Here is a 56409-nt window from a genome sequence, read left to right as displayed (position 1 = left end):
CTACAACCCGGAGACCAAGACCGCCGAGGTCTTCGCCACCACCGTCGACGGCCCCGTCGCCCACACGTACTACTCCCCCGGCATGACCGGCTGGTCCGACTGGACCGCCATCCACGACCGGAAGTTCAACGCCACCCCCGGCGCGATCTACAACCCGGCCACCGGCGCGGTCGAGCTGTTCGCCGTCGAACCCGGCGGCGCCGTGTACCACACCTACTGGTTCAACGACGGCAAGCCGTGGAACGCCTGGCTCCCCCTGGACGGGGCCACCGTCACCGGCAGCCCGAGCCTGGTCTACAACCCCTCGACCAAGACCGCCGAGGTCTTCGCCACCACCACCGACGGCCCCATCGCCCACCGCTACTACACCCCGGGCATGAAGGACTGGAGCGACTGGACGAACATCAACGGCGACTACCGGTTCAGCAGCGCCCCCAACGCCCTCTACAACCCCGCCACCGACGCCATCGAACTCTTCGCCACCGGCCGCGACACCACCCTCTACCACACCTTCTGGTTCAACAACGGCAAGCCGTGGAGCGCCTGGGAGCCCCTGAGCGGAACCACGAAGCTCGCCGCCGGCCGGATCCCCGCCCCGCTGTTCAGCGCCTCCACCAAGACCGTCGACCTCTTCGACGCCAGCACCACCGGCACCGTCAACCACACCGCCTACAAGCCCGGCATGCCCGCCTGGGCCCCCCTGGACACCCTGCCCGGCACCACCCTGCCCACCAGCTGAGAACCCACCCGGCACGGAACGGCCTCCACGCCGGCCCGTTGACGGGACTGCCCGAAGAGGAACAGGGCCCGCCCACCCCCAGCCCGGGGGCGGGCGGGCCCGTTGCCGCCCGGACCGAAGCACCGCTGAACCGGCAAGGGACCGTCACGCCCACGCCCGACCCGCCTCCCGGCCTACCTGTCCAGGCCCCTGCCGCCCTACGACCACCGCCAGCGCCCCGCCGAACGCCTCCTCGCCTACCACCGGAACCGCTGCGCCGTCTGCGGCTCCACCCCGGAGCCCGGCCGCCCCGCCCACAGCGAGGACCACGACCCCCACACCGGCCTCACCCGCGGCCTCCGCTGCCACCGCTGCCACCGCTGCCACCCGCAGGCGGAGCGGGGCCGCCCCCTTCTGGGTACGGCGACCCGCCCCCTTGTGAGACGGGGATCAGCGGGGGCCGACTCCTGGATCCGCACGGCGGGCCGTACGCACGGTTGCTCCCCGGGGGTGACCGTCGACCCGATGGGCGGTTCTCGGGAGCCGGACGGCAGCACAATGAGCCATGAACTCCCGCCTCGATGATCCCGGCGAACCGTCCCCCGCGGGTGAGCCGGCAGAGCCGCGCGGCGAGCATTGGTGGCCGGTCGCGTCGGCCGTCCTGGTCGCCGCGCTGCTCCACGTCGCGCTCCCGCGCAGTTATCGCGAGAGCCCGTCGTGGGTGCTGCCGGCGGTCATGGTGGTGCTGTTGGCCGTCCTGATCGGAGCTGACCCCGGCCGGATCGATCGGCAGACACGGTGGCTACGGGTGGTGACCGACCTGATGATCGCGTTCATCACGCTGGCGAACCTCGGTGCTGCCGCGTCCCTGGTGGCGGACATCCTGACCGACAGCAAGCTCTACGCCGACAACGCGACGGGTCTTCTCGCGACGGGCGGGGTCATCTGGGTGACCAACGTGATCGCGTTCGCGCTGTGGTACTGGGATCTGGACCGGGGCGGTGCCGCCGCGCGGGCGCACCGGCCCTTCGCGGACCCCGCGTTCGTGTTCCCCGAGATGCAGCTCCAGCAGAGCACCTGCTCCGCGTGGGTCCCGGTCTTCGTGGACTACCTGGCGCTGGCCTTCTGGACCTCCGCGTCGTTCGGTCCGGCCGACACGTCGCCGGTCAAGCCGTGGGCCAAACTGCTGATGATCACTCAGAGTACCGTCTCGCTCGTGGTGGCGGCCCTGGTGATCGCTCGGGCGATCAACATCCTCAAATAGACCACTCCACCCGGACGGGCGTGCACCGGCCGGCCGACCGGCGGCGCGGGGGTTCACCGGTTCGCAGCACTGCGCACGGCGGGCGGCCCGGCCGACTCATAGCGTGGGAGCGGAGCAGGACCGGCGGGGCCGAGGAGAGGGACGCGGACGATGGCGGGCAAGCCGAACATTGTGGTGCTGTGGGGCGACGACATCGGGATCACGAACCTGAGCTGCTACAGCGACGGCCTGATGGGCTACCGCACGCCGAACATCGACCGGATCGCCGCCGAGGGTATGCGGTTCACCGACTACTACGCGGAGCAGTCCTGTACGGCGGGGCGTTCGGCGTTCATCACCGGCCAGAGCCCGTTCCGCACCGGTCTGTCGAAGGTGGGGCTACCGGGGGCGGAGCTGGGCATGCAGCCGCAGGACCCGACCATCGCCCGGGTCCTGAAGGAGCAGGGCTACGCCACCGGCCAGTTCGGCAAGAACCACCTGGGCGACCCGGGACGAGCATCTGCCGACTCTGCACGGCTTCGACGAGTTCTTCGGCAACCTCTACCACCTCAATGCCGAGGAGGAGCCGGAGGAGCGCGACTACCCCTCCGAGGAGGAGTACCCGGACTTCCGCAGGAACTACGGGCCGCGTGGGGTGCTGCACACCTGGGCCGACGGCCACGGCGGGCAGCGGATCGAGAACACCGGGCCGCTGACCCGGGAGCGGATGAAGACCTGCGATGAGGAGTTCGCCTCCGCAGCCGGGGACTTCATCCGCCGTCAGGCCGGCGATGACGTGCCGTTCTTCCTCTGGTTCAACACCACGCACATGCACTTCCGCACCCACGTCAAGGACGCGTCCCTGGGCCAGTCCGGGCGCTGGCAGTCCGAGTACCACGACGCGATGATCGACCACGACAAGCTGATCGGCGTGCTGCTGGATCTGCTGGACGAGCTGGGCATCGCTGAGAACACCATCGTGGTCTACGGCACGGACAACGGCCCGCACGCCAACACCTGGCCGGACGCGGCCACGACCCCTTTCCGCAGCGAGAAGAACTCCAACTGGGAGGGCGGCTTCCGCACTCCGGCCCTGGTGCGCTGGCCCGGTCACATCCCGGCCGGGGTGGTGTCCAACGAGATCGTCGCCGGCCTGGACTGGCTGCCCACCTTCGCCGCCGCGGCCGGTGAGCCGAAGATCGCCGACAAGCTCAAGGCCGGCACCACGCTGGACGGCCAGTCCTACAAGGTCCACCTCGACGGCCACAACCTGCTGCCCTACCTGACCGGTCAGAGTGAGCAGGGCCCGCGCAGGGAGTTCTTCTACTTCTCCGATGACGGGGACCTGATGGCGCTGCGCTACGACAACTGGAAGCTGATCTTCATGGAGCAGCGCTCGCCGGGAACCATGGCGCTGTGGGCTGAGCCGTTCACCGTGCTGCGCGTGCCCAAGCTGTTCAACCTGCGCACCGACCCGTTCGAGAAGGCCGACGTCACCGCGAACACCTACTACGACTGGTTCCTCGCCCACGCGTTCCTGCTCGTGCCGGCCCAGCGGGTCGTCGCGGACTTCCTGTCCACTTTCAAGGAGTTCCCGCCCCGGCAGAAGGCCGGGAGCTTCACCATTGACCAGGTCCTGGCCAATCTGGTCGCCGGAATGCCGAGTGCGTGAGCCCAGCCCGGGCACGAAGGGCTGCGGTGTTGTCGCACCTGCCCCTGCCTCCCTGCCCTTGATGCCCCTGCTGCCCGGACCAGCGGCGGGCGGTGACCGGCCGGTCAGCGCCCCGGAGGGCATGGTCGCCCTTCCCGCCGGACACTTCGCCATGGGCTCGGACCGGCACTACCCCGAAGAGGCGCCCACACGCTCGGTCACCGTCGACGCCTTCGCGATCGACCGCCACCAGGTGACCAACGCGCAGTTCGCGGCGTTCGTCGCGGCCACCGGCTACGTCACGCTCGCGGAGCGCCCGCTGGACCCGGCGCACTACCCGGGCCTGCCGGCAGAACTGCTGAAGCCGGGCTCGATGGTGTTCCGCCCCACCCCCGGCCCGGTCGACCTGCGGGACCTGAGCCAGTGGTGGGCCTGGACCCCCGGGGCCGGCTGGCGCCGCCCGGAAGGTCCCGGCTCCGGCCTTCGGGGCCGCAAGCAGCATCCCGTCGTGCACATCGCCCACCAGGACGCCGAGGCCTACGCCCGCTGGCGCGGGCACCGCCTGCCCTCCGAGGCTGAGTGGGAGTACGCCGCTCGCGGCGGTCTGGACGGAGCCGCCTACACGTGGGGCGACGAACAGCTTCCCGGTGGGCGCCGCCTGGCGCACTGGTGGTCCGGGCACTTCCCCTGGCGCAACACCCACCCCGGCGGCGCGATGGGCCCGGCACCGGTCGGCAGCTACCCCGCGAACGGCTACGGCCTGCACGACATGGTCGGCAACGTCTGGGAATGGACCTCGGACTGGTTCGCCCCCGCTCACGCTGTCACCGGCGGCCGCGACGCCGTCCCCTCCTGCTGCGCGCCCGACAGCGCACGACACGACGCGGAAGCCGCCAGCGTCGACCCGCGCGCCCCCGGCCCGGCGGTACCGCGAAAGGTCGTCAAGGGCGGGTCGTGGTTGTGCGCGGACGAGTACTGTCATCGTTACCGCCCCGCCGCCCGCCGCCCGCAACCGATCGACACCGGCATGAGCCACATCGGATTCCGCTGCGCAGCCTGACCACGCGCGGCATCCCCATCGAAACCAGTCCCCCGTCCCACAGGAGCACCGCGGGCAACCCCGTCGGACAGATGCAGGCCTCCGCAGTGGGCATCGCGATCAGTCCCGTCCCGTTGGTCGCGGTCATCCTCATGCTCACGCCCCGCGGCCGCGCCAACGGGATCGCCGAAGCGTTCGGACGGATCGGTTCCATCGGCGTGCTGACCGCACCCGTCGCGGCGTTCGGCGGAGGAATGCAGACGAGCGGTCAGCCGGCCCGCCAGAGCTGGTTCGGCGTCGTCTTCTTCTGCCGGCCCTCAAGCAGTGGCGGGACCGCACCCGCGAGGGCGAGGAAGCCGAACCACCGGCGTGGATGCAGGCCGTCGACCTCTTCGACCCGGCAATTCCGCAGGACTGGCCGCGGCGCTGGCCTGGCCCACCCGAAGAACCCCGTCCTGGTCGTCGGCGGCGCGATCGCAGGCCTACTCGGTGACCATCACAGGATCACTCGGGAAGGCGGTTTTTGAAGACCAGCCACTGCTGCGCGCCTCAGGCCCTGTGGTGACGGGCTGTGCGACGGTCGGGGTGGCGGTTGCGCTCCGGCGGCGTCGGCCGCGTGCGGGCGAGGTCGAGCAGCTCCGCGGACCAGTGGATTCGGTGAATGGGCAGGTGGCGCTATGGCGGGGACGGCATCAGCGGGGGCGCGGCGGGTGCTGGCCCCGCTGGCGTTGGCGCAGTTCATCTGCAGCTTCGCCGGCTCCAACATGAACGTGATGATCAACGACATCAGCGAGGACCTGGACACCACCGTGCAGGGTGTCCAGGTGGCGATCACGATCTTCCTGCTGGTGATGGCCGCGCTGATGATCCCGGGCGGGAAGCTGACCGACAGATGGGGCCGTAAACGCTGCCTGCTGGCGGGGCTGGTGGTCTACGGGGTCGGGGCGGTGCTGAGTGCGGCCGCGCCGGGGCTCGGGGTGCTGATCCTCGGAAACTCCATCCTGGAGGGCGTGGGCACGGCGTTGCTGATCCCGCCGGTCTACATCCTGACGACGCTGCTGTTCACCGACACGGCGTCCCGGGCGCGCGCGTTCGGCGCGATCATGGCGATGGGCGGTATCGGGGCGGCCGCGGGCCCGCTGATCGGCGGTCTGATCACCAGTGCGATCAGCTGGCGGGCCGCGTTCGTGTTCCAGGCGCTGGTGATCGTGGCGATCGTGGTGCTCAGCCGCCGCCTCGTCGATCCGCTGCCGCCCGACCCCTCCCGGCCCTTCGACACCGTCGGCGCGGTGCTGTCGGCGGCGGGTCTGGTGCTCCTGGTGACCGGAATCCTGGCGGTCGACAACAACGGCTGGCTGGCGCTGGGGCTGCTGCTGGCCGGTGCCGTGGTGGTGGTCGGTTTCTTCGTCTGGGTGCGCGGCCGGGAGCGGGCCGGCCGGGAGGCGCTGCTGTCGACGGCGCTGTTCCGTAACCGCACCTCCAACCTGGGGCTGGTCACGCAGAACACGCAGTGGCTGATGCTGATGGGCGTCTCGTTCACCGTGGCCGCCTATCTGCAGGTCGTGCGCGGCTACGACGCGATCCAGACCGGAGTCATCTTCACGGCCGCCACGCTCGGCATTCTCGCCTCCTCGCTGGCCGCCGAGAAGCTGGCGCGGCGCCGTCCGCAGCGCACCCTGATCATGGCCGGGTTCGTCGTGACGATCGCCGGCATCGCCCTGCTGCTGGCCCTGGTGGCCTGGACGCCCGGTGCGTGGGCGTTCGCGCCCGGACTGCTGCTGATCGGCCTGGGCCTGGGGGTGATGCTCACCCCGTCGGTCAACGTCGTCCAGTCCTGCTTCCTCGAGTCGCAGCAGGGCGAGATCTCCGGCCTGTCGCGCAGCATCTCCAACCTCGGGTCCTCGCTCGGCACGGCCATCGCCGGCACGATCCTGGTGTCGGGGCTGACCAAGGGCGCGTACGCGGCCGCGATGGCCGCGCTCGCGGTCATCGGCCTGGGCGGCCTGGCCGCCGCCGCCCTGCTGCCGCGAGTCGGCCCACCCGCCGCCGACGGGGCAGACCGGGCCACACCGCTGTAGCGGCGCGCGACCGGCCGGCACGTCGCCGGCCCTCCCGTGGACGTGGGGCGGCCGGCGGCGTGTGCGGTCAGCGGGGCCGGCGCTCGGCGCGGTCGAGTTCCTCGTCCAGGGCGATCGCGGCGTCGATCAGGGCCAGATGGGTGAACGCCTGCGGGAAGTTGCCGAGCTGCTCGCCGGAGGGGCCGATCTCCTCGGCGAACAGGCCGACGTGGTTGGCGTAGGTGAGCATCTTGTCGAAGGCGTAGCGGGCCTGGTGGAGGCGTCCGGCCCGGGCGAGTGCCTCCACGTACAGGAAGCTGCACAGGTTGAAGGTGCCCTCGGAGCCGCGCAGGCCGTCGGGGGAAGCGGCGGGGTCGTAGCGGTAGACCAGGCTGTCGCTGACGAGTTCGGTGTCCATGGCGTCGAGGGTGGTCAGCCAGTCCGGGTCGGTGGGGGTGAGGAAGCCGACCTTCGGCATCAGGAGCAGGGACGCGTCGAGGACCTCGGTGTCGTAGTGCTGGACGAAGGCGCGTCGCTTCTCGCTCCAGCCGGAGTCGACGATCTGTCGGAACACGGTGTCGCGGGCGGCCTGCCAGCGGGCCACGTCGCCGGGGCGGGAGTGGGCGGTGGCGAGCCGGATCGCCCGGTCGAAGGCGACCCAGGTCATCAGCCGGCTGTAGGTGAAGTTCTGGCGGCCGCCGCGGGTCTCCCAGATGCCCTCGTCGGGGCGGTCCCAGTGGTCGACCAGCCAGTCGATGACGCGGGTGAAGGCCTGCCAGCCGCGGATGCCGCCGATGTCCTCGGCCTGCGCGAAGGCGTAGGCGGCCTCGCCGTAGATGTCGAGTTGGATCTGGTCGGCGGCGGCGTTGCCGGCCCGCACCGGCGCGGAGCGGCGGTAGCCCTCCAGGTGGTCCAGTACCTCCTCGGTGAGGTGCGGTTCGCCGTCGACCCGGTACATGATCTGCAGCGGCTCGCCGGAGGCCGTGCCGCTGGCGTCCAGGCGCTCGCGCAGCCACCGGCGGAATGCGCTCGCCTCCGCGGTGAAGCCCAGGTCGATCATGGCGCGCACCGAGAGGGAGGCGTCGCGCACCCAGGTGTAGCGGTAGTCCCAGTTCCGTTCACCGCCGATCTGCTCCGGCAGGCCCATGGTGGCGGCGGCGATCGGGGCGCCGGTCGGGGCGTAGGTCAGCAGCTTGAGGGTGATGGCGGAGCGGGTCACCATCTCGTGCCAGCGGCCGCGGTAGCGCGACGATCGCAGCCAGTCCGTCCAGAACCCGGTGCACGCCTCGAACTCGGCGAGTACCGCCTCGGCGGTGGGGACCTGGCCGCCGGGTCGGCCGCTCAGCTCGCCGGGCTCGCCCGTCTCGCTGGTCAGCACCACGGCGGCACGCTCACCGGCGTGCAGCGTGAAGCGCGCGGAGACGTCCGTGCCGTCCGGGTGCAGCCCGATCTGCGCGGTGGTCTGCACCTGCAGGTCCGTACCCGGGCCGCGGAAGAGCATCGACCCGTCGTCCAGGCGAGTCAGGTCGTGGGGCGCGCGGCCGTAGTCGAAGCGAGGCCGGCACAGCAGCTCGAACGGCATGCTGCCGCGCACCACCCGCGCCACCCGGACCAGCCGGTGTGTGGCCGACGGCGTCGGCGACGGGTCGGGCGGCATGAAGTCGAGTACCTCGCCGACACCGCTCGGCGCCATGAAACGCGTGATCAGGACGGCGGTGTCCGGCAGGTACAACTGGCGGACGGTCGCCTCCTCGCTGACGTCGGCGTGAAGCCGGCAGTAGCCGCCGCGGTCGCTGTCGAGCAGCGAGGCGAACACGCTGGGGGAATCGAACCGGGGGGTGCACCACCAGTCGACCGTGCCGTCGGCGGCGATCAGCGCCGCCGTCTGGAGGTCGCCGACGATGCCGTGCGCCCCGATCGGGGGGTAGCCGTTCACAGTGCCTCCTCGGTCCGCCCGTAGGCGGGGGACGCGCAGAGCCCCTCGCGCCGCCGGCGCGGGCCGCGGGTGGCCGCGCCCCGCGTCTGACCGACGGCGGGGCCACCATGGCCAAGCGCCGGACGATCTGCCCATCATCGCCGCGTCGGGCGCCCCCAGCCACTCCAGACCGAACGCCAGCGACCGCCTCACAGGCTGGCGGGGCCGCCATGTGGAACCGTACTGGTGATGAGGGACGACACCGCCTGAGCCCTCCTGGCCGCACGCTGCCAGGGGCCGCCACGAACACGCCAATCGGAGCGGTTGCCGCCGCTGCGGGGCTTTGCCCACCATCTACGGCTCGCCGTCGTCTCCACCAGCCGACGGTTCACGCAGCTGCCGCTGCCCAGCCTCTTAGGCGTTCCTTGACACCTTCACGGCCACTGCCCGAGAAGCAGCAAACGGCCCATCGTCAAGAAATGGCAAAGCGCTCCTTTCGTCTCAGGTCAGAAAGCCTCCTCCCCGCGCCCGCGGGGGTCAGCCGGCAGCGAAGGGAGCAACCATGTGAACGAGGAACACCCACTCCAGCAGGTCCGCGGCACGTGGGGCCAGATCGTCGCGCCGCATCGGGACCGAGAGCGAGCCGTTCACGGACTCCGGCAAGTCGGCGCACTGGCAGAGCGGCCGGCCCCCGAGGCATGTTCTGACGTCACGTCATAATTTCTCGCGAGCTGGCAATCAACGCCAGACCTTGTCTATCAGACGTCTAATGAGGTCATTTGTCTTCAGATCTCGGAGCTTGGCATAGCTCTGGCAGCAACATCACGATTCTCAGCGAGAAGCGGCCTCGAGGCGAAGGGCGGAGTTCATGACGGCCAAGAACCTCGGAGCCGCGTGGGAGGTTCCCGTCCCGCCGGTCGAGGTTCGGCTGGAGAAGCAGACCTATTCCGCGGTCCAGCCGTTGCAGTACTCGAGGCCCGCCTCGCTGCTGGCGCGAAAGGCCAGGGCTTCGCGGCCCGGGCCGGCTGGATCCGGGGTGGGGGGAACTGGGGTGTATCGGAGCCAGGCAGGGCGCTAGGCTCCCGGCATGGCTGGTCCGACGCTGGTGATCGAATTGGCGGAGCCGGTCTCCCCGGTTGCGCTGAGTGGGTTCCGCTCGTTGATACGAGGGCTCGCCACCCACTTTGAGCAGCTGCGGCAGGGATACTTCGACGTCAACGTGCCCGTGGAGCGGTTGGGCATCGAAGCGCCCGCGACTCTCGATCCGCACGAGGCGGACCGGCCTTTCTTGGTCCATTTGTTGGGGCCGGGGGCTGGTGACGAGGGCATCTTCGAGGCGGAGCACGCGGATGAGTCCGAGGTGGAAGCAGTCCTCGGCTTCAAGCCGACACAAGCTGTGAACGTCAGCGCCGGCTGCAACCGTGGGATTGACCACGTGGCCACCGCCCTGCTGACCGCGGCGATCGTCGACGTCCTCGGGGGCGTGGTCAAGGTCGAGCTGCTGGAGGGACAGGCAACAGTGGTCGACGAACTTCCAGGAGTGCTGGGGGTAACCGACGGGGACTATCCGATGGTGCTCGGCACCGCGGGGTTCCTGCGGGCCTGGGTCGGCCAGCCCGGCTTCCGGCTGCTCAAGTAGCCCAGGGGCGGGGAGCGCGCGCCCTGGCTGTGCGGCGGCCAGCAGCATCATCGCCCGCCGGTACCGCACCGTACTCGTACTGCCCGGACGCACGATCCTCTGTAGCTGCTGGCCTTCCTGGTCCGTGAGTTTGCGGACCACGACCGGCTCCGCCATCGCGCCCCTCCCAAGCTGAACGTCTCGCGACATCCAACCGGCCGAGGCTCTGTCAGCGCCAACCCGGTGGACCTATGCAGTCAGAGCACCGGAAGGACAGCTGGCCCTCCCCCACCGCGGATCTGTCCAACTCCCGCATTGGGACCGGAATTTTCCGCAGAAAATTCAGGCCCCGCAACGCCCAGGCGCCGGCCTCGGGAGGCTTGTCCGCATCACCGATCTTCAAGGAGACAGCCGCTGGCGCCCGCCCGGGTCGCGACGCGACGGCCATGGGGACTGGCACGCCGCCGCGCAGCGCAACCTCTTCAACCGCATGATCGGCCAGCTCTACCACTGCCTCCAGAAGGGCCGACGCCACGACGAGGCGTTGGCCTTCCCGACCATGCAGGACGAGTCGGGGGTCCGCGGCCGCCTGACCCCGTCACGTCACCGTCACCGTCACCGACCTGAAGGCTTGACCCACGGAGCGAACCGCTGATCAGGAGCTGCGTCCTCGCGCCAGTACCTCAATACGGTCTCCTGCACAATGTCCAGGCGATCCGCAGCGATGAGGCACGAGGCAGGCTCCGTCCCGCCTGCGTCTGCTTCGAAGGCGACCAGCACGGGCGGGTCTTCGCCAAGCAGGCCTATCGCCGCCGCCAACTCTTCAGGCGTGGGCACGCGAAAGAGAGGATCTTGGAAATACGACGGGCAGTTGACGAAGAGTGGGTCGCCGAAGACCAGTTCTAGGCCGTGGTGGTAGGTCAGATCGTGATCGGCAGCGAGCCGAAACTGCCCACGGCCCCACGCGACAACGTCCCACTCCCACCAAGATCCTTCAGGGAGTTCGATCGCTGCATGAGGCTGTTCGACGTCCACCTTCAGGCCCTCCATCTATTCGAACGGAGCGACAGGCTACACAGCTGCTCCACGCCTCGGCTTGACGCGTTAGATCCCTGAGGTATCTATGCGGTCTCGGCACTAGGAACCGTGTGGGCTGCCGATCCGGAGGAGGTTGCCGCTGCGGTCGACCAGGGCGAACTCCCGCATCCGGTAGTCGGTGTCGGCCACGGGAGTCAGGCGGCTGCCGGTCGACGGCTCGCTGGGGATGCCGGTCAGTGCCCAGTCGCGGCGGAGGGCGTCGGCGTCCCGAACCTGGAGGTAGCAGCTGCCGGCAGTGGCCAGCGGGTCCACGTCGGGGTCGTGGCGGAAGTGGAGTTCGACGGTGCCCCGGACGAGGATCAGGTAGCCGTCCGGCCCGTCCCAGCGGCCGCGGGAGCTGAAGCCGAGGCGATCGTAGAACTGATGTGTCTCGTCCAGGTCCCGGCTCGGGAGGATCGGGATCGCGTACTCGTCCATGGCGTCACCTCGGGGGTGTGTCGGATGGGGTCTGGTCGGATCAAGTGCCGCAAGCCCCTGACACCTGGGTGGCGGGGGCCAGGGCAGGGAGCAGGCCGGAAGAATTTTCCGCGGAAAATCCGGATCCAGCTGACGGGCCGCCTTGAGGCAGGTTCGGAGGGCGGAGCAATCCCTCGGCGGCCCGGCGCTGCAGCAGTTGTCGGGCCGCGGAATTTTCCGCGGAAAATCGGGGGCCGTCTGCTCGGGCACCGCCCGGCGGTTGGCCCCGGATCACCCGTTCATGGCGTCCGGCTGCCGGCACTGCGGGGAGTCTCGGGGTCGTTTTCGCTGGGCCAGCGTCCTTCTATATGCAGTTGGATGAGCGCGGCGTGCGAGAGCGGGGTGGTAGGGACTGTCACGTCCCCGTTGGTGGTGTAGTCCAGGAGTACGACGTCGTGCTTGCTCCTGAGCAGCTCGATCAGATCGGTGGCTCGGTGCTCGAGGACCCAGCGGTAGGCCGGCAGGTAGATACGGCGCCGGGCCGTTTCGTAGGGCAGCAACCGGTCACCGTCCAGACCGGTTCGGTGGCCCAGGACGGGGCCGTACCGGCGGACTGTCCGCTTCAGGCCCTTCATCGTGGTGATCCGGAGCTTCGCGGGATCGACGTCGGAGTCCTGGAAGACCTTGAGGGCTTGCCAGATCCCCTCGACGGACTGACTTGTCACTCCGTCGCTGTAGGGCACCGGGAGGTCGCCGTGCGGGTAGAACGGGCTCAGCCGCACCCACGGCTCCGGTGCCTTGGAGGTGACGTCGATGACCTCGGCGCCGGGGAAGGCGGCGGTCAGTGAGGCCATCGAACGGCGACGGCTGGCGATACGGATCGGCACTTGAGGACCCCCTGGTTCGGCGACGGCAGTCACCGAGCATCTCCGATAGCACTGACATCCCAGCCGCCGTTGGCAGCGGGACAGCGGTGACGAGAGCCCGGTGTACGCGTCCCGAGGCCGTCACCGGCAGGGGTGATGCTGTCTGCAGTGCCGGGGCCATGGCATCGATTGAGGGTGAACACAGGCGCCACCGGCCGCGACTCCCCACTCCCCCGGCTCCCCCACTCCCCCGGCTCCGAATTTTCCGCGGAAAATTCGGAGCCGGGGGGACGCCTTGCGAGAGCGGAGGTCCGACGGAGCGATGGCACGCCGCGGGCGTTCCGTGTCGCTGAGCCGTCCTGTGTTCTCCTGACGGCTGTCCCCGTCTAAGCGGGTGAGGTGGCGCTGACGGTCGCGGTACGGTCCCCGGGTGGAACTCGTGAACCCGGCCTGCCCGCTGCACGGACCTGGCATCGACCCCTGGTCTTTGGTCGGTAGCCGGCTCGTCGAGGTGCTGGCGTCGTGGCACACGCACGCCGGGCATCCTGGCGACGGCCCGGTCGAGGTGTGGCTGATCGACGATCGAGGCAGGTCCACCAACATCGCCAGCGGCACGGACTGGTGCCTCATGGTCGAGTCCTCCGGGCCGGATGAAGGCTTCGACATGGGCGACTGGGGCCGGATCGACGTTCTGCCCGTGCGTGACGAGACACCGTTCGCGGCCCACCTCGGCGAGGTTGTGCTCGGAGTCCGGCAGGAATGGAATCCGGCAACAGGGCGCGTGGCACTTGAACTGGACTTCGCATCGGGCGGTGTCCGCTGCGAGACCTGGAGCGGCAACCTCCGCCTCCTGGCCGTAGAGAGATCCACGGGTCCGACCTTGCCAACGCCGTGATCTTGGAGTGGCAGGTGTGATCACGGCGTCGGCCCCGTCCTCGACGGCCCGCCCGTTCATTGGGCTGGGCTCGCGCGACTTCCGGACGCTGGTCACGATGCTCCGCCGCGAAGGGGCCGGCACGGTGCGCCGAGGCCGCCCGGTGGGGCCTGCCGTTGGAGGCCCGGAGCCTGCCGGCCTCCGTCTACTGACGCACGAGCCTGACGCTGCGACAGCTTGCACCGCTGCTCGGGGTGTCCAACGGCGTCCACCACGCGATGCTCGGCATTGCCCGTCTGCACATCCTCCTCCGGGGGCGCACCGGTGATTCCCGCCCAGAGGCGGATCACCCCGCCCTGATCTGCCAGAGATCAATGACGGGACGACCCTGGGCCACGGAATTTTCCGCGGAAAATCGGCCGACCGAAGAACGGGTGCCTTGGGCAGCACGGCCAACAGGCCGACCTGGGCGTCGGGTGAGTCCGACCCTCAGGGGGCGAAAGCGGCCCGGCGTTGGACCAGGGATCGGCGTCGATCCGCTGATCCTCTCCTGTCATGACTCCCCCGCGACGTCACCGTGTCGCGGCCCGCGATCTACCGGCCCGAGCGGTTGGCGAAGGTGTCCTCGTCCGCGAGATTGAACACGCTGGCGCAGCGAGGGCATTCGGTGTTGCCGGGGAGATGGGTGACGCCGTCGGCGAGGGGCTTCCTGTCCATCCCGGACAGCAGCCTCATCCATACATCGCCCGATCCCCCGAGAGGTGCTCGGGGGACGCCGGCCGCAGGTCGCGTCGGTCGACGTCTCCGAGGTGCCAGTCCCTGATCGCCGAGTACCGCCCGTCGTCTCCGATGGCGATCGTCACCTCGGCATCGCAGGGAGGACAGGGAAGGTGGTGGAAGCCGTCGGTGAAGTCGCCCGGGCCGACGCTCCAGTGGTACTGCTCCTTGGCGGCCAGCAGATCGACGAATGCCGCGAGATAGTCGGGCGGCCGCGACTTCAGGTACTGGTCCAGCAGCACACGAAGTTCAGCGATCGTGTCGACGCGGTCCGCGAGCAGCTCGTCACAGCCGTGGCGCCCCTCCCCCAGCGGACGATCGTCCCGGCCAGTGCGCGCGCCTGCGGGTTGTCCGCCGCGAGCCGCACCAGGCGGGGAAGACGAGGTCATCCTCCAGACACAGCCGGTATCCGAGTTCCTTCCACGCTTCGGCATCTTCCTCGTGCTCGACGCGGTCCAGCAGCGCGGGAGCACGCTCGACGTTCCCACGGCAGTCGCGCATCCGTGTCCAGTCGATCGGACCGACGTGGAGTCGCCCGGGAGGGCCTGGGCGGATCCGTCTCGTTTCCCCTGTCTGATCGTCCACCGGTCAGTGCCCCCTGGTGGTCGGTCGGCAGCGTCCGCCGATGCCATCCACCTTCCAAGGGGACTCCGCCCGGCCGGGCGAAGCGCAGCTCGTCGTTCAACGCGGTCGTCAGCCAGTGGGCGAGGGTGACGCCTTGCGGTCGGCAGTCGCCGTCGGCGTTGGACCACATCGCGCCGTCCTCGTCGCGGAAGTCGACCATCGACCACATCGTGCAGCCCCGGTCGTGGAGCGGCACCACTCCGGCTGGTACTCCCCCAGTCGGATCCGGTCCGTACTCATGGGCTTCCGCGATGTGCTCGTGGCACTGCTCCATGTCGACCGGCAGCCCCTTGTCGGCGGGTCCGAAGCCGCCGTGGAAGGCCTCGGTGTGGAGGCGCCGAAGAAACCGCCTCGGGCGGCGCGGGTGGGGGAGCGTTCCGGCCCCGGGCGATCCTGCGGCAGGTTTCGATGATCTCGTCGTCGGTCACCGGGGGATCGTGGGGACTCGCTCGGACACCTGAGGCCGCCGCTCCCGGATGGCGGTCCCGCGGGAAAGTCAGGTTGTCCCGGCATCATGCTTGTTGGCCTGTTGCTCTGATGGGGGTTGTTCACCGAGCCCGTGGTCGTGACGGTCGGGCGAGAAGCCAGTGGCGCACCGCTCGATGCTGGGGGATGCAGGAACTCAACATGCGGGGCCCCGGCCGGTGGGCATCACGGCCCGGACGGTACGAGCCGGCCGGCCTGGCGCATCGACTCGTCGGTGCCGTTCGCGCGTCCCGGAATTTTCCGCGGAAAATTCGGAGGCGCTGGGGGAGAGGCTGTCAACGCGCCGGGGGAGTGGCCGGTGGTGAGGCACGTCCCGTACGGATGGCTGCACCTGTGGTCCGTCCCCGGTCAGCGACCGCCCGGGCCAGGCGGTACGGAGCGCGGTGGGCCGGGCGGGCCCGGCTGTAGAGCGCCGGGGGAGTCGGCGCCTGGTCCGATGCGTGCAGGCTCAAGGGGAAGGCTCTCGCAGCTACCGCTACTGGCTGGGGGCCGGGACTGCTGGATGCCGCAGGACGGTCGGAGGCCCGAACACTGTCCTGTCCTGTCGGAATCCCGGTCGGCCTGCGGGAGCCGTTGCTGCACCTTCGAGGCCCCGAATTTTCCGCGGAAAATTCGGGGCCTCGATGTGGGCGGAGCTGTGCTGTCCCGTAGGGCTGCTCAGGGGGCTGCGGCTACTGAGCGATCATCGGTATCGCTCACCTGCGCAGCCTCCGCGCAGGCGGCTGGCGGACTGTCGCCTCGGCTGCTCGGGGCATCCGGGCATGAGCCCGAGATGGGTTGCGGGAGAGCCTTAGTCGGAGTTCTCCCAGACCAGTACCCCGGGACCGTCAGGCGTGATGACCGGGATCCACGCCTCGGCCGCCTCGGAGAGCCTGGACTCGTCGAGGACCAGAGACGGTGGACTGGAGACGTCATGGCGACCGGAACCGTAGATCCCCAGAGCGTCGACGGCGGCCCGCAACCGGTCGAGCATCCCGGCTGGCCACTCCTGCCCGCGCATGCCCCAGCCCTTCAGCTCGCCGACGAAGATCGCGTTCAGGTCCTCGTCCAGGTTTGCTCCGTAGAGCGGGACAAGGTAGCCCTCCTGCTCGTACTGAGCGCAGGCATGACCGCCGCACTGGTTCTGGTAGACCACCCCGGTGGGCGCTGCCACGATGACGAACATCCAGCCTCCGCCGCACCCGTCCGGGTCGAGGTAGACGTACCGATTCGCCGTCATGTCGTGGATCTGGTCGGTCATCTGGTTCGGTCTCCAGGGCGGGTCGGCGGGGTCGGCAGTCTTCAGGAGACCGCACGCAGCGGCCGCCTGGAGGACAGGGACATCGAACCTCAGGCGGGTACGCGCCTCCACCGGATTTCGGCCGGCGTCCAGCTGGCCGGGCCCGACTGCTGGATGACTCGGAAATTTTCCGCGGAAAATCGACGAGCCCATTACCCCTGTCGAGGTCATTCCTTCAGCACCGGAGATGCGCCCGCGAGCCCCTGTCTCCTCGATCTGCGCTGGATCAACGGCGCGCTGTTCCTCTACTTCGGAGCCAGCCGAATCACCGCGATCCAGAGGTCCCCGACCTCGTCCACGAGGTCGGCCGCCGGGGGCGCGTCCTCACCCGTTCCGACCGTCGGTGTGGTGCCGGCGTACCTGTGGCGCCGTCAGGCGGGCGACCGTCTGACGGGCGGCCTCCCGGTGGTCCGGTCGCGGCGCCGGCACCCGGGGGCCGGCCAGGTCGCGGCCGGTGACCGACTTCGCGTCGACCCTGGTCCAGTCGGCGCGGCGTACCACGGCGACGTGCCCTTCCACGTGGGCCTTGTTGTCCTTCCAGTCGTCGTGCGGCGCCATGAGGACGCGCAGGTCCTGGTCGTTGAGCCACTCCAGCCCGAGGACCTGCCGTCCGAAGTCGTGCTCGATGAGCGACCGGACCCTGCCGGTCTCCAGGTGAAGGAGCAGCAGCTCCCCTTCGAAGTGGTAGCCCCCGTCGTAGTCCCCGGACCCCACGGCCAGCAACGGGCGGACCGGATGGAAGGCCATCGCGTGCACGGGGTACTGCGAGCTGATGAGCCAGCGGCGGCGGGCGCGGTCGGTGACGTCGAAGACGCCGACCGTCTTCGCCTCGTCGTACTCGTGCGCGCCGGCGACGGCGACGGCGAGCAGGCCCCGCCGCTTGTCCGTGACGGCCAGGACGGGATCGCCGATCTCGGCGAAGGGGTCGTCGGAGCCGTCGTGGCCGGTGGGCGTCTGGGTCATACCGGTGATCTTCGCAAGGATCCGGTGAGGTACGCACCCGGATTCTCGTCGCGCTGCGCCTGGGTGCCTGGGCCGGGACCAGCCGGCCTCGGCCGGCAGGGCGTGCCCCGGTAGCTGGGGCGGTGTTCCTCGGGGAATCGGCCTCGTGGAGGCAAGGGCTGTCGGCGGACACCTGGATGTGCCCGGTCGCGTACAGGTGAACGTGCTCACCGTCCTCGCGGCCGAGTCAGCTTCGGCGCCGGTACGCGCCGGGGGCCAGTCCGTGCGTGCGCTTGAACGCGTTGGCGAAGGCGAACTCGGAGGTGTATCCGACCTGGGCGGCGATGGATCTCAGGGGTGCTTCCGTCGCCTGCAGGAGGCGGGCTGCCGTGGTCAGTCGCCACCAGGTCAAGTAGCCGAGGGGCGGTTGACCGATCATCGAGGTGAAGCGCCTGGCGAACGTTGCCCGGGAGAGGCCGGCTTCCGCAGCGAGTGTCGCCACGGTCCACGGCGCTGCCGGGTCCCGGTGGACTGCGTGGAGGGCGGCGGTGACCGCCGGGTCGTTGAGCGCCGCGGCCCAGCCGGTGATGTTGTCGCGGGCGGGCTGTTCGGCGAGCCAGATGCGCAGGATGTACATCAGGAGCGTGTCCAGGAGTGCGGGGACGGTCGCGCTGGTGCCCAGGCGCGGATTGCCCACCTCGGCGGCCAGGAGTCGCACCGCCGCGTGCAACTCGGGATGGCGGCCTGGATCGGCCGGCAGGTGGATCAGCTCGGGCAGGGTCAGCAGGAGGGGGTGGGTTCGGGACGGGTCGAGCCGGTAGGCGCCGCAGAGCACCACGGTGGCCGGGCCGCCCTGACCGTGCCGGTCGACGCTGTCCGACGCGTAGGGCCCGGGCGACTCGGCGTCGTCGGGGCTGCAGACCGGGGCTGTGGCCGCCGTTGCCGGGCTGTCGGCCAGGGTGTGCCCGCTGCCGTGCGGCAGGAACAGCACATCGCCCGTGTCCAGTCGGACCGGCGCCGCGTGTGGCGGCAGGAGCCAGCAGTGGCCCTCCAGGATCACCTGGAAGCCTGCCGAACCCGGTACGGACGCGAACTGCTGCCCCCAGGGGGCGTGCCATCGCACGTGTGCCGACCGGGGCCGGCCGGTTCGCGCCACCGTGATCACGTCGCTGAGCACATCCATGGGGCGAGCGTACGCATGAGACGCGCGCGCATGAGACGAACGCGCATGAACAGGGCACCCTGGCGTATGGATCGTCTCCGTGGACGGCCGTAGGTTCACGGCATGAAGATGAAGACCGCGCGTATTCACGCGTTCGGCGATGCGTCCGTGATCCGCTTCGACGACGTTCCGCGGCCGCGACCCGGCGCCGGTGACGTGCTCGTCCGCGTCGCGGCGACTTCGTTCAACCCCACCGAGGCCGCGTTGCGCGCCGGCCTGCTGCAGGCGTTCCTCCCCGTGGAGCTCCCCTACACGCTGGGCTGGGACGTGGCCGGCACGATTGCCGGGATCGGCCCGGGGACCGAGGGGTTCTCCGTCGGCGACCGGGTCGTCGGGCGGCTGGAGGGTGCCGGCGCGGCGGCCGAGTACGTGCGGGCGCCGGGTGCGCTGCTGGTTCCGGCGCCGGCCTCCGTTCCTCTCACGCACGCCGCGGCCCTGCCGGTGGCGGGCCTGACGGCCTGGCAGGCGGTGTTCGAGCACGGGAAGGTGGCCGCCGGCCAGCGGGTGCTGGTCAACGGCGCGGGGGGAGGGGTCGGCGGCTTCGTGACGCAGCTCGCCAAGCACGCCGGGGCCGAGGTGATCGCCACGGCCAGTGCCCGCAGCGACCGGGCAGTCCGGCGGCACGGGGCGGACCACGTGATCGACTACACCGCCGGGCCGGTCGTCACCGCGCTCGACGGCCCTGTGGACGCTCTGCTCAATCTCGTTGCGCTGAGTTCGCGTGATGCCGCGGCGCTGGCATCCGCGGTACGGCCGGGCGGGCGGATCGTCTCGATCGCGACCCCTGTCGAACCGCCTGCCGACGCCGGGGTGCGAGCGACGCACATGGTCGCCCGCAACGACGCGGCGCACCTGGCCGCGCTCGTGGGACTCGTCGACGCGGGGAAGGTCGCACTCGACATCAGCGCCTCACACCCGCTGGCCGACCTCGCGAACGTCCACCGCCTCAGTGAAGCCGGCCGTATCCGCGGCAAGGTCGTCATCATCCCCTGAGAGCGGAGGCCGCACCCTGTCGCCGGCTCCCCAAGCCCGACTCGATGGGCACGTTCATGGGTACGCAGCCGAGCGAGTTCGCGGGTGCGCAGACAAGGGCGGAGGTGAGTCGCTTCAGTCGCTGTTTCGGTACGGCTTCGTTGGTGGCCCGGGGGGCGGCGAGCAGTTCCCGGATGGGCTGGAGTCGCACGCCGGATGGCCGTGCGGGCCCGGAAGCGGGGCCTGGGCCTTGACGGAGCGAAGGCCTGGGGGCGCGCTGGCCATGCTGAAGGCGGAGGTCGACCGACTTCGCGGTGCAGCGACCACGACGGGTGGGACAGCGACTGTAGACGGGGGGACAGCGACTCTGGACAGATGGGACAGCGACTGTAGCCGTCGACCGGGGTGATGAGCGCACCGAGGTCAGCAGCGTGGCCCCGCAGCGCCACGCCCGGGTGACGCCCGCAGTCGCGCGGGACCCCGGCTGGGCAGAACCGGTCGATGGCCCGTATCGCCGGTGCCATCGGTGGAGTGCTCTCCGGCCGGGGCCGAGGAGCCGGCCGGTGCCCCGGACACGGCGGGTTCCTGAAAGGGCTCCTCCCTGACCGGCCGGCCGGCTCTCCAGAGGCAGCTGCGCGAACGACAGCGACCGGACCACGAAGGCGGTGGGGGTGCGACCCGGGTCCGGGTCGCACCCCCACCGCCTTCGTTCCGAAGCGGTCAGGTCAGGCCTTCGGGAGCGTTATCCCCAGTTCGAGCATGGCCGGCGAGGCCGGGCCGCCCTCGGAACGCTCGGTCTTGTACCCCTTGACGCCGGGGGCGACGGTGCGCGGGTCCACGGCCTCGGAGGGGGCGCCGGTGGTGTAGAGGCCGTCCGGGTCCTGGTCGCGGTCGTGGGGGAGCAGCCAGAAGACACGGCGGCGGAAGGTGCCGGAGGCCCGGGAGGACTTGGCGTCGGGGCCGAGGATCGCGTAGCCGACCATGCGGCCGTCGCGGTGGTAGGCGGGGCGGCCGCGCCGGGTGGTGAGGCGGTCCAGCGACTGGCGGACGTAGTCGAGGTCGGTGGTGTCCTCGAGCCAGACGAGGTCGGTTTCGTGGGCGAGCTCGGCCGGGTCGATCAGCGCGCTCACGCGTTCTGCTCCTCTGTGTCGTCGGTGATCAGGCCGATGCCCGGGTAGTACTTGCGGCTGTTGGACAGGACCATCTCCTTGGGAGAGGTCATACCCAGTGTCTCGCGGACTCGTGCGGCGAACGCACGACCGGATACGGGATTGGCTCCCTCGAAGCCGCACCAACGGGTGTAGGCGCCGAAGAGCTGGGACTGTTCGGCACGCATGCCCTCCCCGGTGATGCAGGCCTCCTTGAGGAAGCGGCCGACGTGGTCCTCGGTCTCGGCGTAGGCGGTGGTGGCGGTCTGGACGGCCTGGGGGCCGGCCAGGTCCTTCTCACCGGCGAAGTAGCGGCGGGCGCCGTCGATGAGCCAGGCGAGGATACCGGGGCCCTCTTCGGCGACGAGGACGTGGGCCAGGTTGTCGATCTTGCGTTCCTCGGGGACGACGCGTTCGAAGGGGATGAGGCGCATTCGGCGCCAGAAGGCGAAGCCGCCGGTGCCGACCTCGGGGCGGTGGTTGCCGAGGAGCCAGAGCTTGTGGGTGGGCTCGAAGGAGAAGAAGTCCTGGCGCATCCGGCGGGCCTTGATCTTGTCGCCGCCGGTGAGGAGCTTGACCCGGGCTTCGTCGAAGCGGTCTCCGGGCTTGAGCTCGGAGCACACGATGATGCGCCGGCCGTGGAGTTCGGCGAGGTCGGTGGGGTGGCCGTCGAAGGTCTTGGCCATCAGGAAGCCGGGCGGGGCCGCGTCGGCGTAGTCGCCGAGCAGCTGGATCATGACGTCCAGGAGGACGGACTTGCCGTTCTTTCCCTGGCCGTAGAGGAACGGCATGACCTGGGCGCCGACGTCGCCGCTGATCGAGTAGCCGAGCAGCAGGTGGAGGAAGTCGCGGGTCTGGCGGCCTTCCTTGTCGTCGCCGAAGGTGTCGGTGAGGAAGCGGTCCCAGCGCGGGGTGGGCATCCGGGCGGGGGCGAGGGTCGTGGAGCGCGAGTGGTGGTGGACCTTGGGGTCGGGCGGGGCGATGGCACCGGTGCGCAGGTCGACGACGCCGCCGGGGGTGCACAGGGCGTAGGCGTCGGCGTCCAGGAGTGAGGCGTTGAGGACCATGCCGGGGGCGGACTTGGCCTGGGCGAGCATGGCGTTCATGCCGGAGGTGGACAGGGCCCGGCGGCGGTGGCGGCGCAGGTCGGCGTTGGTGTAGACGCCGCGGGGGTCGTGGGTGGCGACGCTCTCGGCCATCTCGCCGGCGGCCCACAGGACGGTGTCGTCCTCGTCGAGCTGCCAGCGGTGGGTGGCCCAGCGGTACCAGCCGATGCCGGGGACGTGGCGGTAGTCGCGTCCGTAGAGGTGGACGAAGAGTTTGGCGTTGCCGCGGTCGGACAGGGAGTCGGGCAGGAGGCCGTGCGGGCTCGCCTGCGGGCCTGCCGGGGCCCGGTCCGGCCGATCAGCGGCCGGGGCCGCCTGGAGGGGCTGGACGGGCGTCTGTGGCGCTGCGGGGGCGGGTGTGTCGAGGAGGCTGTCCTGGACTGCGGTGCCGTGCCAGGGGGCCTGTGCGGGCCCGGGGACCGGCGGGTACTCCAGGATCTGCTGGGCAGCGGCCACGGGGTCGAAGACCGTCCTCTTGCGGGTGCTGTCGCTCATCCTCGCGCCTTCCCGACGTGCAGGGGCTGCCGGGCTCCGGCGGCGAGGCCGGAGCGGATCACGGCGGAGCTCTGCCGGTCCTGGGAGGGGCGGGCGGCGCGGGCGGCGTCGGCGAGCAGTCGCTCGGCGGCGGCGTGGGTGAGGTGTCCGGCGGAGACGAGTCCGCCGACGGTGTAGGCGGCGCGGTTGAGTTTGCCGGTGAAGCCGGCTCCCTCGGGGGTGGTGGCGCAGTCGGTGACGTCCTGGAGGACGGTGTCGAGGACCTTCTCGGCTCCGCGTTTGCCACCGCCCGCGGCGACCACGGCCTGGCGGGCGCGGTCGGGGACGGCGGGCTGCGGCGTGCGGGGCTGCGGGCTCGGGCGGTCCTTGAGGTGCCCGGTGCGGATGAGTTCCTCGGCCAGCCACCGGGGGAGTGGGGCGGGGGTGGTGGCGCCGGGCAGCGGGGTGTAGGTGCCGCCGGTGGTGACGGTGCTGGGGGCGACGATGTAGCCGCCGTGGGCGCGGACGTCGACCTGCCAGGCGAGGGCCCGGCCGGTGGAGGAGCCGGTGGAGCAGGTGAAGCGGTGGTGGGTGTCGTCGCGGTACCAGAGGTGGAGGCCGCCGGAGGGGGTGCGCACGCGCAGGGTTCCGCTGTCCTGGGACGGGTCGGGGGCCTTGCGCAGCGCCGCGAGCAGGGCGAGGGTGTGGTAGCCGTTCTCGAGTCCGTCGAGGTCGACGCCGTCGTGGATCGGGATACCGGGCAGGAGGCGGTCCCGGGCGGGGACGTCGGCGGGGTGGCTGTCGACGTCGATGACGACCAGGCCTGCGGGGCCGCAGGCGACCCCGGTGCCGAAGCCCGGGTTGACCCGCCACCAGGCGCCGATCAGGTCCTGGTCGGTGGTGGCGGCGTGGAAGCCGTGGCACCAGCGACCGACGCGGTGGCAGGGGCACTCGCTGGGGGAGTGGGGCGAGTCCTGGCAGGGCTGGCAGTTCGCGGGCGGGGTCTTGCGTCCCGGGGCCAGCGGATGGACGGGCCAGCCCTGGGCGGCACACCAGCGCGCGACGGCCAGCGCGTCCGGCTGACGCTCCGTTCGGTCGCTCCCCACGGCCATCGGCGCCGTCACGCTGGTCCCTTCCCCTTGGTTCGGTAGCTGCTGCAGCTGCTTCGGTAGCTCGGTCGCTGCCCGGATTTGAGTCGCTCGTTCGGTCGCTGACAGCAAAAAGCCAGGTCAGAGCACTGGCGGGTGCTGGATCAGCGACTGAAGCGACCGAAGTCCAGAAGATAGCTCACACAGACTAGCCGAGCGAGCACATACGGTCCCGGACTGCCGGGACTTGCGGGGAAACTGAGCGACCGAACCCTGGGGCAGCGACCGAGTCACTTCGGTCGCTGTTTTCGGTCCGCTGACGTTTCCGCAGGTCGGAGCCGATTTTCCCACCAAACAGCGACTGAAGCGACTGAAGCTCGGGTCTATAACGCACACACGCACACAGGAATGTCTTCATATACCCGACCTTGAGTCGCTTGGGTCGCTGATGGGGCAGGCATAGGGGCTCTGACCTGGGGTTTTGTCCAGCGACTGAAGCCCAGCGACTGAAAGCGACTGAGTCTCTCCGGGCCCAGGACCCGGCGTGTCGCGCGTGTCAGGTACGAGGTGAAGCTGCCGGTTCGGTCGCTTGCGTCGCTTCAGTAGCTCTGGCCGCCGGGATGTCCGTGGCGGCGGCCAGAGCCGGAGGTGGGTCCTGCGTGCGTCCAGTTGTTCGGACACTCCCGGTACTGGGTCGCTTCGGTCGCTTGAGTCGCTCGGTCGCTGCCCCGAGGAGCTGCTTGTTGCAAGGCGGGCCTGGCGAATCCCGTGAGCCTCCCGGGCAGCGACCGAAGGCGGAGAGCTACTGAAGCGACCCAAGCGACTCTCGTACGGACATGCCGCCACCTGTGGGACCCGTCGCTGCCCGGGCGCGGGCCGACCAGAGCTACCCGGCTGTCAGAGGCCGGTGATATCCATCGGTCATGTACGGACACCGGGGGTCCATCAGGGAGGCGGCGCGTCAGAGCGTCCGGCCGGAGTTCGTCGACGCGTGCGCCGCACGATCCTGGACGCCGTCAAGGACGCCGGCGGGAAAGGTCCCGGCGGCTTGGTCGTGGTCACCGGAGGCCCCGGCACCGGCAAGACCGCCATCGCGGCTCGCCTCATGGGTGAGCTGTGCAGCATGGAGGGGCGCAACCCCCACCTGCTCACCCCGTCAGGCGCCCTCACCAAACAGCTCCAGCGGCTGCTGCAGGACGGCCGATTCGGGCCCGACATCCCGGAGCCCCGAGAATCGTGGACACGCGCCGCCCGCGAAGCGGTGAGAGCGCCTTGGCCTGCCCCCTGGGCAAGCCGCAGGGCACATTTCCGGGTGAACAGCCGCGACCGAACGGCATCTCCAGGACGGACAGATCGGTACACCGTTGGTGTACCGGCGGTGTACGATCGTGGTATGGCTGATGCGACGATCAAGGTCACCCCTGATACGCGCGACCGGCTGGCGGCTCTCGCAGCGGCCCGCGGCACCACGATCGGTGCCCAGGTGGCTCTGCTGGTGGAGTCGCAGCCCACTGCGGAGCAGATCGCGGAGCGCGTCGCCGAAGGCCGTCGGCTGCTGCGGGAGCACTTCGGGATGACCCTCACCGACACAGAGCTGGACGAGGGCCCGAACCTCCTGCAGCGGGTCTACGACGTTGCTGCGGCCGACGCCCGAGCCAAGGTCACCCCCCGGCGCAGCGCGTGATCGTCCTGGATTCCAGCGCCCTGTCCGCGCTGGCGGCCGGTCACCCGCGCCTGCACCGGATCGTGGACTCCGCTCTGCAGAGCCCGTTCCAGCATCTGCTCGTTCCGGTGCTGTGCGTGGTCGAGGCCGAGGTCAAGGACGAGGGCGCCGCCCACGCGGTGATGGCGCTGCCCGCGCTCGAGTTCGAGCCCCTGGACGCGAGTAGCGCCGTGGTGGTGGCGACCATGGTCCGCGACGGGTACGGGGGACCGGATCTGGCCCATGCCATCGCGACGAGCCTGCCCACCCCGGCGCGTCCGCTGCAGCACCTGGTCCTGACGGCCCGTCCGGAGCTGTATCCGCCAGGGATCGCCAGCGTCGACATCGACGACCCCCGTCTGGAGCCGTAGTACCGCCGGCGGGAATGCCAAGGGACGAACCCCACCTGGGCGAGGGTGCGCACATCCCCGCCGCGCCGCTGACCTTAAGGTCCGCTTGGCCCCCGCGGGTCACGAATGACGCCCCGCTCACAGTTCCTCCCGCTCACCGGCAGGCCTCCGGCTCGTCCGGTCCGGGCATCGGTCGGGCCATGACTGGACCGCAGCGCCCCCGGGGCGGCCTTGACGCGGTGCGCACAGCCGAACCCGGTGGAGGAACGGCCCGTGCAGCCAAGTGGGGCTATGACTTCCACAACCGAATGGGCCTTTGCGGCGCTCGCGACGAACTGCTCATATTCGTCTGCCGACAGGACCCGCTCCATGAAGTCCGGATCGTCATCGAATAGCCGGACGGCCGGCGCTCATCCGCCAGGCCGAAGGAGTTCGAGGCGCAACGGCGACGCACCGCACTTCCGCGCGAGCGCACCTCACCGGCCGCAACCACGGAGTCCTGGACAAAAGCCGGTCCCCGTCCGGAAACCGTTGCGTGGCGAGCACCACCTGCCTCCGAAGCCCACCGCGGCCGTGCCCCACTGCCACCTCGGTCTGCCCGATCTGTCGGATTGTCCTACTCATCTGACAGGATCGCGTTTGGATCTTTGGTGAAGGGGGAGCGGTGGGGAACGCATTGCGTATGGAGGGTGTGCTTCGGTACGCGGCGTCGAAGGAAGCGTCGCCTGCAACGGTCGACGGACTCGACAACTTCTACTTCGTCACCGCCACCCCTGGCCGGCCACGTGCCCAGCTCGAGAAGGGCATCAACCCCATGGCCAGGGTCAAGACGGCGGCTGATACCCGGCGCCCGGCTGTGATGATCCGGTCGAGTCCGTGGAAGGCCGGATCGGAACAGACCCCGTGGCACGACGTGTTCGACGTAGACAACGGCCACGTCCGATATTTCGGCGACCACAAGCCCGAGACGGCTGCGCAGGTCGGCGGCACCACAGGCAATGCAGCGTTGTTGGAAGCCTTCGACAGCCACCAGGCGCTCACACCCCAGAGGCGGGCCGCGGCGCCTCCACTGCTGCTCTTTCGCTCCGTCCCCCACAACGGCAAGGACAAGGGACAGGTCCAGTTCTGCGGAGTGGCCCTGATCGAACGGGCCGAGCGCGTGGTCCAGTGGGACGAATCGACACAGAAGAGCTTCACCAACTACGTCTTCGATCTCGCTGTCATCGACCTCACCGAGGAGGACGACAGGCTGGACTGGGACTGGATCAGCGCCCGGCGGGACTCCGATCTGTCCGACGCCGAGATACTGAAGCTGGCCCCAACGGCGTGGCGTGAGTGGGTCAAGCACGGTCACTCGATCCTGCCGAGGGTCCGCCGCCGGGTCGCCCGCAGTCGGGTGGTCAAGGTCCGCGATCAGCGTCCCAAGACGGGGAGCCGTACCGAGGTGGACCTTCAGGCGGTCTACAAGCGGTTCGACCACGACAAGCACGCCTTCGAGGTACTGGCGGCGGTCGTTGCCGAGAAGGTGATGAGCGGTTCCGGGCACAGCTACAAGGACGGCTGGCTCACCCGCCGCTCCGGCGACGGTGGTGCCGACTTCGTCGGGCGATTGGACCTCGGCAGCGGTCTGGCCGGGACCAAACTGGTCGTTCTCGGTCAGGCCAAGTGCATCAAGCCGGACAGCCTGGTGTCAGCAGAACAGATCGCACGCGTGGTGGCCCGACTCAAGCGAGGCTGGATCGGCGTGTACGTCACCACCGGCTCCTACTCCGAACCCGCGCAACTGGAGATGGTCGAGGACCAGTACCCGGTGGTCCTGATCAACGGCCAGGACCTGATCAGGGAACTGCGCGCGATCGCCCTCCAGGACCACGGCGGGGATCTCATGGCATGCGTCGACGCCCTGATGAGCAGCCGATCACCGGAGGTGTTCAACCGCAGGCCGGAAGAGATCCTCCTGGCCTGAAGTCCTGCAATCTGACCTTCACCGACGTCCGTCGGCCGGCCCACGCCGACGACGGACTGGCCATACGGCCAGCCCATCCAGGCCCGGTCCGAACGGAATCTCGGCGAAGGGACGGGTACGGCGGACAACAGTGATGACAGCCACCCGGCCTACGTCAGGAGGGGGTAGGAAGGCCGGGCCGAAGGCGGCGAATCCGATGGCGAGCGGGTACCGGACGGCAGGCGCCCGAGGAAGCGTCCCGGTGAAGGACCCACGGATCCGGGCGGGGCTGTCACCCGCCGGGGTAGCGGTCCCACCAGTGCGGGTCGCGGGCCGGTACGTACTCGCTGCCGCCGGGTGAGTCGACGTACTGCTGGAGCAGGTCGCGGGCCAGGGTGTCGAGCACCCAGGCGAGTTCGAGCCGGCTCAGCGGTTCGACCGGCAGCGCGTCGACGCCGTGTGCGGCACCGAGCAGCGCCCCGGCGGTGGAGGCCACCGAGGTGCCGTCCGGTGCGCCGGCCGCGAACCGCAGGGCCGCGTCCACGGTGTCGCGGCCGGGGAAGCGGGAGACCACGAGGAGGGCGCCGAGCAGTGCCGAGGCGGCGGTCGCGTCCGGGGCGATCCAGGCGAGCTGCCCGTGGTCGGGGACAGCGCCGGGTGCCTTCAGCAGTTCGAGGACCGTGTCGGGGCTCGCCGAGTGCGGCATGGTCAGGGAACGGACCAGGGCGTCGATCGGGTGCGCGTCGTCCGGGCGGGAGGCCGTCCACGCCCGGAAGGGGTCGTCCTCGGCGAGGCAGTGGGCCACGAGCCCGGCCGCGCCGAGGGCCGCGTCCTGTGCCCCCGGAGCGCCGTGGGTGAGGGCGGCCGTCTCGCGGACCAGTTTGGCGCAGGTGGCGGGACCGGAGAGGAGGCGCAGCACTCCCAGGGCCAGGCTCCGGGTGAGCGCGTGGGCCCCTCGGCTGCCGTTGACCGGCTTGGTCGGGGTGCCCTGCGTCAGCCCGGTCAGAGCCGCGACGGTGGCCGGCGCCGAGCCTCGGTGCTCGCGAAGATCGGGCACCCGCGCGAGCCAGCCGTTCGGCCACCGGCCGTCCCTGCCGCGCGTCCAGCGCTCGGAGATCCGCTCCGGTTCGATGCCCTGCAGGAAGGCCCAGCGGCAGTACGCGTGCCAGATCACGGACGGCGGGTGGCAGATGCCCTTGTGGTCCATCCGCACCGAGGCACGGATCGCTCCTTCGACGGTGAACGCCGCCAACTGGGTGCTGACACCGATCCGCAGCGGCCCCTCGGCCGGCACGGATCGAGCGGCTGGTCAGTCCTCGTACCCCTGAACGACCTGGGGCGGGGCGTGCCGGTACGATCCTGCTCGCCGCGCACGCAGGTGCGAGGGCGGGGGGGCGAGGCGAGGTGCATCCGCGCTGTCTTCGTGTCTCCTGTCCTCGTCCGTGCCCGGTGCCCGCTCAGGGACCGCCCGGGTGCGGGTGAGCAGTCCCGTCCTCGTCGCTTGGAAAGCAGCCCATGGTCTTTGTGTCGCTCGTCGTGCTCGTGGTGCTCGTGGTGCTCGCTGTGGCGGGCAAGCTCGTCGTCTCGCGGGTCGTCCGGGAACGGCGGAGCCACCTGGAGACCGAACTGCGGAACAGGCTGGTCCCGCGCGAGCAGCTCGTGCTCCGGGAGGACGAGCCGTCCGCGGAGTTGGCAGCCGCGCTCGACGCCGCCAGGGCCGGTGACTGGCGCACGGTGTCCGAGTACCTGGCCGAAGCCGACAGCGACCGTGACGCGAACCGGCGCTGGATGCGGATGGAGCCGCTGAGCACGGCGGCGGCGAAGGAGGACCACTGGCTGCGGCGGTGGCGCGAGGAGGAGCCGCGCAACGCGGCGGCCGCCCTGCTGCAGACCGACGCGTTGGTCCAGCTCGCCTGGGAGATCCGCAGCGGCAGGTACGCCTCCGAGGTGACCATGGAGCAGGCCGACGGCTTCCACCGCGTCCTGCGCGAGGCGGAGCAGACCGCACGGGAGGCCGTCGAGCTGGCACCCGCCGAGGACCCCAACCCCTGGGTGGCGCAGATCGCCGTCGCCATGGGCCTGGGCTGGTCGCAGGAGGACTTCCGCAAGCTCTGGGCCGAAGTGACGGCCCGTGACCCGCACCACCTGCGGGCACACGAGGGCGCCCTGCAGTACTGGTGCGCCAAGTGGCACGGCAGTCACGAACTCATGCACGCCTTCGTCGACACCGCGCTCGCCGACGCGCCGGCCGGCAGTCTGCTGACCACCCTGCGGGTGCGGGCGTACTTCGAGCAGATCACCCGCGACGAGTCGGGGGCGGCGGCTTACCGGACGCCGGAGTTCACCGCGGCCGTGGACGCTCTGCTGGCCGACCTGGAGCAGGCGGATCCGGCACATCCGCAGCTCCAGGCCGCCCGGGGCTGGGCCGCCTGGTCGCTGGTCATGAACGCCCGGGTGGCGCACGCGTTCGAGCAGTTCCAGGCGATGGGCCGCGAGGTGGCCGGCCCCTGGCGCAACTACGACGATCCGCAGGCGGCCTTCGACCGGATGCGCGAGATCACCGTGCAGGCGATCGCCCGGATGGCGAAGGTCTGACGCACGCACCGCAACCGCGCGGTCGGGTCCGGCAGCCGTATGCGCCGGCGGCTCGGCCGGGCGACCGGGATCCTCGGCCGCCCGCTGGTTGTCGGCGAACGAGACGAAGGGCAACGGTGTGCACCCCGGCGTCGAGGAACTCACGCGGATCATGTCGCCGGAGCACGGTGCCGATGAGCGTGTCGACTGGGCTGCCGCCCAGGTGGACTGGGGAGTCACCTTCCCGGAGGACTACCGAGCCTTCATGGCGGTGTACGGCAGCGGCTCGATCAGCGACGAAGCGGAGATCCTCGCACCTGCGCCCGTCGGAACGACCCTGGCCGCGTCGATGGCGGACGTGACCCGCGATGCCCGCGCCAGCCGGCAGATCGAAGGCGGGCGGGAAGTCCTCGACATCGACCCGAACGACATCCCGGCATGGGGCGTGACGTCCGGCCCTGACCTGTTGTGCTGGTTGACCGCCGACGGTGACCCCGACCGCTGGCCGGTGCTGGTCATCGGCCGTCACACCCGGCCGATGTTCACGATCCACCCGCCCGGTATGGCCGCGTTCCTCCGCCGACTGCTGTGCGAGGGCCCGGGGCTGTGGGAGCGATGGCCGCTCAGTATCGGGCGTCCACTGCTGACGAAGCCGGAACCGGGGTTCGTGCACCGGCAGGTGGAGTCGGACCGGTGGCGGACCAGTGGCGGACCGGCCTCGACCTGGAGTGCGTCGACGGCACGAAGCTGTGCATCTGCAGGATCGGGCCCCGCCGTCAGAGCCAGCCCTTGTGCGCGGCCTTGATTCCGGCTTCGAAGCGGCTGCTGGCGCCGAGGCGTTCCATGATCGAGGACATGTGGCGGCCGACGGTGCGGGAGGAGAAGCCGAGGCGCTGGCCGGCGGCGTCGTCGGTGAGGCCGGAGCCGAGCAGGCGCAGGAGTTCGCGTTCGGTGGTGGTGAGTCCGGTGCGGGGGTCTTCGGGGTGGGTGGCGCCGAGGGGGACGGCGGTGTTCCAGGCCTGTTCGAAGAGGTCGATCAGGGCGGCGAGGATGCCGGGTTCGGTGACGTAGAGGGCGCCCTTGCGGTTGTCCGCGGGGTCGATCGGGACGAGTGCCTGGCTGCGGTCGATGATCACCATGCGCTGTGGGATGGTGGCCGCGGTGCGGACTTCGCCGCCCTGGCTGAGCAGCCAGTGGGCGTAGGTGGTGACGTGTGGTTGGTTGCGGGTGGAGTCCTGGTAGAGGGTCCGCACGGCGATGCCGCGGGAGAGTGCCTCGGCGTCGGTGACGCGGCTGGCGAGGAGGTCCTCTGGTCGCTGGTTGCCGGGTTGGCTGCCGAGGGCCTCGGTGGCGGCGCTGTGGCCCATCCGTTCGAGGCGGGCGTGGATGGCGTCCATGCCGAGGAGGCGTTCTCCGTGGGTCGTGCGGTGTTCGGCGCGGTCCGCGACCATGCGCGTGACGGCCGCCCGTGAGGCCGCCAACTGGGCGTGTCGGGCGACGAGTTCGGCTTTCTGTCGGGTGAGGATGTCGGCCGGGCCGATGTCTGGACTGACCGCGCGCAACTGTCCGGGGTGCTCGGCGGAGGCCCGTACGAGGGCGAGCTGACTCAGCTCCTCCAGGTGGTCGTGCACCCGAACGGCGGTCAGGCCGCAGTGGGCGGCGATCTCGTCCACGCCGTAGGCAGGGTGATCGAGCATCGCCTGGTACGCGGCAGTCGCTCCGGCCGTCAGGCCCAGTACTTCCGCCCCGCCACAGGTCGAGGCCCCGGAAGCCACCGTCGCCCAGCAGGAGCATTCCGGGCGTCAGGGAGACGAACAACCCCCGCTCCGTGGTTCGGGTGGGGTCGGAGCTACGGGCCGGCCGCGGCGGCCCTCACCCGGCATCGGGTTCGGGCCGGGGCGAGGTGTCATCTCCTGGAGCGCCAGAACGGTACGCGCCACCAGCGCCGACGTAGACCGGTGCGTGGAGGGGGCGGGAGCTCGGCCTCGATGGGAGAGGCGGAGGTACGCAGCAGCCCCCCGGGCGTGGGTCCGTCCGCTGAGTTTGAGGACGACGGCGTTACCGCCCGGGGGTGGGCCGGGGTTGGGTTCGGTCCGCTCTGCGGGAGGGCGGTTGCGGCGGGCCCCGCCCCAGGCGCAGTCGTGGGCTCCGGGACCGCGGGACGGCGGAGGAGCGAGAGCGTGGAGTCTGGAGGGCGCCGCCAGGACAGGCCGGTCGACGGCCCGTCCTGGCGGAGCCGCTCGGCCGGTTCTCCCGGAGCGGGCTGGAGGACCGTCTCGGCCGTGGCGGGTCCGGCCGGCAGCGCCGGCGGCTCGGCGGGTGACGGCTGGTACGGGCGGTCGAGGTCGAGGACGAGCTGTGCGCGCCGCAGGGTGGCGCGGGAGACGGCGTCCGGCAGCCAGTCCTCCAGCGCGATTCGCCGCTGCGCGGTGCGGACCTGCCGTTCGGAGAGCGCGCCGAGCAGGCCGTCGACGGTCGGTCGGGCGGCGGGGTCCTTGTCCAGGCAGGAACGGACCCAGCCCTCGAGGTCGGCGGGCAGCGAGGAGAGCCGGGGCTCGTCGTGCAGCACGTTGTAGATGACGTTGAGGAGGTTCTCGCCGTCGAAGGGAGGAACTCCGGTCGCGGCGAAGCTCATCACCGCACCCAGGGCGAAGACGTCCGCCTCCGCCGTCACGGGCCGCTGTCCGGTGACCTGTTCCGGCGCCAGGTAGCCGGGGGTCCCGATGATCGCTCCGGTGGACGTCTGCCGGGTCGAGCCGTCCATGGTCGAGATGCCGAAGTCGATGAGGCGTGGCCCCCGGGGGGTGAGCAGGACGTTCGACGGTTTGAGGTCGCGATGCACGACGCCGGCCGCGTGGACGGAGTCCAGTGCTCTCAGCAGTCCGTACCACAGCGTGTGCAGTGACTCGGCGGGGAAGGGGCCGAAGGCGTTGACGCTCTGCTGGAGGGAGAGTCCCGGGATGAAGGCCGTGGCCATCCAGGCGCCGTTGTCGTCGGCCTCGGCGTCCAGGAGCGGCGCGGTGAACGCCTCCGGGATCCGCGACACCACCGAGATCTCGCGGCGGAAGCGTTCCTGCGCCCCCCGCTCGCGCAACAGTTCCGGGCGCAGGACCTTCACCGCCGCGGCCCGGCCGGTGACCGAGCGCGCGAGGTAGACGATCCCCATGCCGCCGGCACCGAGGCGCCCGAGCAGCCGGTAGCCGCCCAGCTCCCGGCGGTCGACCGACGAGAGGGGTTCCAGCCCGTCGGGCAGGCCGGTCCAGGGCCCCGGCTCAGCCATCGTTCCACTTCCCCCAACCCCGCCAGTCGGTGGTCCGGCGTCCCCTTCCGAAGAGGATCTCCCCTCTGAGCTTCCGGTCCGCCCGGCGGCGCCAGCGCGCCAGCAGCACCTCGTTCGCGCGCACCTCGGGGTGGTCGGAGCCGAGGGCCCGGCGCAGTTCCGGCAGTACCTCGTGGAAGATCCGCAGCGCCGTGCGGACGTCGCCGTCCGCGCCCGTCCAGTGGGCGAGCCGGGCGCGGTTGACCAGGGTGATCCGGTCCTGCTCGCCCAGGATCCAGTCCAGGTCGTCGAGGAGTTGCCGCAGGAGGGCGATGGCCGCCCTCGGGTCGCCGGCCTCGCCGGTCCAGTGCGCGTGCTGGCTGCGGGCGAGGAGCGTCTCGCGGGCGTCCCGCCCGGCCACGCGGCTCAGATCGGGCACCACGGTCGCGAAGAGCCGGCCGGCGGCTCTCGGCGAACCGGACAGGCCGGTCCACTGGCCGAGCCGGGCCCGGCCGATGAGCGTGTGGAGGTCGTCGGCACCGAGCAGCCAGTACAGGTCGGGGACGAGGGTGCCGAGCAGACGGACGGCCTGATGCGCCTGGCCGGTCCGTCCCGTCCACTGGGCCTGGTTGATCCGCCCGACCAGGGTGTCGCGGTCCTCCGGCCCGAGGACCCGGTGCAGGTCCGTGACCAGGAGGCCGGTCAGCTGCGCGGCGGAGCCCGGGTCACCGGAGACCCCGATCCAGTGGGCGAGCCGGCCGCGGCCCAGCAGTGTCTCGCGGTCGTCCGGTCCGATGGCGCGGGTCAGGTCGCCGACCACTTCGCCGGTCAGCCGTGCCGCTTCCACCGGATTCCCGGCCTCCCCGGTCCAGTGGGCGAGTTGGGCGCGGCCCACGAGCGTCACCCGGTTGTCGGCGCCGAGCACCCGGGTCAGCGCGCCCACCGCCGCCGTGGACAGGTCGAGTGCCTCGCGGACCTGGCCGGCGGCGCCCAGCCACTGGGCGTACTCGATCCGCCCGGCCAGGGTGTCCGGGTCGTCCGAGCCCAGGATCTGCGTCATCTCGTCGAGGACGTTGCCCAGTTCCGAAGCGGCCGATCGCGCGTGACCGCCCTGCCCGAGGCGTCGGCCGGCCTCGACGAGGGACTGGAAGCGCTCCCGTTCCGTCACCGGTCCCCGCCGGTCGGCGGCGGCCTCGGCCGGTTCCCGCCGGCCGAGGCGTCGGCCCCGGGGACGGCTGAGGATCAGGTTCGCGGCGGTGTCCGTGCCGCACTGCTCCGGCTCCGGCCACCCCTTGGACCGCAGTGCGAGCCGCAGGTGCGGGAAGAGCACACCGAGGGTCACCCCGTCCGGGCCGGCGCCCTCGACTCCATTGCGCAGAGCGCGGAGGAGTTCACTGGTGAAGGCTGTGTGCCGCTTGCCCTCCTCGAAGTGGGAGGGCGAGTTGGGCGGCGACGAGACCAGCGTGTACGCGCCGGCGATCTCCAACTGCTCGGCCACCGACGAGGTGCTCCCCGACAGTCCGCCCGCGACCGCGCGGCCGGAGAAGCAGCAGTCGAGGATGAGCACCCGGACACGGGCCGGACTCGCCCGGAACGCCTCCCTGATCACGTCGAGCGGGCAGGCGGTCAGGGACAGCATGGTCTGGTCGGTCTCGGTGAGGGCGAGGAAGAGCTCACCCTTCTTGTCGCCGATCAGGCCATGACCGGAGTAGTAGACCAGGAGCACGTCCTCGGCGGCGGCCGCCGCCTTCATCAGAGGCAGCCCGAGGTCCCTCGGCTGCCGCGGGTCCAACACGGTGGTGACGCGATCGGGGGTGAAGGCACCCGGTTGCCCCTCGATCAGGACGTCACGGAAGTCGAGCACGTTGTTCGCGATCGACGGCACGTCCGCGAGCCCGCTCTCGTGGGAGTACTGCGCGGTGCCGATCAGCACGGCCCACGAGCGGGCGGCGTCGGGAAGCCGGAACACGGTCAGTCCGAGGCGCCGTCGGCCCGCGGGTCGCCGTGCAGGGCGGCCCTGAGCACCGTCTCGACGTCGGACCGCGCGACATGCTCGGCGGTCACCTCGGTACGGGTGCCGTCCGGCCTCACCGTCTTGAGCCTGACGGTGCTGGTGCGGGGCTGGCTCAGGTACGCCTTGAGCGAGGCGGCGAGCGTGGTGAGCGCGCTGCCCGCCCCCAGCGCCACGACGAGGGTGTCGGACCACGACCCGAGTTCGCCCCTACCGGCAGCGGCCTCCCCGACGCGGACCCGGCCGCGGAGCGCCGGTTCGCCCGCGAGCCAGTCGCGCAGGTCGAGCACGGCGTCAGGGCCGCCTGTCTCCACCGCGAGCCAGGATTCCATCACAGCGACTCCCCCTTGGATCGAACCGATGCGGGCGCACTCCGCACCTCTAGGACGACGGTGCGGCGCGTCCTGTTCCCCCTGCGGCTGACATGGTATGACGGCTCATCAGGAACGGGCCATGCGTCGGGGCGCCGCTTCCTGCCGACGGGAGCTGCGGCGAGCGCCTGCGCGGCGTTGTGGGCGCAGGAGACCGGCGAGGGCCTGCCCGCTGAGGCCTGCTGAGGGCCTGCTGAGGGCAGACGGGGCGAGTCAGAGCGATTGCGGACATCGATGCCAGCAGGGCAGTGGCCAGGATGATCCACGTTCGACCGGAGTTGCTTTTCTGGGCCATTCGGTCCCCTCGAATGGGATGCAATTATTCTTCGCGAGCGATAGTTGCACCCCGCACGGTAGCGCTGGGCGAAGTGCGGCGCACTGGAGATAAAAGCTCCATGGGCGCCCTTATGGCACTCTTTCGAGCATGATCGTCAAGGCTTTGTCATTCTTGGCAATGACATCGGTGCGCCGTCGGTGATTTGCCGAATAAGTACCGGATCCCGGCTCGCTTGACTTCGCACACCCCGTGCCGCAAGCATGGCCGTGACTGCCGGGGAGGGGCCGTGACGCAAAGTACCGTCCGCCAGATGTCGAAGCGCGGACGACGGAATCGCTTGACCGCGGTAGCCGCCATAGCCGTCCTCGGTGGCGGGTTCGCCATCACCACATGGATCAACCGGGGCCCGGAAACCAAGGTCTACGAAGGCCCCGCGGCCGGCTACCCACTGCTGGTCAGCTCTGACGGCCGGACCCTGACACTCAGCATCGGCTGGGGCTGCGAGAAGCAACCCGAGCTCGTGGTGCGCGAGTCCGCCAACGCGGTGAAGATCTCCCTGCGGCACACGGTCCCCCCGGGCTTCTGCGACCCTGGCGGCTACGGACAGATCACCACCCACCTGAGCAAGCCGCTCGGTTCCAGGACGCTGAGCGACGCCACCGGCAAGCCCGCCATCCACTTCGACGAGCGCAACCTCCTCCGGCCCGCGTACTTGCCGGAGAACTACTACGCGGCCCCAGCAGGCAAGATGGTCTACCTGCCCGGTGTGGCCCCACTGTCGACCGACACCCCCGCCTGGGCCATCGGGTACACGCTGGGCACGGAGCCCAACGTGCAGGGGTACCTGATCATCAGCCAGACCCTCCGGAACAGCGCTCCACCGGACGGACGGGCCGTCACAGTCAAGGGTCACCCCGCGACCATCACGCACCCGGACTCCAATGGCGATCCCCGTTCGCTGACGTGGTCGGACGGGACCTACACCTTCGTCGTCGCCACCGGCGCCCCTCCACGGCTCTCGGACGAGGAACTCATCCACGTCGCCGAGAGCCTCGGCGGCTGACACTACAAGGGCAACATCTTGTGGGGCCGTTCAGCGGGTGGTGTTGCCGTGGACGATCGCGCGGCCGGGGTAGTGGGCGCCGATGTAGGTGCGGGCGGCGGTGAGGTCGCCGACGACGCCGACGGTGGTGCGGCCGTCCGGTGCGAGGTCGGTGTTGAAGACCTGGAAGTCGGGTCGGTCGAGGGCCTGGAGTTCGCCCTCGAGCTGGTAGTCGTGGCCGCGCCGGTAGACGAGGTCGGAGGTGACGTGGCCGCGTACGACCTCGGTCTGGCCGGGAAAGCGCTGGTCGAGGGCGCGGCGGGCGTCGTCGAGGTCGCCGATCACCTCGACGGTCTGCACCCTGTCGCCGGGGTGGGCCCCGACGGTGTCCACGTGCCAGGTGGCCGGGCCGACGCCGGCGTTGTAGATGGCCTGCTGGAGGTCGGCCAGCGCCTGCCCCCGGGGCCCGGCGGGCGATTTCCTGTCCTGCTCCTCATCGAAGCCCGGTGGCCGCCCGCCGCGCGAGCGGCCGAGGCCCTCACCTCCCGCACCATCTCCGCCCGCCGGGCGGCGAGGCTCCGCCGCGGCATCCCGTCCTGGTGTTCTCCGGGCCCAGCCCCCTTTGAGGCCAGGGCCGGCGGCCCGTCGCGCCCGCGCCGCCCGTCAGGTGGCCGGGGGCCTCCCGCCGGGAGCCGAGCGGTGCGCGCGGATCGCCGCCGAGACGTCGAAGGGCACGATGGTGGCGGCGACATGGGGGAGCCGGCTGACGGCGTGGGCGATCGAGTCGCCGCTGCGGGCGTGCAGGAGGCGCCCCACGACGGGCCCGTAGGAGCGGCGCGGGATCAGCAGGGTGACCTCGGTGCGGCCGTCGGCGCTCACCCGGGCGGCGAGGTCGGCGATGGCCCGGTGCAGCCGCCGGTCGGGGCAGTCCACCAGGTCGAGCGGCACGTCCGCGGCCGGGCCGGCCGCCCAGGCCTTCCGCAGCTGATCGGCGTGCGCGGTGTCGAGCGCGACGTGGACGGCGCGCAGCTGCGCGGGCCGCAGGGTGTGGGCGTAGCGCAGGGCGGTGGTGACGGCGAGGTCGAGGCGGTCGACGAGGACCAGGACGACGTTGCGGGTCCGGGTCGCGGTCGACGCCGTGGCGGGCGCGGCGTCCAGGGCCTCGTGCTCCGCGCGGTAGCGCTCGTTGGTGCGGATCAGGGCCCACACCCCGAGCGGGAAGACCAGTACGACGGCCCAGGCTCCTTCGGTGAACTTGGTGACGGCGAAGACGACGACCACGGCGGCCGAGGCGACGGCGGCCAGGGCGCCGATCGCGGTCTTGAGCACCCGGTGCGCCTCCCGGCGCCGCCAGTGGTGGCGGGCCAGCCCCGCGGCGGCCATCACGAATCCGGTGAACACGCCGATCGCGTAGAGCGAGACGAGCCTGGTGACGTTCCCGTGGGTGACCAGCAGCAGCACCAGCGACACGGCGGTCAGCAGGAGGATGCCGTTGGAGAAGGCGAGGCGGTGGCCGCGCATGGTGAGCCGGCGGGGCAGGAAGGCGTCCTCGGCGACGAAGCTGGCCAGGAAGGGGAAGCCGTTGAAGGAGGTGTTCGCCCCGGTGTAGAGGATCAGCGCGGTGGCGATCTGGACGGCGGCGAACATCGCCTGGCCGAAGCCGCTCCGGCCGAAGACCAGGTGCGCCTCCTGGGCCAGCACGGTGGGGCTGCCGGAGGCGAAGGGGATCGCGTGCGTCCGCCACGCCAGCACCGAGATGCCGAGCACCAGGGTGCCCAGCGTGACGCTCATGATCACCAGGGTGCGGCGGGCGTTGGCGCCCCGCGGCTCCCGGAAGGCACCGACGCCGTTGGAGATGGCCTCCAGCCCGGTGAGCGAGGAGCCGCCGTTGGCGAACGCCCGCAGCAGGACGAACAGCGAGGCCCCCATCAGCACTCCGCCGCCGGGCGCCCCGACGGGCACCGCCCCCGCGGCGTGCAGGTCCGCCTCGCCCAGGCGCGGCAGGGTCCCGGTGGCCAGGCGGACCAGGCCGACCAGCACCGTCAGCCCGGCGGCGAGGACGAACAGGTAGGTGGGGACGGCGAACGCCCGGCCCGCCTCCCGGATCCCGCGCAGATTGCCGTAGCACAGCAGGCAGACGACGCCCAGCGTCAGCCACAGCTTGTCCGCCCCGAGGTCGGTGTGGAAGAGCAGCTGCAGCATCGAGGCGACCGCGTCCGTCCCGGCCGCCGCCTGCACGGCCACCGTCACCACGTAGTCGATCAGCAGGGCCACCGCCGCGACCTGCGCGACGTGGGGGCCGAAGTTCTCCCTCGCCACCACGTACGAACCGCCCGCACGGGTGTAGGTCATGACGACGTCGCGGTAGCACAGCGTCAACAGGAGCAGTAGCACCAGGATGACTCCGGTCACCGGTACCACCAGGGCGAAGCCCGCCAGCCCCACCACCGGGACGAGTTGCGTCAGCATCTGCTCGGTGCCGTACGCACTGGAGCTGATGCAGTCGGGCGCGAGGACTCCCAGGGCCACCGGCTTGGACAGCGTCTCGTCCCGCAGCCGCGCCGTGACCAGGGGCGGCCCGAGCAGCAGCCGCTTCACCCGGTAGCCGAAACGCTCCGGCACGTCCGCCTGCTCCGCACCGCCCTCCGGCTCCGCGCTTCGCTCCGTCACCGTCGCCACCCCGCACCGCCCTTCGGCCCGTCCAACCCCGGCGCGCCGCAGCGGGCGCCGTTGCGCGACTGCCCCCGCAGCGGCCGGACAAGCCTGTCGAACCCGTCGAAGCGCCGGCATCCCCGTCCGGTGCGTCCCGGAGCCGTCGGCCGAACAGGCCGAACAGGCCGAACAGGTGTTTCCGACCGGCGAAGGAGGGAAGCCGCCGGATGATCCGCGGGGGCCGACCGACGGCTCCCCCCGACCGAAGGAGAGCAGCACCATGGGCATCGTCATCAGCAGCCCGCTGCCGGAGGCCGACCGCAAGACGACCGGGCACGCCCTGCAGGGCACCCTCGTGGACCTGCTGGACCTGTCCCTGGTGGCCAAGCAGGCCCACTGGAACCTCTACGGCCCGCGCTTTCGCTCCGTCCACCTCCAGCTGGACGAGGTGGTCGCCACCGCGCGCGAGTACGCCGACGGCGTGGCCGAGCGCGCCGCCGCGATCGGGGTCAGCCCCGACGGGCGGGCCGCCACCGTCGCCGGGTCCAGCAGCCTGCCCGCCTTCCCCGAGGGCTGGACGGCCGACACCGCCGTCGTCGAGTACCTGGTGAACGCGTTCGGCGCCGTCATCGGGCGGATGCGGGCGCGGATCGAGGACACCGCGGCGGCGGACCCCGTCACCCAGGACCTGCTGATCGGGCTCACGGCCGAACTGGAGAAGCACAGCTGGATGTTCCAGGCCGAGAACCGGACCTGACGGCCGCCCCCGGGCCGCGCCGGGCCGTCATCGCTGGAGGACGGAGCGGACCTGACACCCTTCGGAGCCCGACGGCTCGGACGCGGCCCGGGCCACGGCGCACGGCGGGCATCCCGGCCACCGTCCGGACCCGTCCGGTGAAGTCGCCCCGGGTGCGGTTCCGGTCTTTCGACCGGTCCGTTTCCCGGAGCCGCTTCCCGAACCGGGCATGCGACTTGGCATCGCACCCCGGCTCTCCACAAGCACCGGAGGGGAACTCGTGGTGGTGGCTGGGCGACCGGCTGACCCCCGCGCGTGCAGGGAGGAGGCTCTCTGACCTGCGGCTCTGGAAGGCGTTTGCCGTTCCTTGACTATTGCAGGCAGACGAGTGCGCCTCTGGAGAATCGGGCTGGTCCTGGGGGATGCCCCTGGCGATGACCGACGGTATCCGTGTCCGTATGCCGGCTCTTCGCAGTTGAGGGTGGAGCGCCGAGAACATAGAGCTGTTGGACGGTTGGATGTGAGTCGTCAGGAGGTGCGAGCGTCGTGGTTCTCACGGTTTGCGAGGACCTCGGCCATGTGTGTTTGCGCCCAGTTTCTGAGCCCGCGCGTCATGTGGTGGAGCGAGAGGCCGAGGTCGGTCAGCTCGTAGGAAACGGTGACAGGGACAGTTGGTGTCACGGTACGGGTGAGCAGGCCATCGTGCTCCAGCGACCGTAGCGTCTGGGTCAGCATCTTCTGGCTGACTCCGGCCAGAAGACGAGAGATCTCGGAGTAGCGCATCGCCTTCGGAGCGTCTGCGTGTGCTGCACCGGGCCGGCCAGGGCTGGTGTCGCCGCCCAGCGCACACAGGATCAGGACGACCCACTTGTCCGAGATTCGGTCGAGCAGCTGCCGGCTGGGGCACCCCGCCAGGAACGCGTCGTACTCCACCTTGGCCTGGGCCCTCTTCTGGGCCGCCTTCATCGTCGTCACTGATCGAACCTCTTACCGATGGGTGGGTTACGCACTCTGAAGTGCCTACTTCCCGACAGGAAGTTTCTCTCCAATGCTGATGCAGGGAGGCGGCAGGCGCCACCCCCCAGTGCACGACGAAAGGCATCAGGATGAGCACACCCTCCCTCTCTCTTCCCGGCGGTACCCGGACTCTGAGTGACTTGACCGTCACCCGGTTCGGCTACGGCGCCATGCAACTGGCCGGCCCGTGGGTCATGGGGCCGCCCACCGATCGCGAGGGGGCCCTGGCCGTTCTGCGTGAAGCGGTCGACCTCGGCATCACCCACATCGACACCAGCGACGCCTACGGGCCGCGCATCACCAACGAGTTGATCCGCGAGGCGCTGCACCCCTATCCCGAGTCGCTGCACATCGTGACCAAGGTGGGCGCGACCCGAGACGAACAGGGTGGCTGGCCCACGGCCCGGCGACCCGAAGATCTGCGCCAGCAGGTCCACGACAACCTCAAGTCCCTCCAGCTCGACGTACTCGACCTGGTCAACCTCCGACTCGGCAACGCCGAAGGCCCCCAGTCCGGCTCGCTCGCCGAGGCGTTCGAGACGCTCGTGGAACTCCAGCAGCAAGGCCTGATCCGCCATCTCGGGGTCAGCAACGCCACCGAGGGGCAGGTCACCGAGGCACAGAGCATCGCGCCGATCGTGTGCGTGCAGAACATGTACAACCTCGCCCACCGCCACGACGACAAGCTCATCGACCGGCTCGCCACCGAAGGCGTCGCGTACGTGCCCTTCTTCCCTCTTGGAGGCTTTACCCCGCTTCAGTCCTCGGCGCTCTCGGCGGTCGCCGCTCGATTGAAGGCGACACAGATGTCCGTCGCACTGGCCTGGCTGCTGCAGCGATCACCGAACATCCTGCTCATCCCCGGCACGTCATCGACAGCGCACCTTCGCGAGAACATCGCCGGCGCCGGACTCTCCCTCTCGCATGAGGACTTGACCGAGCTGGACGACATCGGCCGCTGAACACCCCGTAGCTGAACGGCCTACAAGCCACGACCGAAGCCACCGTTCACGTTTCGGTCCCGGTCGCCTTCGCGCGACCGGGACCGAAGCAGGACGATTCGCCCTCAGCTGGTGGTGCCGCCGCTTCGGCGGCGAAGGCACACCGCGTGACACCGTGACCCGGCGCCTGGCGCACGAGAGCAATAGTCAAGACTTGTGGATTACGACTCCGTCGGGCAGGACTGAGTCACGGAGTGACTCCCCACCACACCACCCACGGCACGAAGCCGACCGCAGCAAGTCCGACCGGGGCCAGGCGCAGCCACATGGCCAAGCTCGGAGTCGGGTGGCTGCGCCGGACTGCCCTGGCCGAGGCGACGGTGGACAGCACGACTGCGACCGCGAGCCCCTGCACCACCAGCCACGAGGCGGGTTGGCCCGAGATGACCGGCGTGGCCGCACCCTCTCCCGCGACGAAGACAGCGATCGAGCACCCCACCGTTGCTATGACCGCCAGCAGGCCGAACCCGGCCAGCCATCGGACCGGGCGCAGGACCGGTCCGCGGCGCAGTACGGCTGAGATCGGGTAGGTGGCGAAGCCGAGGAGCAGCAGGGTCGGGGCGACCCAGACGTACCAGGCGTCGCGGGGTATGGGGGTGCTGGCGAGTTCCTGTCGGGGTGCGGGTTGGACGGCCGATGCCGGTGGGTGGCCGGCGGCGGTGGCCAGTACCCATGTCGTCATGGTCTGGGCATAGTCGGGGGCGAGTTCGCCGAGGTTCCTGCCCTGGAAGAGGGGGCCGCCGATCCGGTCGAAGCCGTCCGAGGTGCGGTGTCCGTTGTGCGCGCCGTGGGCGATGAAGCTGATGACGGCGTGTTGGTTGCCTGCGCGGGCGAGGGCCTCGCGGAAGATCCGCGCGCTCTCCTGGGCCGGTACCTGTGTGTCGTGGTCGCCCCACAGGGCCAGCAGCGGGGTTCGGCTCAGCCGTTCCAGCGCCGGCAGGGGGTCGTAGTCGGCGGCGGGGAACAGGCCGGTGGTGGCCATGAGTTGGGCGGCGGGGCCGGCCACGGTGCGGCGGAAGGGTCCGCTGACCCCCTGGTGCTGCAGGTGCGTGGTGAGGTTCCAGGCCTGGGTGCGCAGAGTGTCGTAGCCGGGGCCGCCGATGGTGAGGACGAACGCGACGTCGTTCGAGCGCGACGCGGCCAGCGGCGCCACCCAGCCGCCTTCGCTGAACCCCCACAGCCCGACCTGATGCGGATCGACCCCGTGGCTGGACTGCAGCAGCCGCACGCCGGCGAGGGCGTCGTCGGCCAGCAGGCCGAAGTCCCGGTGGAGCAGGGAGTAGCTGACGGTGCGTTTGTCGTAGACGAGCGTGGTGATGCCGGCCTGGGCGAAGGCCTCGGCCTCCTGCTCGTACTCCTCCCTGGGTCCCGGGCCCGAGCCGCCGACGAGCACGATGCCGGGCCCCGTGCCCGGTATCGCGTCCTTGCGGAGCACGGTGCCGTGCAGGACCAGGCCATTGCCGCCCCGGAAGGTGACCTCCTGGCGGATCAGCCCGTCCCCGTCGGCGTGCGCCGACGGCGCACCCAGCATGAGCAGGCCGCCGGCCAACAGAGCGGCCAGGAAGACCAGAAGAGCGCGCGGCGGTGGCGCGGTTCTGAGTGAGAGCAGCACGACGTTTCCCCCTTGTGTGTCGGCCATCTGGGTCGTGTGGTCAGTCGGTCTCGGGAATTCCGAGCAGCCGGACCAGGACGGGACGCGCCCCCGACGCGTCAGCCTGCTCGGGTGTCGAGTACCGGTAGAGGAGGGCGATGTACTCCTCGAAGAACGCCTGAAGTTGATCGGGGTCGACCCTGAGCGTCGCGCGCGAGAAGAGCGCCGCGTCGGCCCACGGTCCCAGGGCGTCGCGCGCCTCCTCGAACCGCCGGGCGGAGTCGACGAGCTCGGCGAGGTCCAGGCGGTGCATCTGCGTCAGTGCCTCGCGCATCTGCGGTGTCTGTCGGCTGTACGGCGGGAACCGCCGATCTCCGGGCACGGCCCGCCACCACCGCTCGCGTCCCTTCGCCAGCTCGGGCACCTCCTCGACGAGGCCGTGCTTGGCCAACTGCCGCAAGTGGTAGCTGACCAGGCCCGTGCTCTCACCCAACTCGCGGGCAAGCACGGTCGAGTTGGCTGGCCCCCGACGCAGGCATCGCTCGATCTTCTGCCGCACCGGGTGCGCGAAGACGCGCAGCGCCTCGACATCGGCGATCTCCTGGGCAGGCGGCTGTTCCGGCATGTCGGCAGCCTACGAGTTGCAAATAGGCTTTGCAAGTCTGTTTTGCAACTCGTGCCGAAGGGAGGTCCGCGTCGCCTGGTCCGGGACTACGGGGCCCGTACCACCAGCCGCCAGACCCTCGACCGTCTCCCCCCGACGTCCCCGGGCCCGCGCTCGGCCGACACCCAGCTGCTCTGGGCCTACCGGTCGAGGTGAGGGCACCTCGGCGCTGCGCTTCCGGTGTGCTGGTCAGTGGTCGGCCGCCCGGCCGCTGGGCGGCTCGACTGCCGGATGCGCCGTGCGGGGCGCAGGTAGCGGGTGACGAGGTGGGGAAGTCCGTCGTCGCCCGGCCCTGTTTCGTCCGGCCCCAAGATGTCTTGCAGTTGGGCGAGCTGTCGTACAGCTGGGGACCGGTCAGCAGCTCCCTGGGCACCCGGACGGCGGTCCCGAGCGGGGTCTGCCGGTCCGCGTGAGGACGGGGCGCTGGCAATCGGGTCGGTGCGGTGGTGCTCACCCCCTCGCCATCGAGCGCGTGCGCGATCCTGCGCAACGTCGGGACACTGAGCCCGGCCCGGAAGGGGCGGTGTGTGTCCCGTGCTACTGGACCTTGACCGATTGCCACTGAACGTCGACCGAGGTGCCGTTCTGCCACTGAGTCTCGACCGCCCTGCTCAACGGCCGTCCGACCGGGCGTGCGGCGACAGACGCAGGGCTTCACGCATCGTGCGGCCGTGGGTCAGGATGACCGCCATGAACGATGGCCTCATCCCGTTCGTGCGAGCGAAGCTCGACGCGGACGAGCACGACGTCGTGAGGATCACGGCGCTTGCTCCCCCCGACACGGACGTGCACCTCGACAGCACGATCCCAATGATCGACATGGTTCGCGCGGTCACAGATCTCTACGCACCGGTTGCGCACCTCGACACGCCGGCTGTGGGCGCCACCGGCAATGACTTCGACGCCGGGTGGGCCGCCGGCCTTGGAGCGGCGGTCAGACTCCTTGCCCAGATCTACCACGATGCCCCCGGCTACCGTGAGGAGTGGCGTCCTCAGACGCTGCCCTAGGAAGCCCCGCCCGTCCCAAGTCCTGGCCGTACGCACCCGGGGGCTGGTGAGGCCGTCGGCGTTCGCCGGCGCGCACTGGGCAGCGGTCGAACGTCAGTGGCAATCGGTCAAGGCCAGCGGCACAGGACAGGGTGCCGAAGCGCGATACCTGTCAGATCGGCACGCAAGCTGTCACCACGATCGATCCAGGCGGCCGGCGACGCTCAATGATCGGGCCGGGCGGGGCCGGCTCAGGTGTTGGTGTGCTGGGGCAGCAGCAGCTCGGCCAGTGTCCCGCCGCCCGAGGCAGGGGAGAGCTGGGCGGTGCCGCCGTGGAGTTCGGCCACCCAGCGGACGATGGCGAGGCCGGTGCCGGTGCCCGTGCTCGCAGGCCCGGTGACGTGGCGTTCGAAGACCCGGGTGCGGTCCTCGGCGGGGATGCCGGGGCCGTGGTCCCGTACGGCGACGCGGCCGGGGGTGACGCTCACCTCGACCGGGGTTCCGCCGCCGTGCCGCAGCGCGTTCTCGACGAGGTTGCGGACGGCCTGGGCGAGCAGTTCGGGGTCGCCGTTGACGACGGCGGCTTCGGTGGTGAGCGTGACGCCACTGTGGTCGGGGAGTTCCTCGACGGTCTGTTCGACGAGCTGGTCGAGCCGTAGCGGGGTCAGCTCGATGTCCTGGGTGCCGGCTTCGACGCGGGCGCGGGCCAGCAGGCCGGTGACCAGGCGGCCCAGGCGGTCGACCAGCCGGACGGCCTCGTCCAGGGCCTGCGGTGCCCGGGCCGGCGTGGTGCTGCCGTTCTCGACCACCAGCCGCAGGGTGGCCAGCGGGGTGCGCAGTTCGTGGGCCGCCTCGGCGAGGAACTGTTCCTGCTGTTCGAGTCCCCGCAGGGCGGGTCGCATGGCCCGCCCGGACAGGAGGTGGCCGACGGCGGCGGCGGCCAGCACCAGGGCCGCGCAGCCCGCGGCCAGCCAGCGCAGCAGTCGGGTGTGGGCGGCCAGGCTCCGGGCGGGGTCGGCGCCGACCAGGACGGCGGCGCCGATCCTGTCGTCGTCCCAGACCGGGGCCGCGGCCCACTGGTATTCCCGGCCGTCGACGTCGGCGCTGACCAGGACGGTCTCCTGGTCGTGCTGGACCTGCTGCCAGATCTCGTCCAGCGCCGCCTGGCCGGGCAGGGCGGTGGGGGAATCGCGTGCGTAGCGGATCTGCGGCCGGGTGTGGTCGGGTGCCTGGAGGACGCCGAGCTTCTCGGCGCTGCGGGCCAGGTCGTCCTCCGGCAGCGCGTCGAGGTGCAGGACGCCGCCGTCGTAGTACAGCGTGCGGGCGAGCCCGTCCGCCCGGTGGCTGACGCCGCTGTCGAGCTCGTCCGTCCGGGACCGGCCGTCGGTGCGCACCGCGATGACGGCGAGCACCAGCAGACAGGCGGCGGTGGTCGCGGCGAACAGCAGGGTCATCGCCCAACGGGCGCGGTGCAGGCGCGCGACGGCGGGGGTGCGCGGTGTCACAGGCCCGGGGCCTGGTCGTCGATGCGGTAGCCGACACCGCGCACCGTGTGGATGAGTTCGGGCGGGCCCAGTTTGCGGCGCAGTTGGCCTATGAGGACGTCGACGACGTTGGAGAGCGGTTCGGCCTGCTCGTCCCAGCAGCGTTCGATGAGGTCGGTGCGGGTGACGACCTCGCCGGCCCGCAGCATCAGGACCTCCAGGACCGAGAACTCCTTCGCGGTGAGGGTCAGGAGCACGCCCGCTCGCCGCACCCGGCGGCGCGGCAGGTCGAGTTCGAGGTCGCCGACGCGCAGCTCGGGCAGCCGTGCGGGCTGGCCGCGACGGCACAGGGTGCGCACTCGGGCGCTGAGTTCGGCGAAGGCGAAGGGTTTGACGAGGTAGTCGTCGGCGCCGTGTTCGAAGCCGGCCACGCGGTCGGTGACCGCGTCGAGGGCGGTGAGCAGGAGGACCGGCAGGGTGGAGCCCCGCTTGCGCTGGGCGGCGAGGAGGGTGAGCGCGTCGCCGTCGGGCAGGGTGCGGTCGGCGATGAGGCAGTCGTAGGTGTTGACCGCGAGCTTGAAGTCGGCGTCGGCGAGATCGCCGGCGAAGTCGACGGCGAAGCCGGCTTCGCGCAGGCCTCTGATGATCACGGGGCCGAGTTCGGGGTCGTCCTCCAGGACAAGTACGCGCATGACGGGCGAGCCTACTGGGTCGAAAAGGGCACGAACGCCGCTGTAGCGGTGCTTGACCGCCATCTCCGGACGGTGTCCGAGGGCCCGGCGCCGTCACACCGCTGCCGGACTTCCGCGTGAGGGGGGCGGGGGCGGGGGCCGAGGCGGGGGGCGGGGTGCCCGTGCCGTCGCAGAGCCGGAGCCGGGGAATCGGGTTCCGCGGGCGGGCCGGGGGTCTGCCCGGGCTTCCTCATGTTGGCCTCATGCGCCGGCTGACAGTGTGCGGGCATGGCAAAGATTCGTCCCCGCGTAATCGGCATCACCGCCGCAGGTCTGGCCGCTACGGTCGTCGCGGTCTTCTGCGTTCAGTCCGCACAGGGATCGGACACCCTGGCGGGAGCACCCCGCGCAGAGGTCCGCGTCGACCAGGTCGGTTACACGCCCGGTGAGACCAAGCAGGCCTACCTCATGACCTCCGTCCCCCTGACCTCAGCGTCCTTCCGGGTACGTGACGCCGCCGGGAACGAGGTGCTGAGCGGCAAGGTCGGAGCCTCCACCGGGCGGTGGAACGACGCCTACCGGAACGTCCACACCCTGGACCTGTCCGGCCTGACCAAGCCCGGCGACTACCGGGTGGAGGTGTACGGGAACATCAACGCGGTCTCCCCGCGGTTCCGCATCGCACCCGCCGGTGAACTGTTCGGCAAGCTCATCCAGGACAACGTCGGCTTCTTCCAGGCCCAGCGCGACGGGGCCGACGTCGTGCCCACCAAGCTGCGGCGCCGGCCCTCCCACCTCGCGGACCGCCAGGCCACCGTCTACGACACCCCCGCCTACGACGAGGACGAGAGGGTCCTGACCGCGCCCCTCAAGCCGGTCGGCGGCCCGGTCGACGTCTCCGGCGGCTGGAACGACGCCGGTGACTTCCTCAAGTTCACGCACACCGCCTCCTACTCCACCGCCAGTCTCCTGCTCGCGCAGCGGACCACGCCCGTCGGCGGGACGGAGCTGGCCGCCGAGGCCCGCCACGGGCTCGACTGGCTCGACAAGATGTGGGACGACAAGTCCCGCACCCTCTACGTCCAGGTCGGCCTGGGCAAGGGCGACACCGACGACGGCTCCGGCAAGATCCGCTCCGACCACGACGACTGGCGCCTGCCCGAGGCCGACGACGCCCTGCAGGTCAAGCCCGGCGACCCGAACTACCTGATCAAGCACCGCCCGGTCTTCCGCGCGGCACCCCCCGGCAAGCCCATCAGCCCCAACCTCGCCGGACGCGTGGCCGCGACCTTCGCCCTGGCCGCACAACTGGACGCCGCCGACAACCCCGCCCGGGCACAAGCGGAGCTGGAGAAGGCCGCGCACGTCTACGCGCTCGCCGACACCACCCCCGGAGACCAGCTCGTCACCGCCTTCCCGCACGGCTTCTACCCCGAAGCCTCCTGGCAGGACGACATGGAATTCGGCGCCACCGAGATGGCGCTGGCCGCGCAGGCCCTCGACGACAGCCGGGCGGCCGGCTGGACCAAGCAGGCCGGCCACTGGGCCAAGCGGTACCTCGCCTCCGACACCCTCGGCACCCTCGGACTCGGCGACGTCAGCGCACTCGCGCACGCCGACCTCGTCAAGCTCCTCGACTCCGGCGCCCAGAGCACCGAGGCCACCCGCGACGACCTCGTCGCCGACCTCAAGCGCCAGCTCGACGACGGCAGCTCCCGCGCCGCCAAGGACCCCTTCCGGGCCGGCGCCGTCTACACCGACTTCGACTCCGTGCCCCACACCTTCGGCCTGGCCGCCACCGCCCAGCTGTACCGGCGCGTGACCGGCGACTCCCACTACGACGCGTTCGCCACCCAGCAGCGCAACTGGACGCTGGGCGCCAACGCCTGGGGTTCCTCCTTCGTCATCGGAGCCGGCAGCACCTTCCCGCACTGCCCCGAACACCAGGCCGCCAACCTCGCCGGTGACCTCGACGGCGAAGGCGACATCCTCCGGGGCGGCGTCGTCAACGGACCCAACGCGGCGGAGAAGCTGAAGGACCTCAACTCCTTCCCCGGCATGCGCAAGTGCCCGACCAGCGACGGCAACCCCTTCGCCGCGTTCGACGGCCACGGCAGCGGCTTCATGGACCACGTGGGCGCCTGGCAGACCGTCGAATCCGCAGACGACTTCACCGCCACCGCCCTGCTCTCCTTCACCCTCTCCGCCGCACCCGGCCCCGAGACCGCCCGCAGCTGACACCAGGCAACACGCCACCGCACACCGGACGAGCTGACGCAGGGCCGCGGCCAGCCGACCCGGCCCCGTGCGCAACCGCATCAGTGAACGTCGCCGCGTCGAAGCCGTCGACGGCGGCTCCCGCGCACGACGGCCGGCCTGGCCGCACCCGGCCCCACGGAGTTCATCACCATCGCGTTCGACCAAGAGCTCACGGAAGCCGCCAACTGACCAAACCAGCCTTTCCGCCGCCCCGCCGCCCCGCCGCCCGCACTGGGCATCGGCGGGGCGGCGCCGTCCGCAGACACCTCCGGCACGACCTCGACCCCGATCCCGGCCGCCGCCCGCGCCGTCCGGGAGGCCTACTCGAACTCGGTCCGTGCGATCAGGCCGTGCCAGGTGTTCCGTCCGACCAGGCCGTCCACGCCGCCGGCGTCGGAGTACTTCTGCTGGTAGGCCACGACCGCGTCGTACGTCTTGCCGCCGAAGTCGCCGTCCACGAAGTTGGCGACGTCCTGGCTCGGGACGAGGCCCAGCTGCACGAGATCGGACTGCAGCTCCTTGACGCAGACGCCGCCCGAGCCCTTGCCGAGCGTCACGTTCGGGAGGTCCCAGCCCAGGTAGTGGTAGCTGCCGACCTCCTGCATGCAGGCCTGCCAGTAGTTGTAGTCCGCCTGGGCCGGCGTTGCGGTCAGTCCTGCGACGGCTGCCACCACCGCGCCGAGCATCGCGGTGTTACGTACGGCACGCTTGCCTGCTGCCTTCATGAGTCTGCCCTTCGAGTGGTGGGGGGCCGGGCGGGTCCCGCGTCGGCCGTCGGTGCTGCCCGGAACGGTCAGTTGTCGAACCGCTGGCACGCGTAGTTCGGGTGGTAGAGCTTCTCCCAGGTGTTGGGGCCGACGATGCCGTCCTCCGACAGCCCGTTGCAGTGCTGGACCCAGATCACGCCGTCGTAGGTCTGCTGGCCGTACTTGCCGTCTATCTGCACGGCGTTGTTCATCCCGAAGCCGCTCTCGAAGAGGATCAGGCACTGGGCCTGCTTGACCGCGTCGTTGTTCTGGTTCGGGTACACGTCGGGCCTGGCGCCGTCCGGGAGGTAGCTGCAAAACCCGTCCGCGGACGCCTGCGGGGCCAGGGCCACCACGCCTCCCAGGGCGATGGCAGCAGATGCGGTGGCGGCGGCCACCCGGCGCCGGAACCTGGTCATGACGAACACCCTGGGAACGGCGGTCGTGCACGGAATTTCGGCCGGACTCTCGCGACTTTCGGCCGGCCGGAGGTGCCCCACCGGCGGCCCGGGTCCTGGGCCGCCGGGACCTGAGGGGGGATCACCAGGCGACGAAGCGCAGCGCGGGCCAGGTGTCGGGGCCGACGAAGCCGTCCGGGGTCAGGCTCTGCGTGTTCTGGACGCCGCGCACAGCGTCCTGCGTCTTCGGCCCGTAGTAGCCGTCCACGGTCAGGTTGCTGCCGATCGTGTTGAGCAGGCACTGCGCCTCGACGGTGGCCCAGCTGAAGGTGTTCGGGGACGGGGTCTCGGTGTAGCCGTTGTAGAAGCCGAAGTGCTTGTCCGACTCGGAGGGCTTGTACGGCGCGCCGCCCTGCTCGTACTCACGGCCGGCGCAGCTGATCGGGGTCGCCGCCGACGCGGTGCCGGCGGTGGCGATGCCACCGGTGGCGAGGAGCAGGGTCGCGGCCACCGCGAGAGTGGCCTTCTTCATGACGTTCATCGCGATCCTCCGTAGCCAGGACGCCGGCCGCTGTCGCCCGGCTCGCCCTGTGATCCGTCGGTCCACCCCGGAGCCGACAGGGAGGACTCTGCACCAGGCGCGAGCCCGTTTGGCCCGCTGGGACGTTGGCAGGGGATGTCTCTGCTCGTCCCAGGGCGCTGACCTGCGGCTTGGGACACCCGACCGGTCATCCGGGGACGAGGGAGGGATACGGAAGGGACAGCGCCAGGGTTCTGGGAGTCGTTGCAGCGCCCCAGCTTGTGATTCGTCCCGTTTGGCGGGGTTTCGTGTTCTGGCGTGCAGGTGCCGGAACCCGCGTCGGACTCGTGCGGGGGTGAGCTTGTTCGGTTCGGCCGGCTTCTCCCGGGGCCGTCGCAGGGCGGGGTCGGAGAGCGGGCGAGGCGCAGCTGGGTGCGGGCGGTGACGATCAGCCAGGTCCAGCGGTCCGCCGCCTCGGCTTCCCGCGGTCTCGGAGCGGTCCAGCCCGGTGTCTGCTTGATCATCCTGAGGAAGTGCTCGATGTCGAACCTGCGCAGGAATGCCTGCCAGGCCAGGTCGGTCTCCGCGGGGCCGGCCGTGGCCCGTGACCACCACAGCCACAGCGGCTTGGGGTCGCCGCCGCTGGGCGGGGAGTCGGCGGGCCAGGAGGTGACGGGCAGGGGTCAGGCTCGCTGCGGACACGACGGTTTTCCGGACGGTGCGGCTGGTGAGGACGGGGAGAACCTCGCCGATCCGTTCCGGCCGTCGCATCAGTACTGCTACTCATCCGTGCAGGTCCGGACACCAGGCGCACTGCTGCGACGTTCCCTCAGTCCCGTTGCGGAAAAGCGCTGAAGCGGCTGTGAGCACCGTGGTACGTTCCGTAACCTCAACAGAAAACAGTTGACCCCGGCGGTGCTACCAACACCCCGGGGTCCGGCGCCAGGAGCAGCAACTCCCGATGCACGTTCATCGTAGCGAACACGCACGCCACTTCACCGTCCTTCCCAACGCCGTCCTGCAGTTCCGCCGGCTGAGCTACACCGCCCGCGGCCTGCTCGCCGACCTCCTCTCCCGCCCCGACGGCTGGCGCGAGGACGGCCGGCACATGGCAGACACCAGTACCCATGGGCGCGGCACCGTCCGCAAGGCCCTCAAGGAGCTGACGGCCGCGGGCTTCTACCGGACCGAGAAGGTCCGCATGCCCGACGGCACCATCCGCACCGAGGCCCAGCGCACGATCGGGTTGGGCGACCGTCTCGGCAAGCCGCTGGAAGCGCCCAGCAAGGCCGGGCAGATCTCCGCGCGAACTGGACGTGCCGTTGACGGCCCGCCTTCTGCCGCTCGTCGACGTCCGACAGGGTGGGACGGGCTCCGCAGCGCGCTGAAATCGGAGTGCACACCGGCCCGGGAGAGTGTCACAGTCACTGCCGTGACATTGATGAACGTGCTCGTCGACTTCGCCCGAACCGGCCTGATCGGCCCTCTTCACTGCGGAATGCCCCTGGCCGAGGCCGAGGACGTCCTCGGTCAGGGGCGCCCACACCCCGCCATCCGCATGAAGCGGCCAGACATCGACGGCTATCCATACTCGTGGGGCGGACTTAAGCTGGACGTCACCCAGCGGGCGGTCAGCGGCATCTGGATCCACCTCTGGCCCGGTTCGACCGCGAATCTCCCCTCGTTGGTCCTGCCCGATTCAGAGTCGTTCGAGGCCACCGTGCTCCGCGAGGAACTGGTCACGGCCCTGGACACCGCAGGATGTGAGCACTATGTCAACGACACCCTCACGTTCGGACAGCAGTCCAGCATCCGCACTCGACCCGCTGACGTCTGCGCGGTCTTCAGTCTCCCGGGCCGGGACAACCACGTGCCTCACCGAGACCGCCACTACCTCGGCGTGATATACAAGCACACTGCTTGACATCGCTGATTCCACAGAGTGATCCGGTTGACGTGGCCTTCGACGACGCCGGAGCTCCACGGCAGTGTGACGCCGGCGGTGACGGCGGCGAGTCGCGTTCGAGGCCGTTGGCGAAGGCGTCGAGGCTGGGCAGGTCGTCGGCGTGGACCGCCTTGATCCATCGCGGGAGCTGGTCACCCTGGAGCTGAGTGAGCATCTTCCCGAATACGCGGACGTGCCCGGTGCGGGCGGCGTCGACGGGCGGGCTCGACTCCGGGGTGCGGCGGGCGCGGGCGTGGTCGGCGGCCTGCTTGCGGATCAGTTCGGCGGTGGCCTTCTTTGGTGGCCAGTTCTCGTACCCCGCACGGGCGTTGGCGTCGCGGGCCGCCGCCATCGCGAGGCGGAGCGAGCTCACGGGCGCGCCCGTGCCGTCGCGTCCGCCGCGGTGGCGCAGGCGGGAGATGCAGGAGACCAGGTTCGCCTTGCTGGTGCGGGGTCCCGGGTGCCGGCCGTTGTCGGCGCACCAGCGGGCGAAGTAGCGCCACTCTTCGGCGTAGGTCTGGCTGGTGCGCGCCGGCCGGGCGGTGGCGAGGTCGTCGGCCGCGTCTGCGGTGAGGGTCTCGTTCGGGTCGACTCCGTAGAACGCGAACCGCGCGAGTGCCTGGCTGTCGTCCACCAACTCGCCGATCGCCACCTCGGCAGCGGTCTCCGCCAGAGCGGGCAGATTGCCCGCGTCCGCATCCACTGGCGCTCTCCTTCCGGTTCGGCGGGCTGATGATCCGTCCGGGCACCGTATCTGTACCAGGAGCTGTATTGCATCCTCTAAATCCAGTTAGACGACGCAACACGTAGATCGGTACAGACTCGGCGCTCGCAGCGCATCCTCTGTCTGCAACACGTCTATCAGAGTCATTTGTGTTCAAGACTCCAGACTGCAAGGGTGACAGCCATGAAGATCACGATCACCGTGGAGAACCCGACCCCCGAGGCCCTCGAGAAGCTGCTCGCCCTCGCCGCCATGCCGACCGCGGTCGTGACCGCGGTACCCGACGACCGCTGGACACCCGAGCGGGCCCGCTCGTACTACGACCGCCTCCCGCCGCGAGCGCAGCAGATCCTGCTCCAGGTCCTCCAAGGCGAAGGCGAGTGCGCCGCAGACGAGTTGAAGGCGAACGGCCGAAACCTGCGGGGCTCCACCGGAGCCTTCCGGCGTGTCCTCACCGAAGGCAAGCGCACCGGCCTCTGGCCGGAGGCTCTGGCGGTGCCACTGGTCTCCCACATCGTCGGCGGACAGCTCAAGAAGCTCGAGATGCCGGGACGCGACACAGAGCAGTTCGCACTTCCGGTCTTCCAGGAAGGGTTGGGTGGTCTACGGAGTGGTGACGGCGGGCCGTCCTGAGACACGGGTGCGGGGTATCAAGCCCGCGGAAACCGGAGTCGGGCCGAGCCGCTCAAGATATGTGTACGGCCAACCCGCACAAGCCGAGCCCGTTCTCAACGGCGGCCCGCCACACCCGCAGCGGGCCGTCGAGGACGCATTCCTTCTCGGACGAGTAGTAGTGCAGCCAGTCCTGGGCGTCCGCAGCGGAGCGTTCGTTCCGGGTGAAGGTGAAGTTCCACCCTGAAGTTCCACCCTGCGGTTGGACACTCTCTGTCTACGCCGCGAGGGTGTGACCTTGCCGGTGCCGCCGCCGAATCTCGAGTGGCGTGAGGTAGCCCCACTCGGGGTGCCTGCGCAGGCGCCTACGGTTATAGAAGGTCTCGATGAACGCGAAGACTTCCGCCCGGGCGGTGGCGCGGTCCGGCCAGACTCGGGTGCCGATCTCTTCCTTCAGTACGGCGAAGAAACTCTCAGCGGCGGCGTTATCGTAACAGGAGCCAACCCGGCCCATCGACTGCCTCATGCCCAACTTGACTATCTCACAACGGAATTCAGAAGACGTATATTCGCTTCCGCGATCCGAGTGAAAGATGCAGCCGCGCTCCAGGCCGCCGCGGGCTGCGGCCATCCGCAGTGCGGCTACCGGCAGTTCGGCACGGTGGTGGTCGGCCATCGCATACCCGACGACCTCGCGGGTGGCGAGATCGATTGCCGTGGCCAGGTAGAGCCGACCCTCCTCGGTCGGCAGGCAGGTCATGTCGCCGACCAGCCGCACTCCGGGGCGGGGCGCGGTGAAGTCGCGCCCGATCAGGTCCGGGGCGAACATCGGCTTGCGGGCCTGGCGGGTCAGGTTGCGGCGCCGGCGGCGGGTGACGCCCGTGATCCCACGCTCGCGCATGATCCGCTCCACCTTCTTCCGGTTGACCGGGTGGCCCTGGCGACGGAGCTGCGCGTGCACGCGTGGGACGCCGTAAGCGCCCCGGGACGCCACGTGGATCACGGTGATCTCGGCGGCGAGCAGGTCCTCCTCCCGCCGACGGGCGCGACGGGCCTGCTCGCCGGCACGCCAGGCGTAGAACGAGGAGCGGGTGATCCCCAGGACGCGGCAGATCCGCTTGATGCCCCAGGCGCCGTGGTGATCATCAACGAAACGGAAGCGGATCACCGTGTCGTCTCGGTCGCGAAGTAGGCGGCCGCCTTGCGCAGGATCTCGATCGTCTTCTGCTGCTCGACGTTCTGCCGCCGCAGCCGGGTGAGCTCCTCACGCTCCGCGCT

Annotated in this window: 52 protein-coding genes and 5 pseudogenes (2 of these 57 running past the window's edge); 26 read left to right on the top strand and 31 right to left on the bottom strand. The window is 70.6% G+C overall.

Going from position 1 to position 56409, the window contains the following annotated elements; translation table 11 throughout:
- The 8 genes and pseudogenes from BG452_RS39500 to BG452_RS39470 form a co-directional block, all read left to right on the top strand.
- Nucleotides 1-739, top strand: partial view of a trypsin-like serine protease gene (locus tag BG452_RS39500; RefSeq protein WP_188309166.1) — the 3' end only. The gene continues 1079 nt to the left of window position 1, outside the view; 739 of the gene's 1818 nt are visible here — the last part of the coding sequence; its start codon lies off the left edge, out of view; its stop codon occupies nt 737-739.
- Between the two features lie 177 nt (nt 740-916).
- Nucleotides 917-1303, top strand: a complete 387-nt coding sequence (locus tag BG452_RS48320) for an endonuclease domain-containing protein (RefSeq protein ID WP_188309180.1) — start codon at nt 917-919, stop codon at nt 1301-1303.
- On the top strand, nt 1284-1982 hold the full coding sequence (locus BG452_RS39490; RefSeq protein WP_188309165.1) for a hypothetical protein: 699 nt from the start codon (nt 1284-1286) through the stop codon (nt 1980-1982). Before BG452_RS48320 ends, BG452_RS39490 begins: the two co-directional genes overlap by 20 nt.
- Nucleotides 1983-2132: 150 nt before the next feature.
- A pseudogene (locus BG452_RS48315) lies at nt 2133-3090 on the top strand (sulfatase-like hydrolase/transferase); the annotation flags it as partial.
- Complete coding sequence (locus BG452_RS48310; RefSeq protein ID WP_411293090.1) at nt 3088-3633, top strand: hypothetical protein; 546 nt, start codon at nt 3088-3090, stop codon at nt 3631-3633. The pseudogene BG452_RS48315 and the gene BG452_RS48310, both read left to right, overlap by 3 nt.
- 61 nt (nt 3634-3694) lie before the next feature.
- On the top strand, nt 3695-4672 hold the full coding sequence (locus BG452_RS39480; protein ID WP_188309164.1) for a formylglycine-generating enzyme family protein: 978 nt from the start codon (nt 3695-3697) through the stop codon (nt 4670-4672).
- 86 nt (nt 4673-4758) lie between these two features.
- Nucleotides 4759-5178 carry a hypothetical protein gene (locus tag BG452_RS39475; protein WP_188309163.1) on the top strand — a complete coding sequence of 140 codons (420 nt, stop codon included), beginning with the start codon at nt 4759-4761 and terminating at the stop codon, nt 5176-5178.
- Nucleotides 5179-5328: 150 nt separating this feature from the next.
- A complete protein-coding gene (locus BG452_RS39470) occupies nt 5329-6729 on the top strand; it encodes an MFS transporter (RefSeq protein WP_188309162.1) in 1401 nt (466 codons plus the stop codon).
- A gap of 67 nt (nt 6730-6796) precedes the next feature.
- On the opposite strand, the gene BG452_RS39465 is transcribed toward BG452_RS39470, so the two are convergent.
- The gene (locus BG452_RS39465; protein WP_188309161.1) at nt 6797-8644 is read right to left on the bottom strand and encodes a glycoside hydrolase family 15 protein; all 1848 of its coding nucleotides are present in this window, start codon (nt 8642-8644) and stop codon (nt 6797-6799) included.
- A gap of 1066 nt (nt 8645-9710) precedes the next feature.
- On the opposite strand from BG452_RS39465, the gene BG452_RS39460 reads away from it, so the two are divergent.
- Nucleotides 9711-10262: a DUF6368 family protein gene (locus BG452_RS39460; protein ID WP_188309160.1), complete on the top strand. Its 552-nt coding sequence runs from the start codon at nt 9711-9713 to the stop codon at nt 10260-10262.
- A gap of 412 nt (nt 10263-10674) precedes the next feature.
- A pseudogene (locus BG452_RS46555) lies at nt 10675-10896 on the top strand (hypothetical protein); the annotation flags it as partial.
- Here the strand turns inward: BG452_RS46555 and BG452_RS39455 are convergent.
- The 3 genes from BG452_RS39455 to BG452_RS39445 form a co-directional block, all read right to left on the bottom strand.
- Nucleotides 10857-11276 carry a hypothetical protein gene (locus BG452_RS39455; protein WP_188309159.1) on the bottom strand — a complete coding sequence of 140 codons (420 nt, stop codon included), beginning with the start codon at nt 11274-11276 and terminating at the stop codon, nt 10857-10859. The pseudogene BG452_RS46555 and the gene BG452_RS39455 sit on opposite strands and share 40 nt — an antisense overlap.
- 102 nt (nt 11277-11378) lie before the next feature.
- Nucleotides 11379-11756: a bleomycin resistance protein gene (locus BG452_RS39450; RefSeq protein ID WP_188309158.1), complete on the bottom strand. Its 378-nt coding sequence runs from the start codon at nt 11754-11756 to the stop codon at nt 11379-11381.
- A 278-nt stretch (nt 11757-12034) separates the two neighbouring features.
- Nucleotides 12035-12622, bottom strand: a complete 588-nt coding sequence (locus tag BG452_RS39445; RefSeq protein WP_188309157.1) for a DUF6939 family protein — start codon at nt 12620-12622, stop codon at nt 12035-12037.
- 409 nt (nt 12623-13031) lie between these two features.
- On the opposite strand from BG452_RS39445, the gene BG452_RS39440 reads away from it, so the two are divergent.
- Both BG452_RS39440 and BG452_RS46550 read left to right on the top strand, forming a co-directional pair.
- Nucleotides 13032-13496: a hypothetical protein gene (locus tag BG452_RS39440; RefSeq protein WP_188309156.1), complete on the top strand. Its 465-nt coding sequence runs from the start codon at nt 13032-13034 to the stop codon at nt 13494-13496.
- 7 nt (nt 13497-13503) lie between these two features.
- Nucleotides 13504-13684, top strand: a pseudogene (locus BG452_RS46550) (IS5/IS1182 family transposase); the annotation flags it as partial.
- A 385-nt stretch (nt 13685-14069) separates the two neighbouring features.
- Here the strand turns inward: BG452_RS46550 and BG452_RS47445 are convergent.
- From BG452_RS47445 to BG452_RS39420, 5 genes are all read right to left on the bottom strand, one after another.
- The gene (locus tag BG452_RS47445; protein WP_262986112.1) at nt 14070-14192 is read right to left on the bottom strand and encodes a hypothetical protein; all 123 of its coding nucleotides are present in this window, start codon (nt 14190-14192) and stop codon (nt 14070-14072) included.
- Nucleotides 14193-14206: 14 nt separating this feature from the next.
- Nucleotides 14207-14494, bottom strand: a complete 288-nt coding sequence (locus tag BG452_RS39435) for a hypothetical protein (RefSeq protein ID WP_188309155.1) — start codon at nt 14492-14494, stop codon at nt 14207-14209.
- A gap of 1658 nt (nt 14495-16152) precedes the next feature.
- The gene (locus BG452_RS39430; protein WP_188309154.1) at nt 16153-16602 is read right to left on the bottom strand and encodes a DUF6210 family protein; all 450 of its coding nucleotides are present in this window, start codon (nt 16600-16602) and stop codon (nt 16153-16155) included.
- A gap of 363 nt (nt 16603-16965) precedes the next feature.
- On the bottom strand, nt 16966-17604 hold the full coding sequence (locus BG452_RS39425; RefSeq protein WP_188309153.1) for a hypothetical protein: 639 nt from the start codon (nt 17602-17604) through the stop codon (nt 16966-16968).
- 226 nt (nt 17605-17830) lie between these two features.
- The gene (locus BG452_RS39420) at nt 17831-18766 is read right to left on the bottom strand and encodes an AraC family transcriptional regulator (protein WP_188309152.1); all 936 of its coding nucleotides are present in this window, start codon (nt 18764-18766) and stop codon (nt 17831-17833) included.
- A gap of 102 nt (nt 18767-18868) precedes the next feature.
- Here BG452_RS39420 and BG452_RS39415 point away from each other — a divergent pair, with 102 nt between their 5' ends.
- Nucleotides 18869-19798, top strand: coding sequence for an NADP-dependent oxidoreductase (locus BG452_RS39415; protein ID WP_188309151.1), 930 nt, complete (start codon nt 18869-18871; stop codon nt 19796-19798).
- Nucleotides 19799-20502: 704 nt separating this feature from the next.
- Here the strand turns inward: BG452_RS39415 and BG452_RS39410 are convergent.
- Genes BG452_RS39410 through BG452_RS39400 form a run of 3 tightly spaced genes read right to left on the bottom strand, consistent with a single transcriptional unit; the run spans nt 20503 to nt 23617 of the window.
- Nucleotides 20503-20907 (bottom strand): DUF6009 family protein, encoded by a 405-nt coding sequence (locus tag BG452_RS39410; RefSeq protein WP_030556097.1) that lies wholly within the window; start codon nt 20905-20907, stop codon nt 20503-20505.
- Nucleotides 20904-22526: a phage/plasmid primase, P4 family gene (locus BG452_RS39405; protein ID WP_188309150.1), complete on the bottom strand. Its 1623-nt coding sequence runs from the start codon at nt 22524-22526 to the stop codon at nt 20904-20906. Before BG452_RS39405 ends, BG452_RS39410 begins: the two co-directional genes overlap by 4 nt.
- The gene (locus BG452_RS39400; protein WP_188309179.1) at nt 22523-23617 is read right to left on the bottom strand and encodes a bifunctional DNA primase/polymerase; all 1095 of its coding nucleotides are present in this window, start codon (nt 23615-23617) and stop codon (nt 22523-22525) included. The genes BG452_RS39405 and BG452_RS39400 overlap by 4 nt, the downstream gene beginning before the upstream one ends.
- Before the next feature lie 883 nt (nt 23618-24500).
- Between BG452_RS39400 and BG452_RS47920 the strand changes: the two are divergent.
- The 4 genes and pseudogenes from BG452_RS47920 to BG452_RS39380 all read left to right on the top strand — a co-directional run.
- Nucleotides 24501-24779: pseudogene (locus tag BG452_RS47920) on the top strand (DNA/RNA helicase domain-containing protein); the annotation flags it as partial.
- A gap of 207 nt (nt 24780-24986) precedes the next feature.
- Nucleotides 24987-25277 (top strand): hypothetical protein, encoded by a 291-nt coding sequence (locus BG452_RS39390; protein ID WP_188309149.1) that lies wholly within the window; start codon nt 24987-24989, stop codon nt 25275-25277.
- A complete protein-coding gene (locus BG452_RS39385; RefSeq protein ID WP_188309148.1) occupies nt 25274-25666 on the top strand; it encodes a hypothetical protein in 393 nt (130 codons plus the stop codon). Before BG452_RS39390 ends, BG452_RS39385 begins: the two co-directional genes overlap by 4 nt.
- Nucleotides 25667-26309: 643 nt before the next feature.
- The gene (locus tag BG452_RS39380) at nt 26310-27611 is read left to right on the top strand and encodes a restriction endonuclease (protein ID WP_317621440.1); all 1302 of its coding nucleotides are present in this window, start codon (nt 26310-26312) and stop codon (nt 27609-27611) included.
- A gap of 271 nt (nt 27612-27882) precedes the next feature.
- Here the strand turns inward: BG452_RS39380 and BG452_RS39375 are convergent, their stop codons facing one another.
- Entirely contained in the window at nt 27883-28884 is a 1002-nt protein-coding gene (locus BG452_RS39375) for an ADP-ribosylglycohydrolase family protein (protein ID WP_188309147.1), read from the bottom strand.
- A gap of 221 nt (nt 28885-29105) precedes the next feature.
- Here BG452_RS39375 and BG452_RS39370 point away from each other — a divergent pair, with 221 nt between their 5' ends.
- Together BG452_RS39370 and BG452_RS39365 are read left to right on the top strand one after the other, a co-directional pair.
- Nucleotides 29106-30185 (top strand): hypothetical protein, encoded by a 1080-nt coding sequence (locus BG452_RS39370; RefSeq protein ID WP_188309146.1) that lies wholly within the window; start codon nt 29106-29108, stop codon nt 30183-30185.
- An 88-nt stretch (nt 30186-30273) separates the two neighbouring features.
- Nucleotides 30274-30969 (top strand): SMI1/KNR4 family protein, encoded by a 696-nt coding sequence (locus BG452_RS39365; protein WP_188309145.1) that lies wholly within the window; start codon nt 30274-30276, stop codon nt 30967-30969.
- Here the strand turns inward: BG452_RS39365 and BG452_RS39360 are convergent.
- The 4 genes from BG452_RS39360 to BG452_RS39345 form a co-directional block, all read right to left on the bottom strand.
- Nucleotides 30941-31861, bottom strand: a complete 921-nt coding sequence (locus BG452_RS39360) for a helix-turn-helix transcriptional regulator (protein ID WP_188309144.1) — start codon at nt 31859-31861, stop codon at nt 30941-30943. The two genes, BG452_RS39365 and BG452_RS39360, sit on opposite strands and share 29 nt — an antisense overlap.
- 209 nt (nt 31862-32070) lie before the next feature.
- Nucleotides 32071-33444: a serine/threonine-protein kinase gene (locus BG452_RS39355; protein ID WP_188309143.1), complete on the bottom strand. Its 1374-nt coding sequence runs from the start codon at nt 33442-33444 to the stop codon at nt 32071-32073.
- The gene (locus tag BG452_RS39350; RefSeq protein ID WP_188309142.1) at nt 33437-35392 is read right to left on the bottom strand and encodes a caspase, EACC1-associated type; all 1956 of its coding nucleotides are present in this window, start codon (nt 35390-35392) and stop codon (nt 33437-33439) included. The genes BG452_RS39355 and BG452_RS39350 overlap by 8 nt, the downstream gene beginning before the upstream one ends.
- Nucleotides 35393-35394: 2 nt before the next feature.
- The gene (locus BG452_RS39345) at nt 35395-35766 is read right to left on the bottom strand and encodes an effector-associated constant component EACC1 (protein ID WP_188309141.1); all 372 of its coding nucleotides are present in this window, start codon (nt 35764-35766) and stop codon (nt 35395-35397) included.
- Nucleotides 35767-36419: 653 nt separating this feature from the next.
- Between BG452_RS39345 and BG452_RS39340 the strand changes: the two genes are divergently transcribed.
- On the top strand, nt 36420-37145 hold the full coding sequence (locus BG452_RS39340; protein ID WP_188309140.1) for a hypothetical protein: 726 nt from the start codon (nt 36420-36422) through the stop codon (nt 37143-37145).
- Nucleotides 37146-37175: 30 nt separating this feature from the next.
- Here BG452_RS39340 and BG452_RS39335 read toward each other — a convergent pair whose 3' ends face one another.
- Nucleotides 37176-37517 (bottom strand): hypothetical protein, encoded by a 342-nt coding sequence (locus tag BG452_RS39335; RefSeq protein WP_188309139.1) that lies wholly within the window; start codon nt 37515-37517, stop codon nt 37176-37178.
- Between the two features lie 270 nt (nt 37518-37787).
- Nucleotides 37788-39746: an APC family permease gene (locus tag BG452_RS39330; protein WP_411293089.1), complete on the bottom strand. Its 1959-nt coding sequence runs from the start codon at nt 39744-39746 to the stop codon at nt 37788-37790.
- 310 nt (nt 39747-40056) lie between these two features.
- On the opposite strand from BG452_RS39330, the gene BG452_RS39325 reads away from it, so the two are divergent.
- Nucleotides 40057-40533, top strand: coding sequence for a Dps family protein (locus BG452_RS39325; protein ID WP_188309137.1), 477 nt, complete (start codon nt 40057-40059; stop codon nt 40531-40533).
- A gap of 507 nt (nt 40534-41040) precedes the next feature.
- On the opposite strand, the gene BG452_RS39320 is transcribed toward BG452_RS39325, so the two are convergent.
- Complete coding sequence (locus tag BG452_RS39320; RefSeq protein WP_223243398.1) at nt 41041-41478, bottom strand: winged helix-turn-helix transcriptional regulator; 438 nt, start codon at nt 41476-41478, stop codon at nt 41041-41043.
- 140 nt (nt 41479-41618) lie between these two features.
- On the opposite strand from BG452_RS39320, the gene BG452_RS39315 reads away from it, so the two are divergent.
- Entirely contained in the window at nt 41619-42491 is an 873-nt protein-coding gene (locus tag BG452_RS39315; RefSeq protein ID WP_188309135.1) for an aldo/keto reductase family oxidoreductase, read from the top strand.
- Nucleotides 42492-42717: 226 nt separating this feature from the next.
- On the opposite strand, the gene BG452_RS39310 is transcribed toward BG452_RS39315, so the two are convergent.
- Both BG452_RS39310 and BG452_RS39305 read right to left on the bottom strand, forming a co-directional pair.
- The gene (locus tag BG452_RS39310) at nt 42718-44142 is read right to left on the bottom strand and encodes an alpha/beta hydrolase family protein (RefSeq protein WP_317621438.1); all 1425 of its coding nucleotides are present in this window, start codon (nt 44140-44142) and stop codon (nt 42718-42720) included.
- 40 nt (nt 44143-44182) lie between these two features.
- Nucleotides 44183-44746 (bottom strand): ArsR/SmtB family transcription factor, encoded by a 564-nt coding sequence (locus tag BG452_RS39305; protein ID WP_188309133.1) that lies wholly within the window; start codon nt 44744-44746, stop codon nt 44183-44185.
- Nucleotides 44747-45475: 729 nt separating this feature from the next.
- Here BG452_RS39305 and BG452_RS39300 point away from each other — a divergent pair.
- Complete coding sequence (locus BG452_RS39300) at nt 45476-45793, top strand: DUF6221 family protein (protein WP_188309132.1); 318 nt, start codon at nt 45476-45478, stop codon at nt 45791-45793.
- A 230-nt stretch (nt 45794-46023) separates the two neighbouring features.
- On the opposite strand, the gene BG452_RS39295 is transcribed toward BG452_RS39300, so the two are convergent.
- Together BG452_RS39295 and BG452_RS39290 are read right to left on the bottom strand one after the other, a co-directional pair.
- Nucleotides 46024-47226: a sensor histidine kinase gene (locus BG452_RS39295; RefSeq protein ID WP_188309131.1), complete on the bottom strand. Its 1203-nt coding sequence runs from the start codon at nt 47224-47226 to the stop codon at nt 46024-46026.
- A gap of 47 nt (nt 47227-47273) precedes the next feature.
- Nucleotides 47274-47948, bottom strand: coding sequence for a response regulator transcription factor (locus tag BG452_RS39290; RefSeq protein WP_188309130.1), 675 nt, complete (start codon nt 47946-47948; stop codon nt 47274-47276).
- A 267-nt stretch (nt 47949-48215) separates the two neighbouring features.
- Between BG452_RS39290 and BG452_RS39285 the strand changes: the two genes are divergently transcribed.
- Nucleotides 48216-50165, top strand: a complete 1950-nt coding sequence (locus BG452_RS39285; protein WP_188309129.1) for a glycoside hydrolase family 9 protein — start codon at nt 48216-48218, stop codon at nt 50163-50165.
- A 341-nt stretch (nt 50166-50506) separates the two neighbouring features.
- On the opposite strand, the gene BG452_RS39280 is transcribed toward BG452_RS39285, so the two are convergent.
- From BG452_RS39280 to BG452_RS46540, 4 genes and pseudogenes are all read right to left on the bottom strand, one after another.
- Entirely contained in the window at nt 50507-50911 is a 405-nt protein-coding gene (locus tag BG452_RS39280; RefSeq protein ID WP_188309128.1) for a peptidoglycan-binding domain-containing protein, read from the bottom strand.
- A gap of 68 nt (nt 50912-50979) precedes the next feature.
- On the bottom strand, nt 50980-51351 hold the full coding sequence (locus BG452_RS39275) for a peptidoglycan-binding domain-containing protein (RefSeq protein WP_188309127.1): 372 nt from the start codon (nt 51349-51351) through the stop codon (nt 50980-50982).
- 121 nt (nt 51352-51472) lie between these two features.
- The gene (locus BG452_RS39270; RefSeq protein ID WP_188309126.1) at nt 51473-51871 is read right to left on the bottom strand and encodes a peptidoglycan-binding domain-containing protein; all 399 of its coding nucleotides are present in this window, start codon (nt 51869-51871) and stop codon (nt 51473-51475) included.
- Nucleotides 51872-52150: 279 nt separating this feature from the next.
- A pseudogene (locus BG452_RS46540) lies at nt 52151-52506 on the bottom strand (transposase); the annotation flags it as partial.
- Between the two features lie 305 nt (nt 52507-52811).
- Between BG452_RS46540 and BG452_RS46535 the strand changes: the two are divergent.
- Complete coding sequence (locus tag BG452_RS46535; RefSeq protein ID WP_223243391.1) at nt 52812-53774, top strand: hypothetical protein; 963 nt, start codon at nt 52812-52814, stop codon at nt 53772-53774.
- On the opposite strand, the gene BG452_RS39255 is transcribed toward BG452_RS46535, so the two are convergent.
- Nucleotides 53695-54498 carry a hypothetical protein gene (locus tag BG452_RS39255; RefSeq protein ID WP_188309125.1) on the bottom strand — a complete coding sequence of 268 codons (804 nt, stop codon included), beginning with the start codon at nt 54496-54498 and terminating at the stop codon, nt 53695-53697. The two genes, BG452_RS46535 and BG452_RS39255, sit on opposite strands and share 80 nt — an antisense overlap.
- Before the next feature lie 204 nt (nt 54499-54702).
- Here BG452_RS39255 and BG452_RS39250 point away from each other — a divergent pair, with 204 nt between their 5' ends.
- Nucleotides 54703-55152, top strand: a complete 450-nt coding sequence (locus BG452_RS39250) for a hypothetical protein (protein WP_188309124.1) — start codon at nt 54703-54705, stop codon at nt 55150-55152.
- 256 nt (nt 55153-55408) lie between these two features.
- Here BG452_RS39250 and BG452_RS39245 read toward each other — a convergent pair whose 3' ends face one another.
- Nucleotides 55409-56299, bottom strand: a complete 891-nt coding sequence (locus BG452_RS39245) for an IS3 family transposase (RefSeq protein WP_188309123.1) — start codon at nt 56297-56299, stop codon at nt 55409-55411.
- On the bottom strand, nt 56296-56409 hold the end of the coding sequence (locus BG452_RS39240; protein WP_188309122.1) for a transposase. The gene runs 177 nt beyond the window's last position; only the last 114 of its 291 coding nucleotides appear in the window; its start codon lies off the right edge, out of view — the gene reads right to left on this strand; it ends in the stop codon at nt 56296-56298. Before BG452_RS39240 ends, BG452_RS39245 begins: the two co-directional genes overlap by 4 nt.

This window comes from Streptomyces sp. CBMA123, assembly GCF_014596465.1.
GTDB lineage: Bacteria > Actinomycetota > Actinomycetes > Streptomycetales > Streptomycetaceae > Kitasatospora.
The sequence above is the reverse complement of the archived record's forward strand: the minus strand, read 5'-3'. Positions and strand labels throughout refer to the sequence as shown.

Coding starts and splice junctions, on each gene's coding strand:
- BG452_RS39280 (WP_188309128.1), bottom strand. CDS start 50,911: ATGAAGGCAGCAGGCAAGCGTGCCGTACGTAACACCGCGATGCTCGGC.
- BG452_RS39400 (WP_188309179.1), bottom strand. CDS start 23,617: ATGGCCGTGGGGAGCGACCGAACGGAGCGTCAGCCGGACGCGCTGGCC.
- BG452_RS39305 (WP_188309133.1), bottom strand. CDS start 44,746: ATGCCGGAACAGCCGCCTGCCCAGGAGATCGCCGATGTCGAGGCGCTG.
- BG452_RS39370 (WP_188309146.1), top strand. CDS start 29,106: ATGGTCTTTGTGTCGCTCGTCGTGCTCGTGGTGCTCGTGGTGCTCGCT.
- BG452_RS39300 (WP_188309132.1), top strand. CDS start 45,476: ATGAACGATGGCCTCATCCCGTTCGTGCGAGCGAAGCTCGACGCGGAC.
- BG452_RS39420 (WP_188309152.1), bottom strand. CDS start 18,766: ATGGATGTGCTCAGCGACGTGATCACGGTGGCGCGAACCGGCCGGCCC.
- BG452_RS39295 (WP_188309131.1), bottom strand. CDS start 47,226: ATGACCCTGCTGTTCGCCGCGACCACCGCCGCCTGTCTGCTGGTGCTC.
- BG452_RS39360 (WP_188309144.1), bottom strand. CDS start 31,861: ATGCTCGATCACCCTGCCTACGGCGTGGACGAGATCGCCGCCCACTGC.
- BG452_RS39345 (WP_188309141.1), bottom strand. CDS start 35,766: ATGGAATCCTGGCTCGCGGTGGAGACAGGCGGCCCTGACGCCGTGCTC.
- BG452_RS39250 (WP_188309124.1), top strand. CDS start 54,703: ATGAAGATCACGATCACCGTGGAGAACCCGACCCCCGAGGCCCTCGAG.
- BG452_RS39290 (WP_188309130.1), bottom strand. CDS start 47,948: ATGCGCGTACTTGTCCTGGAGGACGACCCCGAACTCGGCCCCGTGATC.
- BG452_RS39315 (WP_188309135.1), top strand. CDS start 41,619: ATGAGCACACCCTCCCTCTCTCTTCCCGGCGGTACCCGGACTCTGAGT.
- BG452_RS39425 (WP_188309153.1), bottom strand. CDS start 17,604: ATGACCCAGACGCCCACCGGCCACGACGGCTCCGACGACCCCTTCGCC.
- BG452_RS39270 (WP_188309126.1), bottom strand. CDS start 51,871: ATGAACGTCATGAAGAAGGCCACTCTCGCGGTGGCCGCGACCCTGCTC.
- BG452_RS46535 (WP_223243391.1), top strand. CDS start 52,812: ATGCACGTTCATCGTAGCGAACACGCACGCCACTTCACCGTCCTTCCC.
- BG452_RS39480 (WP_188309164.1), top strand. CDS start 3,695: ATGCCCCTGCTGCCCGGACCAGCGGCGGGCGGTGACCGGCCGGTCAGC.
- BG452_RS39320 (WP_223243398.1), bottom strand. CDS start 41,478: ATGAAGGCGGCCCAGAAGAGGGCCCAGGCCAAGGTGGAGTACGACGCG.
- BG452_RS39450 (WP_188309158.1), bottom strand. CDS start 11,756: ATGGACGAGTACGCGATCCCGATCCTCCCGAGCCGGGACCTGGACGAG.
- BG452_RS39275 (WP_188309127.1), bottom strand. CDS start 51,351: ATGACCAGGTTCCGGCGCCGGGTGGCCGCCGCCACCGCATCTGCTGCC.
- BG452_RS39355 (WP_188309143.1), bottom strand. CDS start 33,444: ATGGCTGAGCCGGGGCCCTGGACCGGCCTGCCCGACGGGCTGGAACCC.
- BG452_RS39430 (WP_188309154.1), bottom strand. CDS start 16,602: ATGACCGACCAGATCCACGACATGACGGCGAATCGGTACGTCTACCTC.
- BG452_RS39325 (WP_188309137.1), top strand. CDS start 40,057: ATGGGCATCGTCATCAGCAGCCCGCTGCCGGAGGCCGACCGCAAGACG.
- BG452_RS39390 (WP_188309149.1), top strand. CDS start 24,987: ATGGCTGATGCGACGATCAAGGTCACCCCTGATACGCGCGACCGGCTG.
- BG452_RS39415 (WP_188309151.1), top strand. CDS start 18,869: ATGAAGATGAAGACCGCGCGTATTCACGCGTTCGGCGATGCGTCCGTG.
- BG452_RS39460 (WP_188309160.1), top strand. CDS start 9,711: ATGGCTGGTCCGACGCTGGTGATCGAATTGGCGGAGCCGGTCTCCCCG.
- BG452_RS47445 (WP_262986112.1), bottom strand. CDS start 14,192: ATGGACAGGAAGCCCCTCGCCGACGGCGTCACCCATCTCCCCGGCAAC.
- BG452_RS39285 (WP_188309129.1), top strand. CDS start 48,216: ATGGCAAAGATTCGTCCCCGCGTAATCGGCATCACCGCCGCAGGTCTG.
- BG452_RS39405 (WP_188309150.1), bottom strand. CDS start 22,526: ATGAGCGACAGCACCCGCAAGAGGACGGTCTTCGACCCCGTGGCCGCT.
- BG452_RS39470 (WP_188309162.1), top strand. CDS start 5,329: ATGGCGGGGACGGCATCAGCGGGGGCGCGGCGGGTGCTGGCCCCGCTG.
- BG452_RS39490 (WP_188309165.1), top strand. CDS start 1,284: ATGAACTCCCGCCTCGATGATCCCGGCGAACCGTCCCCCGCGGGTGAG.